General features: G+C 67.0%; 54 protein-coding genes (1 of these 54 running past the window's edge). 25 read left to right on the top strand and 29 right to left on the bottom strand.

The features are described from left to right. Positions 1-1,855 carry the 5' portion of an NADP-dependent malic enzyme gene (locus tag LY44_RS10320; protein ID WP_055211743.1) on the bottom strand. 425 nt of this gene lie to the left of the window's left edge, so 1,855 of the gene's 2,280 nt are visible here — the first part of the coding sequence; it begins with the start codon at positions 1,853-1,855; its stop codon lies beyond the left edge, outside the window. A 59-nt stretch (positions 1,856-1,914) separates the two neighbouring features. On the opposite strand from LY44_RS10320, the gene LY44_RS10315 reads away from it, so the two are divergent. The 5 genes from LY44_RS10315 to LY44_RS10295 all read left to right on the top strand — a co-directional run bounded on the left by LY44_RS10315 (position 1,915) and on the right by LY44_RS10295 (position 7,182). Then, positions 1,915-2,385 (top strand): cytidine deaminase, encoded by a 471-nt coding sequence (locus LY44_RS10315; protein ID WP_081024500.1) that lies wholly within the window; start codon positions 1,915-1,917, stop codon positions 2,383-2,385. Continuing rightward, a complete protein-coding gene (locus LY44_RS10310; protein WP_055211741.1) occupies positions 2,385-3,704 on the top strand; it encodes a thymidine phosphorylase in 1,320 nt (439 codons plus the stop codon). Before LY44_RS10315 ends, LY44_RS10310 begins: the two co-directional genes overlap by 1 nt. Beyond that, complete coding sequence (locus LY44_RS10305) at positions 3,704-4,915, top strand: phosphopentomutase (RefSeq protein ID WP_055211739.1); 1,212 nt, start codon at positions 3,704-3,706, stop codon at positions 4,913-4,915. The genes LY44_RS10310 and LY44_RS10305 overlap by 1 nt, the downstream gene beginning before the upstream one ends. A gap of 11 nt (positions 4,916-4,926) precedes the next feature. After that, entirely contained in the window at positions 4,927-5,559 is a 633-nt protein-coding gene (gene upp, locus LY44_RS10300; RefSeq protein WP_055211737.1) for a uracil phosphoribosyltransferase, read from the top strand. 90 nt (positions 5,560-5,649) lie between these two features. Then, a complete protein-coding gene (locus LY44_RS10295) occupies positions 5,650-7,182 on the top strand; it encodes an SPOR domain-containing protein (RefSeq protein WP_055211735.1) in 1,533 nt (510 codons plus the stop codon). A gap of 64 nt (positions 7,183-7,246) precedes the next feature. On the opposite strand, the gene LY44_RS10290 is transcribed toward LY44_RS10295, so the two are convergent. After that, positions 7,247-8,272 (bottom strand): hypothetical protein, encoded by a 1,026-nt coding sequence (locus LY44_RS10290; RefSeq protein ID WP_055211732.1) that lies wholly within the window; start codon positions 8,270-8,272, stop codon positions 7,247-7,249. 206 nt (positions 8,273-8,478) lie between these two features. Here LY44_RS10290 and LY44_RS10285 point away from each other — a divergent pair, with 206 nt between their 5' ends. Beyond that, a complete protein-coding gene (locus LY44_RS10285; RefSeq protein WP_055211730.1) occupies positions 8,479-9,378 on the top strand; it encodes a DMT family transporter in 900 nt (299 codons plus the stop codon). Positions 9,379-9,387: 9 nt separating this feature from the next. Beyond that, on the top strand, positions 9,388-10,035 hold the full coding sequence (locus tag LY44_RS10280; RefSeq protein ID WP_055211728.1) for a sulfotransferase family 2 domain-containing protein: 648 nt from the start codon (positions 9,388-9,390) through the stop codon (positions 10,033-10,035). 20 nt (positions 10,036-10,055) lie between these two features. Here the strand turns inward: LY44_RS10280 and LY44_RS10275 are convergent, their stop codons facing one another. The 7 genes from LY44_RS10275 to LY44_RS10245 all read right to left on the bottom strand — a co-directional run bounded on the left by LY44_RS10275 (position 10,056) and on the right by LY44_RS10245 (position 16,196). After that, positions 10,056-10,844, bottom strand: coding sequence for an amino acid ABC transporter permease (locus LY44_RS10275; protein ID WP_055211726.1), 789 nt, complete (start codon positions 10,842-10,844; stop codon positions 10,056-10,058). Beyond that, positions 10,841-11,617, bottom strand: a complete 777-nt coding sequence (locus tag LY44_RS10270) for a transporter substrate-binding domain-containing protein (protein ID WP_055211724.1) — start codon at positions 11,615-11,617, stop codon at positions 10,841-10,843. Before LY44_RS10270 ends, LY44_RS10275 begins: the two co-directional genes overlap by 4 nt. Before the next feature lie 60 nt (positions 11,618-11,677). After that, positions 11,678-12,706, bottom strand: coding sequence for a HesA/MoeB/ThiF family protein (locus LY44_RS10265; protein WP_055211722.1), 1,029 nt, complete (start codon positions 12,704-12,706; stop codon positions 11,678-11,680). A 3-nt stretch (positions 12,707-12,709) separates the two neighbouring features. Continuing rightward, positions 12,710-13,177: a dUTP diphosphatase gene (gene dut, locus LY44_RS10260; RefSeq protein ID WP_055211720.1), complete on the bottom strand. Its 468-nt coding sequence runs from the start codon at positions 13,175-13,177 to the stop codon at positions 12,710-12,712. Between the two features lie 86 nt (positions 13,178-13,263). Beyond that, positions 13,264-14,460, bottom strand: a complete 1,197-nt coding sequence (gene coaBC, locus LY44_RS10255; protein ID WP_055211718.1) for a bifunctional phosphopantothenoylcysteine decarboxylase/phosphopantothenate--cysteine ligase CoaBC — start codon at positions 14,458-14,460, stop codon at positions 13,264-13,266. Between the two features lie 51 nt (positions 14,461-14,511). After that, the gene (locus tag LY44_RS10250) at positions 14,512-15,321 is read right to left on the bottom strand and encodes a ChaN family lipoprotein (RefSeq protein ID WP_055211716.1); all 810 of its coding nucleotides are present in this window, start codon (positions 15,319-15,321) and stop codon (positions 14,512-14,514) included. Continuing rightward, positions 15,318-16,196, bottom strand: a complete 879-nt coding sequence (locus tag LY44_RS10245; protein ID WP_055211714.1) for an RNA polymerase factor sigma-32 — start codon at positions 16,194-16,196, stop codon at positions 15,318-15,320. The genes LY44_RS10250 and LY44_RS10245 overlap by 4 nt, the downstream gene beginning before the upstream one ends. Positions 16,197-16,374: 178 nt before the next feature. Here LY44_RS10245 and LY44_RS10240 point away from each other — a divergent pair, with 178 nt between their 5' ends. Then, a complete protein-coding gene (locus tag LY44_RS10240) occupies positions 16,375-17,061 on the top strand; it encodes a glutathione S-transferase (RefSeq protein ID WP_055211713.1) in 687 nt (228 codons plus the stop codon). A 57-nt stretch (positions 17,062-17,118) separates the two neighbouring features. Next, positions 17,119-18,633 carry a YifB family Mg chelatase-like AAA ATPase gene (locus tag LY44_RS10235; RefSeq protein WP_055212000.1) on the top strand — a complete coding sequence of 505 codons (1,515 nt, stop codon included), beginning with the start codon at positions 17,119-17,121 and terminating at the stop codon, positions 18,631-18,633. Here the strand turns inward: LY44_RS10235 and LY44_RS10230 are convergent. The 4 genes from LY44_RS10230 to rsmI are packed head-to-tail and all read right to left on the bottom strand — an operon-like array spanning position 18,599 to position 21,790. Continuing rightward, positions 18,599-19,522, bottom strand: a complete 924-nt coding sequence (locus LY44_RS10230) for an alpha/beta hydrolase (protein WP_055211711.1) — start codon at positions 19,520-19,522, stop codon at positions 18,599-18,601. The two genes, LY44_RS10235 and LY44_RS10230, sit on opposite strands and share 35 nt — an antisense overlap. Then, entirely contained in the window at positions 19,522-20,466 is a 945-nt protein-coding gene (gene gshB / locus LY44_RS10225) for a glutathione synthase (RefSeq protein WP_055211999.1), read from the bottom strand. Before gshB ends, LY44_RS10230 begins: the two co-directional genes overlap by 1 nt. A gap of 56 nt (positions 20,467-20,522) precedes the next feature. After that, a complete protein-coding gene (locus LY44_RS10220) occupies positions 20,523-20,882 on the bottom strand; it encodes a YraN family protein (RefSeq protein WP_055211709.1) in 360 nt (119 codons plus the stop codon). After that, on the bottom strand, positions 20,882-21,790 hold the full coding sequence (rsmI, locus tag LY44_RS10215; RefSeq protein WP_055211707.1) for a 16S rRNA (cytidine(1402)-2'-O)-methyltransferase: 909 nt from the start codon (positions 21,788-21,790) through the stop codon (positions 20,882-20,884). The genes LY44_RS10220 and rsmI overlap by 1 nt, the downstream gene beginning before the upstream one ends. Before the next feature lie 93 nt (positions 21,791-21,883). Between rsmI and LY44_RS10210 the strand changes: the two genes are divergently transcribed. Genes LY44_RS10210 through murJ form a run of 3 tightly spaced genes read left to right on the top strand, consistent with a single transcriptional unit; the run spans position 21,884 to position 27,429 of the window. Next, positions 21,884-23,059 carry a penicillin-binding protein activator gene (locus LY44_RS10210; RefSeq protein WP_055211705.1) on the top strand — a complete coding sequence of 392 codons (1,176 nt, stop codon included), beginning with the start codon at positions 21,884-21,886 and terminating at the stop codon, positions 23,057-23,059. 60 nt (positions 23,060-23,119) lie between these two features. Next, positions 23,120-25,882 (top strand): [protein-PII] uridylyltransferase, encoded by a 2,763-nt coding sequence (locus LY44_RS10205; RefSeq protein ID WP_055211703.1) that lies wholly within the window; start codon positions 23,120-23,122, stop codon positions 25,880-25,882. Beyond that, the gene (gene murJ / locus LY44_RS10200; protein WP_055211701.1) at positions 25,879-27,429 is read left to right on the top strand and encodes a murein biosynthesis integral membrane protein MurJ; all 1,551 of its coding nucleotides are present in this window, start codon (positions 25,879-25,881) and stop codon (positions 27,427-27,429) included. Before LY44_RS10205 ends, murJ begins: the two co-directional genes overlap by 4 nt. Here murJ and LY44_RS10195 read toward each other — a convergent pair whose 3' ends face one another. Continuing rightward, on the bottom strand, positions 27,430-28,113 hold the full coding sequence (locus LY44_RS10195; protein WP_055211700.1) for a rhomboid family intramembrane serine protease: 684 nt from the start codon (positions 28,111-28,113) through the stop codon (positions 27,430-27,432). 86 nt (positions 28,114-28,199) lie between these two features. Here LY44_RS10195 and trpS point away from each other — a divergent pair, with 86 nt between their 5' ends. Continuing rightward, entirely contained in the window at positions 28,200-29,252 is a 1,053-nt protein-coding gene (gene trpS / locus LY44_RS10190; protein WP_055211698.1) for a tryptophan--tRNA ligase, read from the top strand. A 108-nt stretch (positions 29,253-29,360) separates the two neighbouring features. Here trpS and LY44_RS10185 read toward each other — a convergent pair whose 3' ends face one another. Genes LY44_RS10185 through LY44_RS10175 form a run of 3 tightly spaced genes read right to left on the bottom strand, consistent with a single transcriptional unit; the run spans position 29,361 to position 31,623 of the window. After that, positions 29,361-30,686 carry an MATE family efflux transporter gene (locus LY44_RS10185; protein WP_055211696.1) on the bottom strand — a complete coding sequence of 442 codons (1,326 nt, stop codon included), beginning with the start codon at positions 30,684-30,686 and terminating at the stop codon, positions 29,361-29,363. Further along, a complete protein-coding gene (locus LY44_RS10180; RefSeq protein ID WP_055211694.1) occupies positions 30,683-31,189 on the bottom strand; it encodes a PaaI family thioesterase in 507 nt (168 codons plus the stop codon). The genes LY44_RS10185 and LY44_RS10180 overlap by 4 nt, the downstream gene beginning before the upstream one ends. Continuing rightward, positions 31,186-31,623, bottom strand: a complete 438-nt coding sequence (locus LY44_RS10175) for a PaaI family thioesterase (protein WP_055211693.1) — start codon at positions 31,621-31,623, stop codon at positions 31,186-31,188. Before LY44_RS10175 ends, LY44_RS10180 begins: the two co-directional genes overlap by 4 nt. Before the next feature lie 121 nt (positions 31,624-31,744). On the opposite strand from LY44_RS10175, the gene LY44_RS10170 reads away from it, so the two are divergent. The 3 genes from LY44_RS10170 to LY44_RS10160 all read left to right on the top strand — a co-directional run bounded on the left by LY44_RS10170 (position 31,745) and on the right by LY44_RS10160 (position 34,537). Further along, complete coding sequence (locus LY44_RS10170) at positions 31,745-32,113, top strand: MerR family transcriptional regulator (protein ID WP_055211691.1); 369 nt, start codon at positions 31,745-31,747, stop codon at positions 32,111-32,113. Between the two features lie 228 nt (positions 32,114-32,341). Then, entirely contained in the window at positions 32,342-32,725 is a 384-nt protein-coding gene (locus tag LY44_RS10165) for a MerR family transcriptional regulator (RefSeq protein WP_055211689.1), read from the top strand. 36 nt (positions 32,726-32,761) lie between these two features. Then, positions 32,762-34,537, top strand: coding sequence for an acyl-CoA dehydrogenase C-terminal domain-containing protein (locus tag LY44_RS10160; RefSeq protein ID WP_055211687.1), 1,776 nt, complete (start codon positions 32,762-32,764; stop codon positions 34,535-34,537). A gap of 171 nt (positions 34,538-34,708) precedes the next feature. Here LY44_RS10160 and LY44_RS10155 read toward each other — a convergent pair whose 3' ends face one another. Continuing rightward, positions 34,709-35,470, bottom strand: coding sequence for a DUF1013 domain-containing protein (locus LY44_RS10155; RefSeq protein ID WP_055211685.1), 762 nt, complete (start codon positions 35,468-35,470; stop codon positions 34,709-34,711). A 133-nt stretch (positions 35,471-35,603) separates the two neighbouring features. On the opposite strand from LY44_RS10155, the gene LY44_RS10150 reads away from it, so the two are divergent. After that, entirely contained in the window at positions 35,604-36,239 is a 636-nt protein-coding gene (locus LY44_RS10150; RefSeq protein WP_055211683.1) for a ribonuclease T2 family protein, read from the top strand. Between the two features lie 82 nt (positions 36,240-36,321). On the opposite strand, the gene LY44_RS10145 is transcribed toward LY44_RS10150, so the two are convergent. Next, the gene (locus tag LY44_RS10145; RefSeq protein ID WP_055211998.1) at positions 36,322-37,290 is read right to left on the bottom strand and encodes an NAD(P)H-quinone oxidoreductase; all 969 of its coding nucleotides are present in this window, start codon (positions 37,288-37,290) and stop codon (positions 36,322-36,324) included. 17 nt (positions 37,291-37,307) lie between these two features. Continuing rightward, positions 37,308-37,988 (bottom strand): COQ9 family protein, encoded by a 681-nt coding sequence (locus LY44_RS10140; RefSeq protein WP_055211681.1) that lies wholly within the window; start codon positions 37,986-37,988, stop codon positions 37,308-37,310. Positions 37,989-38,093: 105 nt separating this feature from the next. Here LY44_RS10140 and rpsU point away from each other — a divergent pair, with 105 nt between their 5' ends. Then, positions 38,094-38,300, top strand: a complete 207-nt coding sequence (gene rpsU / locus LY44_RS10135) for a 30S ribosomal protein S21 (RefSeq protein ID WP_011748553.1) — start codon at positions 38,094-38,096, stop codon at positions 38,298-38,300. Positions 38,301-38,386: 86 nt separating this feature from the next. Here rpsU and LY44_RS10130 read toward each other — a convergent pair whose 3' ends face one another. From LY44_RS10130 to LY44_RS10120, 3 genes are all read right to left on the bottom strand, one after another. After that, a complete protein-coding gene (locus tag LY44_RS10130) occupies positions 38,387-40,093 on the bottom strand; it encodes a methyl-accepting chemotaxis protein (RefSeq protein WP_055211679.1) in 1,707 nt (568 codons plus the stop codon). 1 nt (position 40,094) lies between these two features. Further along, the gene (locus LY44_RS10125) at positions 40,095-40,385 is read right to left on the bottom strand and encodes a hypothetical protein (RefSeq protein ID WP_055211677.1); all 291 of its coding nucleotides are present in this window, start codon (positions 40,383-40,385) and stop codon (positions 40,095-40,097) included. Between the two features lie 66 nt (positions 40,386-40,451). Then, positions 40,452-40,910: an Lrp/AsnC family transcriptional regulator gene (locus LY44_RS10120; RefSeq protein ID WP_013066227.1), complete on the bottom strand. Its 459-nt coding sequence runs from the start codon at positions 40,908-40,910 to the stop codon at positions 40,452-40,454. 139 nt (positions 40,911-41,049) lie between these two features. Here LY44_RS10120 and ald point away from each other — a divergent pair, with 139 nt between their 5' ends. Both ald and LY44_RS10110 read left to right on the top strand, forming a co-directional pair. Beyond that, positions 41,050-42,168 (top strand): alanine dehydrogenase, encoded by a 1,119-nt coding sequence (gene ald, locus LY44_RS10115; RefSeq protein ID WP_055211675.1) that lies wholly within the window; start codon positions 41,050-41,052, stop codon positions 42,166-42,168. Between the two features lie 99 nt (positions 42,169-42,267). Further along, positions 42,268-42,969, top strand: coding sequence for a glutathione S-transferase N-terminal domain-containing protein (locus LY44_RS10110; RefSeq protein WP_055211673.1), 702 nt, complete (start codon positions 42,268-42,270; stop codon positions 42,967-42,969). On the opposite strand, the gene LY44_RS10105 is transcribed toward LY44_RS10110, so the two are convergent. The 4 genes from LY44_RS10105 to LY44_RS10090 all read right to left on the bottom strand — a co-directional run bounded on the left by LY44_RS10105 (position 42,960) and on the right by LY44_RS10090 (position 46,766). Beyond that, a complete protein-coding gene (locus tag LY44_RS10105) occupies positions 42,960-43,613 on the bottom strand; it encodes a hypothetical protein (RefSeq protein WP_055211671.1) in 654 nt (217 codons plus the stop codon). The genes LY44_RS10110 and LY44_RS10105 overlap by 10 nt on opposite strands. A gap of 101 nt (positions 43,614-43,714) precedes the next feature. Beyond that, on the bottom strand, positions 43,715-44,506 hold the full coding sequence (locus tag LY44_RS10100; protein ID WP_055211669.1) for an inositol monophosphatase family protein: 792 nt from the start codon (positions 44,504-44,506) through the stop codon (positions 43,715-43,717). Between the two features lie 61 nt (positions 44,507-44,567). Next, positions 44,568-45,764 carry an MFS transporter gene (locus LY44_RS10095; protein ID WP_055211667.1) on the bottom strand — a complete coding sequence of 399 codons (1,197 nt, stop codon included), beginning with the start codon at positions 45,762-45,764 and terminating at the stop codon, positions 44,568-44,570. A gap of 96 nt (positions 45,765-45,860) precedes the next feature. Then, positions 45,861-46,766 carry a LysR family transcriptional regulator gene (locus LY44_RS10090; protein ID WP_055211665.1) on the bottom strand — a complete coding sequence of 302 codons (906 nt, stop codon included), beginning with the start codon at positions 46,764-46,766 and terminating at the stop codon, positions 45,861-45,863. 94 nt (positions 46,767-46,860) lie between these two features. Between LY44_RS10090 and metF the strand changes: the two genes are divergently transcribed. Together metF and LY44_RS10080 are read left to right on the top strand one after the other, a co-directional pair. Beyond that, positions 46,861-47,727, top strand: a complete 867-nt coding sequence (metF, locus tag LY44_RS10085) for a methylenetetrahydrofolate reductase [NAD(P)H] (protein WP_055211663.1) — start codon at positions 46,861-46,863, stop codon at positions 47,725-47,727. A gap of 145 nt (positions 47,728-47,872) precedes the next feature. Continuing rightward, positions 47,873-48,364 (top strand): PaaI family thioesterase, encoded by a 492-nt coding sequence (locus LY44_RS10080; RefSeq protein WP_055211996.1) that lies wholly within the window; start codon positions 47,873-47,875, stop codon positions 48,362-48,364. Here LY44_RS10080 and LY44_RS10075 read toward each other — a convergent pair. Both LY44_RS10075 and LY44_RS10070 read right to left on the bottom strand, forming a co-directional pair. Then, positions 48,316-49,464: a DUF2235 domain-containing protein gene (locus tag LY44_RS10075; protein WP_055211661.1), complete on the bottom strand. Its 1,149-nt coding sequence runs from the start codon at positions 49,462-49,464 to the stop codon at positions 48,316-48,318. The two genes, LY44_RS10080 and LY44_RS10075, sit on opposite strands and share 49 nt — an antisense overlap. 125 nt (positions 49,465-49,589) lie before the next feature. Continuing rightward, complete coding sequence (locus tag LY44_RS10070; protein WP_055211660.1) at positions 49,590-50,735, bottom strand: type III PLP-dependent enzyme; 1,146 nt, start codon at positions 50,733-50,735, stop codon at positions 49,590-49,592. Positions 50,736-50,968: 233 nt separating this feature from the next. On the opposite strand from LY44_RS10070, the gene LY44_RS10065 reads away from it, so the two are divergent. The 3 genes from LY44_RS10065 to LY44_RS10055 all read left to right on the top strand — a co-directional run bounded on the left by LY44_RS10065 (position 50,969) and on the right by LY44_RS10055 (position 55,422). After that, positions 50,969-51,400, top strand: a complete 432-nt coding sequence (locus tag LY44_RS10065; protein ID WP_013066238.1) for an Lrp/AsnC family transcriptional regulator — start codon at positions 50,969-50,971, stop codon at positions 51,398-51,400. Positions 51,401-51,531: 131 nt separating this feature from the next. Then, positions 51,532-52,302 carry a VOC family protein gene (locus LY44_RS10060; protein ID WP_055211657.1) on the top strand — a complete coding sequence of 257 codons (771 nt, stop codon included), beginning with the start codon at positions 51,532-51,534 and terminating at the stop codon, positions 52,300-52,302. A 75-nt stretch (positions 52,303-52,377) separates the two neighbouring features. Further along, on the top strand, positions 52,378-55,422 hold the full coding sequence (locus LY44_RS10055) for a valine--tRNA ligase (protein ID WP_055211656.1): 3,045 nt from the start codon (positions 52,378-52,380) through the stop codon (positions 55,420-55,422). The last annotated feature ends 1 nt before the right edge of the window (position 55,423 follow it).

The raw sequence follows: 55,423 nt of genomic DNA, 5'->3' as shown, positions 1-55,423 counted from the left end.
CCGCCGCCATCACCGTCGTGGTGATCTCCTCGGGCGTCGGTTCGTGATGCACATGGGTATCGGCGATGAACAGCGGCCCGTCTTCGAGGATCATCAGGCTGAGCGCGCCGACCGGATGCAGCCCGCCCCGCGCCAGCACCTGCCGGACATAGTTCAGGTGCCACAGATATTGCCCGAACGTGCCGCAGATCAGGCTGTCGGCATCGCCCTGATGCACCATGATCGCGCCGATGGCGGTGGTGTTGGTGCGCAAGATCGCCCGCGCCAGATCGGGCGTCACGCCGCGCCGCGCCATCAGGCCGAAATAGGTCTCCCAATAGCTGCGATAGCGGGCGTCGTGTTCGGGGTTCACCACCTCGAAATCGCGGCCGGGCACCAGCGACAGCCCCGCCCGTTCCGCCCGCCGCTCGATCACCTCGGGGCGGCCGATCAGGATCGGCTTGACCGTGGTTTCCTCGATCATCGCCTGGGCCGCGCGCAACACCCGCTCATCCTCGCCCTCGGCAAAGACGACGCGGCGGGCCGCGGTGGCGGCAGCCTCGAAGACCGGCCGCATCAAGAGCGACGAACGCACGACCGAGCCTTCCAGCTTGCGCCGGTAGTCGTCGATGTCCGCAAGCGGCCGGGTGGCGACGCCGGTCTCCATCGCGGCCCTGGCGACGGCGGTCGAGACGGTGGCGATCAGGCGCGGGTCGAAGGGTTTCGGGATCAGATACTCCGGGCCGAAGGTCAGCTTCTCGCCCCGATAGGCGGCGGCGGCCTCGGCGGCGGTTGTGGCGCGGGCCAGCGCGGCGATCCCCTCGATGCAGGCGATCTGCATCTCGTCATTGATCGTCGTGGCGCCGACATCCAATGCCCCCCGGAAGATGAAGGGGAAACACAGGACGTTGTTGACCTGATTGGGAAAATCGCTGCGACCGGTGGCGATGATCGCCTCGGGCGCGACCGATCGCACGGCGTCGGGCAGGATTTCCGGCGTCGGATTGGCCAGCGCGAAGACGATCGGCCCGGGTGCCATCCGCGCCACATGATCGGGGGTCAGCACGCCCGGACCGGAGAGGCCCAGGAACATGTCCGCCCCCTCGATCACGTCATCGAGTGTCCGCTTCGTCGTCGGCTGCGCGTAAGCGGCCTTGAGCGGGTTCATGTCGACCTCGCGGCCCTGATAAACGAGGCCGTGAATGTCGCACAGCCAGATGTTTTCGCGCCGCACCCCCAGTTTCACCAGCATGTTCAGACAGGCGATCCCCGCCGCGCCGCCGCCGGTCGAGACGATCTTGATCTCCTCGAACCGCTTGCCCGCGATGCGCAAGGCGTTCGTCGCCGCGGCGCCCACCACAATCGCCGTGCCGTGCTGGTCGTCGTGAAAGACCGGGATCTTCATCCGTTCGCGGCAGAGCCGCTCGACGATGAAACAATCGGGGGCCTTGATGTCCTCAAGATTGATCGCGCCGAAACTGGGTTCCAGCGCGCAGACCAGATCGGCCAGCTTTTCGGGATCGGGCTGGTTCACCTCGATGTCGAAAGCGTCGATATTGGCGAATTTCTTGAACAGGACCGCCTTGCCCTCCATCACCGGCTTGGCGGCGAGCGGCCCGATATTGCCCAGCCCCAGCACGGCGGTGCCGTTCGTCACCACGGCGACCAGATTGCCCCGGGCGGTATAGCGCGCCGCGGTGCTGGCATCGGCCTTGATTTCAAGGCAGGCTTCGGCCACGCCCGGCGAATAGGCGCGGCTCAGGTCAAGCCCGTTCGCCAGGGGCTTGGTGGCGCGGATTTCGAGCTTTCCGGGCTTCGGATATTCGTGGTAATCCAGCGCCGGATGGCGCGCGGGCGGGTGACGTTCGTCGGTCATGAGCCTCTCCCTGAAGATGGTTCAGTCTTAAACCAATTCCAGATCGCCGGAAAGCGTTGATAGCGCAAGCAGCCCACCCCCTTGCGCTGCCGCCCGGCGCGGCGCAGGATCGGTCGAAACCCATGCCGGAGGCGGACATGTCCCTGCTCGATGCCGCGCGCGAGGTGCGCGAAAATGCCTATGCGCCCTATTCGAAATTCAAGGTGGGGGCGGCGGTGCGCGGGGCCTCGGGCACCGTTTATCGCGGCGTGAACGTGGAAAACGTGGCCTACCCCGAGGGCACCTGCGCCGAGGCGGGCGCCATTGCCGCGATGGTGGCGGCGGGCGAGACCGAGCTGATCGAGGTCGCGGTGATCGCCGACAGTCCGTCCCCGGTGCCGCCCTGCGGCGGCTGTCGGCAGAAACTGGCCGAGTTCGGGCGGGCGCACGTGCCGGTGACGCTGGCAACCACGGCGGGGGCGCGGCTGGATACTACGATCGGCGATCTGCTGCCCGGTCGGTTCGACGCGCATCACATGGACAATGTCTGATGGACGCCCGGTCGATCATCATGGCGGTGCGTGACGGCGCCGGGCTTTCGCCCGAGGCGGCCGCGTGGTTTGCGCGCGGATTGGCCGATGGCACGGTGTCCGATGCGCAGGCCGGGGCTTTCGCGATGGCGGTTCTGTGCCGTGGCATCGGGCCCGGCGGTCGGGTGGCGCTGACACGGGCGATGCGGGACTCGGGGCAGGTGGTGCGTTGGGATCTGCCCGGCCCGGTGGTCGACAAGCATTCCACGGGCGGCATCGGCGATTCCGTGTCCTTGCTGCTGGCCCCGGCCCTGGCGGCCTGTGGCGTCTATGTGCCGATGATTTCCGGGCGGGGGCTTGGCCATACCGGCGGCACGCTGGACAAGATGGAAGCGATTCCGGGGTACAAATCGCTGCCCGGTGTCGAGATGCTGCGCAAGGTCGTGGCCGAGGTCGGCTGCGCCATCATCGGCGCGACCGAGGAAATCGCCCCCGCCGACAAGCGGCTTTACGGCATCCGCGATATTTCCGGCACCGTCGAAAGCATCGACCTGATCACCGCCTCGATCCTGTCGAAGAAACTGGCGGTCGGGCTTGATGCGCTGGTGCTGGATGTCAAGGTCGGCTCGGGGGCTTTCATGGCGACGGTCGAAGACGCCCGCGCCTTGGCCGAAAGTCTGGTGAAGACGGCGAATGACGCGGGGGTCAGAACCTCGGCCCTGATGACCGACATGAACCAGAGCTTGGGGCAATCGGCGGGCAATGCGCTGGAAGTGCTGGAGGTGATGGAGACTTTGACCGGCTCTGCGGTGAACGAGGCGCTGTGGGATGTGACCGCCGCGCTGGGCGGCGAGGTGCTGATGCTGGCGGGCAGGGCGGAAAGCCTGGATGATGGCGCCGCGCTGATCGATGCCGCGATCGAAAGCGGCCGGGCGGCCGAGATCTTCGGGCGGATGGTGGCGGCCTTGGGCGGGCCGGTCGATTTCGTCGAACGCTACCCCGACCGGCTGCCCGCCGCGCCGCTGATCGTGCCGGTGCCCGCGCCGCGGGCGGGCTTTGTCGCGCGGGTGAACGGGCGGGCTTTGGGCGAGGCGGTGGTGCGGCTGGGCGGCGGGCGGCTGGTGGGCACGGACCGGATCAACCCCTCGGTCGGGCTGACGGGGCAGGCGATGATCGGCGCGGAAATGACCCGCGGCGAGGCCCTGGCGCTGGTTCATGCCCCCGATCAGGCCCGGGCGGATCGGGCGGTGGCGGCGGTTCTGGCCGCCTATCAGCTCTCCGACGACCCGCCCGAGGAACCGCCGCTGATCCATTGCCGGATCGGACCGGAGGAGCTGTGATGGCACGTGCCTTTCTGATCGTGATGGATTCCGTCGGCATCGGCGGCGCCCCGGATGCGGGATCGTTTTTCAACGAGGGGCGTCCGGACACCGGGGCGAACACGCTGGCCCATATCGCCGAGGCCTGCGCCGCGGGCCGGGCCGAGGCGGGGCGGTCCGGTCCGCTCAAGCTGCCGCATCTGGATGCGATGGGCCTTTCGGCGGCGGTGGAGCTGGCCAGCGGCACGCGCCCGGCCGGGCTTTGCGCCGTGCCGAAGGGCCTTTGGGGCGCGGCGACGGAAGTTTCGCGCGGCAAGGACACGCCCTCGGGCCATTGGGAACTGGCGGGCGTTCCGGTGCCCTGGGACTGGCATTATTTCCTTGAAACGCAAGACAGTTTCCCGCCCGATCTGGTGGAGTTTGTCGCCAAGGCCGCGGGCACCGCGGGGATTTTGGGCAATTGCCATGCCCCCGGCACGGCGATCATCGAGGCGCTCGGGGCGGAGCATCTGCGCACGGGCTGGCCGATCTGCTACACCTCGGCTGACTCTGTGTTCCAGATCGCCGCGCATGAAGAAAGCTTCGGGCTTGAGCGGCTCTTGCAGCTGTGCCGTGATGTCGCGCCAAGGCTGCATGCGATGAAGGTGGGCCGCGTTATCGCGCGTCCCTTCACCGGCCCGCCCGGCGCCTTCATCCGCACACCGAACCGGCGCGATTTCGCCATTGCCCCTCCCGCGCCCACGCTGCTCGATTGGGTCGCGGGCGCGGGCCGCACCACCCATGCCATCGGCAAGATCGGCGACATCTTTTCCCATCGCGGCATCACCCATCTGCACAAGGGCAAGAATGACGCCGATCTGATGGAGCATCTGATCCGGTTGGGTTCCGACGCGGAAGAGGGCAGCCTGACCTTTGCCAATTTCGTCGAATTCGACAGCCTCTGGGGGCATCGGCGCGACATCTCGGGCTATGCCCGCGCGCTCGAATGGTTCGACGCCTGTCTGGGCCGCTTCCTGCCGACCCTGCGTCCGGGCGATCTGGCGCTTTTCACCGCCGATCACGGCAATGACCCGACCTGGTCGGGCACCGATCACACCCGCGAACGCGTGCCGGTGCTGGGTCACGGGCTTGGCTTGCGCCCGGTGGGGTTGCTCGCCTATGCCGACATCGGCGCGTCGGTCGCGGCGCATCTGGGCGTGGCCCCGCAAGGGCCCGGCCGCAGTTTTCTTTGAAAGGACAGACCATGGATCAACAGGTCACCGTCGTCGATCACCCGCTGGTGCAGCACAAGCTGACGCTGATGCGGGAAAAGGACACCTCCACCGCCTCCTTCCGCCAGCTTCTGCGCGAAATCAGCCTGCTTCTGGCCTATGAGGTGACGCGCGGGCTGGACCTGACGACGAAGCGGATCGACACGCCGCTGTGCGAGATGGAGGCGCCGATTCTTGAGGGCAAGAAACTGGCGCTGATCTCGATCCTGCGGGCGGGGAACGGGCTTCTTGATGGCATCCTGGAGCTGATCCCGGCGGCGCGGGTCGGTTTCGTCGGGCTGTACCGCGACCCGGACACGCTGCAGCCGGTGCAATATTACTGCAAGGTGCCCGCGGAACTGGAAGACCGGATGGTGATCGTCGTCGATCCGATGCTGGCGACGGGGAACAGCTCGGCCGCGGCGGTGCAGCTGATGAAGGACAAGGGCGCGAAGAACATCCGCTTCCTGTGCCTCTTGGCCGCGCCCGAGGGGGTCGCGCGGATGCGGGCGGCGCATCCCGACGTGCCGATCGTCACCGCCTCGATCGACAGCCATCTGGACGATCACGGCTATATCGTGCCGGGTCTGGGAGATGCGGGCGACCGGATGTTCGGCACCAAATAGCGCCGGGATCGCGTCGGGGGCTGCGGCCGATTTTCCTTTACTCTGCAACAATTGTGCTGCAGTTTTTCCGAAAGATCATCGGGGGATGACATGCGGCGGTATGGTTGGTGGGTGGCGGCGACGGCGGTCGCGGCCGCGATGGGCGGTTCGGCCGCCCTGGCAGAGATGGATGTCAACGGCCCGGCCGATGTGCCGCCCCCCTCCTACAAGGGGCGGCAATATGTCGACAGCGCGGGCTGCGTTTTCGTGCGCGCGGGCTATGGCGGCACGGTGACCTGGGTGCCGCGGGTCGATCGGTCGAAGAAGCAGCTTTGCGGCTACCAGCCCAGCCTGCCGCAGGGCGCACCGGTGGCCGAGACCGCGACGGCCCCGGCCAAATCCGCGCCGCCGGTGGCGGTGGCCGCCGCGCCTGCTCCGCCCCCCGCGCCCGCGGCCCGGCCCGCCCAATCGCCCTTTGCGCCGACGCCCTTCGTGGGCAAGCCGATGGAGACCATCGCCACCACCGCGACGCCGCCGCGCATCGGTCTTGGCGCGGCCGCCCCGAACCCCCTGCCCGCCGCGCCGGTCCGGGTGGCCGCCGCGCCGCAAAGCCCGGTCACGCCGCCCGTCGCGGTCGCGGCGCCGTCGCGGTCGGACTATGTCTCGCCCTATGCGCTGAACGGCGGCACGGTGGCCCCGGTGACCGCGATGGCCACCGCGACCCCGGGCCGGGGCAGCGTGCGCTATCACAACACCCTTCCGGTTCCGGTCCGGATCACCGGCACCGAGACGGTGGCGGCCGCTGCAACCGCCTGTCCCGCGGGCATGGCCGCGGCGCAGCGCTACATCCTGTCGGATGGCCGCTCTGTCGTGCGCTGCGGTGGCGCCGCCGAAAACCCGGTCGGTTTCATCAATGCCGCGGCCGTGCCCGGTCTGGTCGTGACCTCCTCGGCGCCGATGATCGGCGGCGCGGGCTATGGCGCCGCCATGCCGGTTCCGCCCGGCACCGGCACCCCGCAACAGGCCTATGCCGCCGCCAGCCCCTATGCGCTGGGCGGCGGCGTCGCGCCGATGACCGCGCGGCCGGGGTCAAGCGGGACATCCGTCGGGCCGGTGGTGCTGCGCGCGCCTTCGGGGCACAGCACGCTGGCACCGATCACGGTGGAAACCTCGGTCGGGCCGACCGGCTATGCCCCCGCCTTCGAGGACGGGCGGCTCAATCCCTTCCGCGGTCCGCGCACGGCGATGGGCGATGCCGAACAGGGCGTGCTCTGGACGAACCAGGTGCCGTCGCGGCGGGTGACCGAACGCACCCCCGAGCATCGGCGCATCGTTCCGGCCGCGCCGGTTCACGTCTCCGCCCCCGCGCTTTCGCCCGGGGCGAGCACCCCGATGCGGGTGTCGTCGAAATCCGCGCCCGAGGCCGCAGCCCCCGCCGCGCCCCGCTATGTGCAGGTGGGCAGCTTCGCGGTTGCCGGAAATGCCGCCGCCGCCAAGGCGCGTCTGGCCGCGGCCGGGCTGCCGGTGTCCTCGGCGCAGACCCGGCGCGGTCTGACGGTGGTTCTGGCCGGTCCCTTCGCCGATGCGCGGCAGGCGCTGGCCACGGTGCGCACTGCGGGCTTTGCCGAAGTGATCCTGCGCTGAGCGGGGCCTGCGCCGCGTTCGGAGCAGAGTTCGGGGGTGGTCCGCCGGGCCGCCCCTTTGCGTGTCAGGAACAGATATCCTTCAGCGCCAGCCATTGATCATCGGCCAGCACCGGCTCGGGCGCGGGGGCGCCGCGGAACGGATCCGCCTCGATCAGACCCAGCGCCGCCTCGCCGGTCGGGTCGATCGCATAGGCATAGGGGGTCGAGGACACGCCCGTCGCGCGAAAGGCTTCGAGCAGGGTTTCCGTCTGCGCCTCGCCATGGGCGATTGCGGGCGGATGCGACAGCACCACCGCGCCATAGCCGCGCAGCCGGTCCGCGGGCAGATCGCCGGTGGTCAGCAGCGTCAGCGCCGCGCCGCTGCCCGCCCAGGCCAGCGCCGCATGCAGCGGGTTTTCCGCCGCCTGCGCCTGCTGCGCCGAAAGGATCGCCCCCGCCGCCACCTCGGGCGTGTCGGGGCCGGTCAGCGTGTCGGTGCCCAGCGCCACCACCCCGCCGGGCAGGATCCGCGCCCCGGTCAACCCGCGCGGCAGCACCGCGATTTCGGAAATGCCCTGCAACCGCGCCGCCAGCGCCTCCAGCGCGGCATCGCCCTCGGTCGAATGGCAGGCGACGCCGGTCGTGCGTTCCATGTCGCGCAGCACGATCCGGCCGATGTCGGTGCGCTTGGCGGTCGGCACGACCCGGGCCGCCTGATCGACCAGCGCGCCCGGCAGCCACAACAGGCCGCCCAGCGCCAGCGCCACCAGCGACAGGCTCCAGCCGATCCGCCGCAGCCGCCCCGGATGCGGGCGCCGGGCTTCGATCACCGCCTGCACTTTCTCGATCGCCTCGACCATCAGCTCGTCGCCGATTTCAAGCTCTTCGCCCGGTTCCTCCGAGGCGCCGTAAACCGCAGGTTTCGCCCCCGGATTGCGCCGGATCAACGCGGCCAGCGACCAATGCGCCACCGCCCGGTCGGAAAGATTGTCGCGGATCACCAGCGTCGCATCGCCAAGCGACAGCAGCACCAGCCGCCGCTGCGCCTGCGGCGTGTCCCGCCACAGGCCCTGCGCGGTCAGCATTTCATATTGCGGCAGCGCGGTCATCTTCGCTTCGACTATGGCTGGGGGGCCTTCGGACCCGTTTGCGCAAAGAATAGCGAAAGGGGCCCCGGGGTCAATTGCGTGATTCGTCGCCCGGCCGCAGCCCGAACCGTCGTTTTCAGACCGATTGTCGCCCGCGATGTCGGGATTGGACGCGCCAAGCCGGGGCCGGGCCGTCACACCAAGGGCAGGGACAGGGAGCTGCCGCAATGACGGACAAGAACCACACCGCGCAGGCCGCGGCGGCGATATCGGCCTATGCGCTGATCATCGGCTTCACCGACAATTACGTGCGCGTCATCGCCTCGGAAATCGGGCTGTGGCAGTTCCATCTGACGCGCTCGCTGATGGTGGCGGGGCTGCTTTTGGCTTCGGTGCCGCTGTTCCGGCTGGATCTGCGGCCGCGCAACTTTCGCGCCGTCGCCGCGCGCTCGGTCGTGCATGGGGTGGCGATGCTGTGCTACTTCGGCAGCCTTGGTTTTCTGCCGGTGCCGCAGGTGGCGGCGGGGCTTTTCACCGCGCCGATCTTCGTTTTGCTGATCACCCGCTTCGTCTATGGCGAGCGCATCGGTCTGGTCCGCATCCTCGCCGTGGCGGTGGGCTTTGCGGGCATCCTGCTCGTCCTTGGCCCCGAAGCGGCGCGGATCGGCCCCGCCGCGGCGATCCCGGTGCTGGGCGGCGCGCTTTATGCGCTGGGCAATATCGCCACGCAGCGCTGGTGCCCGGGCGAGGGGGCGGTGACGCTGACCGCCGGGTTCTTTGCCATGCTGGGGCTGCTGGGCGGGGGCGGGCTTTTGCTGCTCGCGTTGTTTCCGATGGCGGGCGAGGGGCCCCTGACCTTCATCCTGCGCGGGCCCGCGCTGCCCTCGGGCACGGTGCTGTTTTGGGTCTTCGCGCAGGCGCTGGGCTCGCTTGTGGCGGTCAGCCTGATGGTCCGGGGCTATCAGCTGACCGATGCCACCCGCGCCGCCGTCTTCGAATATGTCGTGCTGCCCGCCGCGGCGCTTTGGGGCTTTCTGCTTTGGGACGAGGTGCCCGGTCTGCGCGAATGGGCGGGGATGGGGCTGATCTGGCTGGCGGGGCTCGCGATTGTCGCGCGCGGGCGCTAATCTGCCCGCATGATCGTTTCCCCGGGCCGCCGCTTCATCTTTGTCCATATCCCGAAGACCGGGGGCACGGCGCTGGCGCTGGCGCTGGAGGCCCGCGCCAGGGCCGATGACATTCTGGTGGGCGACACGCCCAAGGCGCGGCGGCGCAGGGCGCGGCTTGCAGGGGTGACGACGGCGGGGCGGCTTTGGAAACATGCGACGCTGGCCGAGGGGATCGGGCTTTACACCGAAGCGCAGGCGCGGGCGTGGTTCACCTTTGCGCTGGTGCGCAACCCCTGGGATCGGATGGTAAGCTATTACCACTGGCTGCGCGTGCAAAGCTTTGCCCATCCGGCGGTGACCTTGGCGCAGGGGCTGGATTTCGCGGGTTTCGTGAGCCATCCGCAGACCGCCGCCTCGATCGCGGCAACGCCCTATGGCAGCTACCTGCGGCTGGCGGACGGGACCGAGGCCGCCACCGCCTTTTTGCGGCTGGAACACCTTGAGGAAGACGGCGCCGCGCTTGAGGCGCATCTGGGCTTTCGGCTGTTTCCGCTCGCCCGCGCCAATGCCTCGGACCGGCGGGCGGATTGGCGCTTTTATTACGACGACAGAACCGCCGAACAGGTGGCAAGGATCGCCGCCGCCGATATCGCCCGCTTCGGCTATGCGTTCTGAGCGGCCCAGTCGCGTTCGGCTCAGTCCCGCTCGGGGGCACCGCGCTGCCGCAGATGCGCTTCAAGCTTGCGCAGAAGCAGCGACAGGGTGACGGTCATCGCCAGATAGATCAGCGCGACGACGTTATAGGTCTCGAGATAGCGGAAATTCCCCGCCGCGGTGACCTTGCCGAGCTGGGTGATATCGGCGACGCCCAGCACTGACACCAGCGAGCTGTCCTTCACCATCGCCACGAAATCATTGCCCAAGGGCGGCAGCACGGTGCGGAAGGCCTGCGGAAAGACGATCAGCCGGAACCGCAGCCAGCCGCCCAGACCCAGCGCCTTGGCCGCCTCGATCTGGCCGCGCTCGACCGAGATCAGCCCGGCGCGGAACACCTCGGCCAGAAAGGCGGCATAGGCCAGGATCAGCGCCAGCACCGCCCGGGCCAAAAGCGGAAAATCCCGCACCGAGACCTCGGGCAGCCCCAGCGCATTCCAGCCCGCGACCAGCGCGGGCACCAGCGCGAAGGCGACGTAAAGCAGCAAAACGATGATCGGCACGCCGCGGATCACTTCGGTGTAAAACCGCGCCAGCTGCCGCCAGATCAGATGGCGCGACAGCGAGGCGACGGCGAGCAACAGCCCCAGCACCAGCGCGCCCAGAAAGGCCACAAGCGTCACGAAAACCGTGACGCCGATGCCCTTTGACAGGGTGGCGAAGATCTTCGCATGCAGCGGATCGGCGGCGACCGCCCCGCCCACCCCCAAGGCGGCGACGCCGAGCGCCACCAGCCACCAGGGAAAATCGCGGTCAGGGGCGGAACTCATTCCCCCATCTTGTAGTCAAGGAACCATTTTCTGTTCAGCGCCGCGATCGTGCCATCGGCCTTCATCTCGGCGATGGCGGCATTGACCGGCGCCACCAGATCGGAGCCCTTCGGGAAGATGAAGCCGAAATCCTCGGCGCCCAGTTTCTCGCCGACGATCTTCAAGGCGCCGTCCGAGGCCCTGGCATAGCCCTCGCCCGCGGTGGAATCGGTCAGCACAAGATCGACATCGCCGCCGCGCAGCGCCTCGACCCCCGCGCCGAAGGTCTCGAACATCTTGATCCGCGGATTGGCCTCGTTGCCGTCCAGCAGCTCATAGACGCCGACGTAAAACGGCGTCGTGCCCGGTTGCGCCGCCATCAGCAGACCGGGATTGGCGGCGAAACTCTTGCCATCGCTGAAGCGGGTCTCGTCGCCGCGCACCAGCATGATCATTTCCGACCGCATGTAGGGATCGGAAAAATCCACCGCGGTCTTGCGGTCGTCGCGGATGGTGATGCCGGTCATGCCGATGTCATATTGCCCGGCGGACACCCCCGGGATCATCGCATCCCAGCTCGAATGTTCATAGGCGACGGTCAGGTGCAGCCGCTTCGCCATCTCGGCCATGGCATCATATTCCCAGCCGACATGGGCGCCCGCGGCATCGACGAATTGCAGCGGCGGATAGGCGTCCTCGGTCACCACGGTGACGGCGCGGCCCGCCAGATCGGGCAGTTCGGCCAGGGCAGGGGCGGCGGCCAGCAGGGCGGCGGCAACAAGGGGCAGTTTCATCGGAACGCTCCGGTTGAGGGGTCGGTCAAAGCTATTCCCGGGGGCGGGGCCTGTCCAGTCTCAGCCGCCGCAGACCGGGCAGGCGGGATCGCGGCAAACCGCGATGGTGCGGTTTTCGCCATGCAGCGCGTCGATCAGCTGCAGCTTGCCGCGCAGGGGGGTGCCTGCCCCGGTGATCTCCTTGATCGCCTCGGCCGCCATCATCGTGCCCAGAATGCCGGGCAGGGCCGCCATCACACCGCCCTCGGCGCAGCTGGGGGCAAGGCCGGGGGCGGGGGCATGGGGGAACAGGCAGGCCAGACAGGGGCCGCCGCTGGCAGGGTGGTACAGGCTGATCTGGCCCTCCCATTGCGAGATCGCGGCCGAAATCAGCGGCTTGCCCGCCGTGACACAGGCGCGGTTGACCAGCTGCCGGGTCTCGAAATCGTCGCAGCCATCCAGCACCAGATCATACTCCGCGATCAGCTCCGCGGCGATGTCTTCGGTCAGGCGGCGGTGATAGGGCTTGACGGTGATGAAGGGGTTCAGCGCGGTCAGAGCAGCCTCGGCGGCGAAGACCTTCGGCTTGCCGATGTCATCATCGCGGTAAAGCACCTGCCGCTGCAGGTTCGAATTGGAGACCGCGTCATGGTCGATTACGCCCAGCGTGCCGACGCCCGCGGCGCTCAGGTAAAGCAGCGCGGGCGATCCAAGCCCGCCCGCCCCCACCACCAGCACCCGCGCCGATTTCAGCCGCCGCTGCCCGGTGCCGCCGATCTCGCGCAAAAGCAGATGGCGGGAATAGCGCCCCAGTTCGGCCTTGGAAAACGGACCCTCGATGGGCGCTTCGGGCACAACCGCGCGGGCGCGCAGCCGCGCCAGCGCCCAGCGATAGGCCTGCACCAGCGCGGCCACAACGCCAAGGCCGATCCAGCCGGGCAGAGAGCCGCCGATCAGCGCGGGCAACGGATGGCCGGGGTCGGGAAAGAGCCCATGCACCAGCACGAAGGCGCCCCAAAGGATCGCGAGCGTGCCCCAGACCAGCCCGGCGGGGGCGCGCAACTTCCAGCCCAGCGCGGCGATCACGACCAGAAGGATCAGCCCGGCCATCGCTCAGCCCTTGCCGGTGGACCCAAAACCGCCCGCACCGCGCGCGGTCTCGCCCAGATCCGCGGCGACCTCGTAGCGCGCCTGCACGACGGGGGCGATGACCGCCTGCGCCACCCGCTCGCCATGGCGGATCGTATAGGCCTCGGCGCCGAAATTGATCATCAGCACACCCAGCGGCCCGCGATAATCGCTGTCGATCGTGCCGGGCGCGTTCGGCATGCCCAGCCCGTGCTTGAAGGCCAGCCCGGAGCGCGGCCGGATCTGCATCTCGAACCCGTCAGGGATGGCGACGCGCAGCCCGGTCGGCACGATCGCGCGGCCCATCGGCGCCAGCACCAGCCCGGCCGCGCGGATCTCGGGCGGCAGGTTGGCGCGAATGTCCGCCCCGGCGGCGCCATGGGTTTCGTAAGCGGGCAGCGCCACCTCCGGGTCGGCCCAGTCCTCGCGCAGCACCTTGATGATCGGCGTCATGCCTGCCCCTTCCGTTTGCTTTCGCGTATTTGGACCAAGAAAAAACCCGCTGCTTTTTCTTGGCGCAAATACGCCCTTTCGCCCTGTCAGCCCGCGGTGAGCGCGGTGGCGATGCGTGCCGCCAACCTGCGGGCGACCGCGTCCTTGCTCATCCGGTCCCAGGTCTCGGCGCCGCCGTCGTCGAGGATCGTCACCGCGTTTTCGCTGCCACCCATGATGCCGGTGGCCGGGCTGACGTCATTCGCCACGATCCAGTCGCAGCCCTTGCGGGCGCGTTTCGCCGTCGCATGAGCCGTCACATTCTCGGTCTCGGCGGCAAAGCCCACGACCAGTTTCGGCCGCCCCGTCGCCATCTGCGCGACGCTCGCCAGAATATCCGGATTCTCGGCAAAACTCAGCGCGGGGGCCTGACCCGCGCCGTCCTTCTTCATCTTCTGCAGGCTCGCATTCGCCACCCGCCAATCGGCGACGGCCGCGGCAAAGATCGCCGCCTCGGCGGGCAGGGCGGCCTGCACCGCGGCCAGCATCTCGCGCGCGGTTTCGACCTGCACCACCTTCACCCCCTCGGGCGGCGGCACCGAAGCCGGGCCGGTGACAAAGGTGACATCGGCGCCCAGATCGCGCAGCGCCGCCGCCAGCGCCGTGCCCTGCGCCCCCGAGGAGCGGTTGGCGATGTAGCGCACCGGGTCGATCGGCTCATGCGTCGGGCCCGAGGTCACCAGCACATGCCGCCCCTTCAAGGGCCCATCCGCCAGAGCGGAGTGAATCGCGGCCAGAATCTCGGCCGGTTCCGCCATCCGGCCCATTCCGTATTCACCACAGGCCATGTCGCCCGCGTTCGGGCCGACAGTCAGAACGCCATCGGCCTGTAGCTGCTTCAGGTTCCGCTGCGTCGCCGGATGCTGCCACATCCGCACATTCATCGAGGGCGCGATCAGCACCCGCTTGTCCGTCGCCAGAAGCAGCGTCGAGGCCAGATCGCCCGCCAGCCCCGCCGCCATCTTCGCCATCAGATCGGCGGTCGCAGGCGCCACCACCACCAGATCGGCCGCGCGGCTGAGCTGAATATGGCCGATCTCGGCTTCCTGCGTCAGATCGAAAAGCGCCGTATGCGCGGCCTCGCCCGCCAGCGAGGAGACCGAGAGCGGCGTGGCGAATTCCGCCCCGGCTTTCGTCAGAACAGGCGTCACGGCAAAGCCCGCGCCGCGCAAGAGCCGGATCAGTTCCGGCGCTTTCACCGCCGCGATGCCGCCGCCGATGATCAGCAGAATCCGTTTTGCCATGCGCCCCTCCGGTTTTGCCAAGCTGTAGGGCGGCAGGGCCCATCGCGCAAGTTACTGGAAGGCCTTGCAGGGGTCTTCGCGGGGCGCGGGATCGGTGACGATCCACAGATCGAAGGGCTGATCGCCCGCGGCCGGGCGTTCCAGCTGACCCAGCGACAGCAGTTTCACCCCCGGCTCGGCTTTTGCGATCAGCGCAGGCACGGCGCGGTCGGCCCGCGCATGACCCGAGCCGGTGATCACCGCCACCGGCCCGCCCGTGTCCGCCAGCGCTTGCAGGGTCGTCTGCGCAAAGGCGCCATCGCGCAGCCGCTGCGCCGCCACCATTCCGGGCAGCATCTCGACCGGCAGGGCGTTGCAGTGATCGGCCTGGGTCTCGGCTTCCAGCCGCGCCTGCAGTTCCGCGGGATAGGGGGCGTCGATGCCGAACCGCGCCGCCTCGGGGAAGACCTGCGCCAGGGGTTCCTTCATCGCGCGGCGCACCTGATCGCGGGGCAGGGCGGCGCCATAGATCCGCGCCGTGGGGGTGGCGGCAAAGATCGGTGCATAGATCGCGAAATCTGGCCAGCCGGACGCTTCCCAGCCCAGAACCTCGGCCAGCTTGTCGGGCGTGGCGATCAGATCGGGGGTCACCTTCGCCGCCTGAGCCGGGTCGAGCATTTCGAAGACCAGCGCCTTGGGCTGCAAGGCCGCCACCGCGGCGGCTTGGGCAAGGTGATGCGCGGCATTGTCATGCACCTCGCCCAGAACTGCGATTTGCGGCGCGGCGGCGATGATCCGTGCGGGCAGGTCGGCGGCCGAGATTTCGTCGGCCGCGACCGGAGCCGCCAGCGACAGGGCAACAAGAACGGCGGAAATCCTCATGCGAAGAAGCCTATCACCTCTTCCGAGCGGCTTTCCAGCGATTTGCGCATCTTGCCGAAGGCCTGCGCCTCGAGCTGCCGGATCCGTTCCTTCGACAGGCCCAATTCCTCGCCCAGGCTTTCCAGCGTCCGCGGCTCGTCGATCAGGCGGCGTTGCGACACGATATAGCGTTCGCGCGCCGACAGCTGCCCCATCGCCTGACCCAGCCAGTCGCGCATCTTCGCGCCGTCATGCGCCTCGGTCACGCGCGCCTCGGGGCTGCCGCCCTCGTCCTCCAGCGTATCGACCCATTCGCGGCCGTCCTCGTCGGAAGATTGCGGCGCATTCAGCGACAGGTCAGACCCCGAAAGCCGCCCCTCCATCATCTCGACATCGGCCATGGAAACGCCGATCGAGATCGCCACCTTTTGGCGCAGCTGCGCGCTGTCCAGAACCACCCCCTCGGCCTCGGCCTCGCGCTGGATCTGCGCCTGAACGCGCTTGAGATTGAAGAACAGCGCCTTTTGCGACGAGGTCGACCCCGTGCGCACCATCGACCAGTTGCGCATCACGAATTCCTGGATCGAGGCCTTGATCCACCAGACCGCATAGGTCGAAAACCGCACGCCGCGATCGGGGTCGAACTTGTCGGCGGCTTTCATCAGGCCCAGCGACGCCTCTTGGATAAGGTCGTTCATCGGCGCCCCGTAGCGGCGGAATTTCGAGGCCATCGAAATCGCCAACCGCATATAGGCGCTGACAAGGCGGTGCAGGGCCGCCTCGTCGCGGTGATCGCGCCAGGCACGGGCCAGCGCGGCCTCGGTCTCGGCGTCCAGATATTCCGCCCGCATAGCTTGCCGCGGAAGCGTGTCGTCGGTCATTCCATCGAGTGCCATGTCAGTCTCCCCGGGTCTCCCAACCCGCTGTTAGGCGTGCTCACTGCACCTACACTGACAGAAACGATCTGGAATGTCTCCAAGTTGCACGGTGCATCACAAAAAAATCACTGTGCAGGATTAACCATTGCACAAGAGCCGCCGCGGACTAGCATTCCGGCGCAAAAGGGAGGTCGGAATGGGGTATGAACTTGCGATCGGGGATCGGTCCTATTCCAGCTGGTCGCTGCGCGGCTGGCTGGTGTTCGCGAAAGCCGGCGTGCCGGTGAAGACCGTCTCGGGGCGGCTTTACAGCGATGATTTCAAACGGCTTTTGTCGGAATTCGCGCCTGCGGTTCTGGCGCCTGCGCTGCGGCTGCCCTCGGGTCTGGTGATCGGCGAGACGCTGGCGATTGCCGAGACGATCGCCGAGCGGCACCCCGAGGCCGGGCTGTGGCCCGAGGATGCCGACGCCCGCGCGATGGCGCGCTGGCTGGCCTCGGAAATGCATGCGGGCTTCGGCGCGCTGCGCAGCCATTGCCCGATGAACCTGCGGGTCAGTTACGAGACCTGCGAGCCCCCCGAAGCGGTTCTGGCCGATCTGGCGCGGATCGAGTCGCTCTGGTCGCTGGCGCGGGGCCGGTTTGGCGCCGGGGGGCCGTGGCTTTTCGGGCGCTGGTCGCTGGCCGATGCCTTCTTCGCCCCGGTGGCGGCGCGGATCGCGGGCTACAACCTGCTCGTCGGGGCTCAGGCCGCGGACTATGTGGCGACCTGGCTCGCCGATGCCGATTTCCGCGCCTGGCGGGCCGAGGGCCTGTCCGAAGGCCCCGACCAGCCGTTTTACAAGCGCGACTGGCCGACCCGGCCCTGGCCCGGGGCCCAGTGATCCGTTAACCCATCCCGCCCGGATCTAGGCTACTGTGCAGCCGGGCGGAGAATGGGCATGGTGGCAAGAACTTATACGGTGGCTTTCGAAGGCGTCGAGGCGCGCATCGTCGAGGTGCAATGCGCCCTTGCCGCCGGGATGCCGTCGTTTTCCATCGTCGGCCTGCCCGACAAGGCGGTGTCCGAGGCCCGCGACCGGGTGCGCGCGGCGCTGGCGGCGCTCTCGATCGCGCTGCCGATGCGGCGGATCACGGTCAATCTGTCGCCCGCCGATCTGCCCAAGGAGGGCTCGCATTTCGACCTGCCGATCGCGATTGCGCTTTTGGCCGCGATCGAGATCGTGCCGAAAGAAGAGGTGGAAACCCTCGTCTCGATCGGGGAACTGGCGCTGGATGGCCGGATCGTGTCGGTGGTCGGCGCGCTGCCCGCGGCGATGGCGGCGGCGGCCGAGGATTGCGCGCTGATGTGCCCCAGACCCTGCGGCGCCGAGGCCGCCTGGGTCGGTGCGACGCAGGTTTTCGCCCCTGCAACCCTGACCGAGGCGCTTCGCCATCTGACCGGGCAACAGCCGCTGGCCCCCGCGCGCCCGGGCGAGGTGGACACGCCGCCCGCCACCCGCGATCTGCGTGACGTCAAGGGGCAGGAACGGGCGAAACGGGCGCTGGAGATCGCCGCCGCCGGGCGGCATCATCTGTTCATGGCGGGGCCGCCCGGCTCGGGCAAGTCGATGCTGGCGGCGCGGCTGCCCGGCATCCTGCCGCCCTTGTCGGCGCTGGAAGCTCTTGAAACCTCGATGGTGCATTCGCTCTCGGGGCTTTTGTCCGAAGGCGGCATTTCCCGCGCGCGGCCGTTTCGCGAACCGCATCACACGGCCTCGATGGCGGCGATGATCGGCGGCGGGCGCGGCGCAAGGCCGGGCGAAGTGAGCCTCGCCCATAACGGCGTGCTGTTTCTGGACGAATTTCCGGAATTTCCCCGCCCGGTGCTGGAAACCCTGCGCCAGCCGATCGAAACCGGCGAGGTCGTCGTGGCCCGGGCGAATGCACATGTGCGCTACCCCTGCCGGTTTCTGCTGGTGGCGGCGGCCAACCCCTGTCGCTGCGGCTATCTGGGCGATCCGGCGCGGGCCTGTTCGCGGGTGCCGCAATGCGGCGCCGAGTATCTGGGCCGGATTTCCGGGCCGCTGATGGACCGCTTCGATCTGCGCATCGAGGTGCCCGCGGTCGATTGGCGCGAGCTGGATCTGCCCGCGGCGGGCGACAGTTCTGCTGCGGTGGCGGCGCGGGTGGCGGCGGCGCGCGAGATCCAGACCCGCCGCTTTGCCGCGCATCCGCAGATCCGGGTGAATGCCGAGGCCGAGGGCGTGGTGCTGGACGAGATCGCCGCGCCGGATGCCGAGGGGCGTGACCTGCTTGGCAAGGTCGCGGCCCGCTTCGGGCTGACCGCGCGCGGCTATCATCGCGTCTTGCGCACGGCGCGGACGGTGGCCGATCTGGACGGATCGGATCTGGTCCGCGCGCCGCATCTGGCCGAAGCGGTCAGCTACCGTCTGACCTTTGCGGCGGCGCGGTAAGGGCGCGGGTGACGAAGCGGGCGGCATCGCGCAGGGCGTCCCGCGCCTCGGGGATCAGCCCGTCCAGCATCTGCCAGGCATGCGGCACGCCGGGCCAAAGCTGCACCATCACCTCGGCCCCGGCCCGGCGCAGCTTTTCCTCCATCCGCAGCGCGTCATCGCTCAGGATTTCGGTCTCGGAGGTCTGCAGCAGCACCGGCGGACAGCCCGGGAAGGCGGCAAAGATCGGCGAGGCCTCGGGGTCGTCGGCGGGATGGCCCTGCAGGTAGAATTGCGCCGCTTCCGGCAGACGATGCCCGGCCAGCATCGGGTCGGAGGCGGCGTTTTCGTGTACCGAGGGCGAGGCCCCCGTCAGGTCGAACCAGGGCGAAAAGGCAAAGGCCGCGGCGGGCGGCGTGCCCCTCGCGCAAAGCTTGGACAGCAGCGCAAAGGCCAGCGCGGCCCCGGCGCTGTCGCCCGAAAGCACCATGTTTTCAGGCTGGTATCCCTGCACCAAAAGCGCCTCCCAGGCGGCTTCGGCATCCCGCAGCGCGGCCGGAAACGGGTGCTCGGGCGCCAGGCTGTAGCTGGGGGCGATCACCATGACCCCGGCCAGTTTCGCCAGCCGCGACAGCATCGGCAGATGTGTCTGCGGGCTGCCCGCAAGGAAGACGCCGCCATGGAAATGCACCACCACCGCGCCCTCGCGCGGGCGACCCGCCCGGATCGAGAGCGCCGACCGCCCGGCAAGATCAAGCGGCATCGCCACGCTGCCCGGCGCGGGGCGCAGCGCGATGCGGGTGAAGCGCTCCATCGCGTCGCGCAGCTCGGCCGGATCGGTCATCTTCGCCAGCCGCGGCTTGGTGAAAAGCCGCAGGCCAAGCGTCAGCATCCGCGCGCGCAGGCTCATCACAGACCCCGCTTCGCCTCGATCACCTGCCAGATCTTCTCGGCGACATTGGTGCCGTCGAAGCGTTCCAGCTCCTGAATCCCGGTGGGCGAGGTCACGTTGATCTCGGTCAGCCAGTCGCCGATCACGTCGATGCCGACGAAGATCTGTCCCTTCTCGCGCAGGGTCGGGCCGATGGCGGCGCAGATTTCCCGTTCGCGGTCCGTGAGTTGCGTGGGCTCGGGGCGGCCGCCCACATGCATGTTCGAGCGCGTCTCGCCCGCGGCCGGCACGCGGTTGATCGCGCCCACGGGCTCGCCATCGACCAGAATGATGCGCTTGTCGCCCTTGACCACGGCCGGAACGTATTTCTGCACGATCATCGGTTCGCGGTTGATCGAGGTAAAAAGCTCGTGCAGCGAGGCAAGATTGCGGTCGTTCGGGTCAAGCCGGAACACCCCCGCGCCGCCATTGCCGTAAAGCGGTTTCAGGATGACGTCGCCATGCTCGGCCTTGAAATCGCGAATCACCGCCAGATCGCGGGCGATCAGCGTGGGCGGCGTCAGGTCGGGGAAATCGAGCACGAGCAGCTTCTCGGGGTAATTGCGCACCCAGAACGGATCGTTGACGACCAGCGTTCTCGGATGGATGCGGTCGAGCAGATGAGTCGTGGTGATATAGCCCATGTCGAAGGGCGGATCCTGCCGCAGCCAGACCACATCCATCTCGGCCAGGTCGACTTCGACCTCGGCGCCCAGGGTGAAATGATTGTCCTGTTCGCGCCGCACGCTGAGCGGCCAGCCCCGCGCCAGCACCCGACCTTGCCGATAGATCAGCCGGTCGGGCGTATAATAGAACAGCGCGTGACCGCGCGCCTGCGCCTCGAGCGCAATGCGGAACGTGCTGTCGCCGTCGATGTTGATGGCCGCAATCGGGTCCATCTGGAATGCAACTCTCAAGGCCATGACGCCCCCTTTCGTTGCCTCCTTGATGCCTTGCGGACTGCCGCGATGCAATCTCGCTAGTCGAACATGTAGGCGTTTTGCAGGATTTCGATCCGCCCGGCCGCATCGACGAGGGCGACGTCGAAACGCATGTCGAGATTGGCGCAATCGGGCGCACCCGCAACGAATTCCTCGGCCGAGAGGCAGATCCGCTCCAGCTGCCTGCGGCTGATCCGTTCGACCGCCCGGGCATGGGTGTCGGCTTTCTTCACCTCGATGAAGATCACCTTGTCATCCTCGCGGGCGATCAGGTCGATCTCGCCGCCGTAGCGGCCACGCCAACGCTCGGCTGCGATCCGGCCCCCGCCGCGTCGATAGAGCGCCGCCACCTGATGTTCGGCCGCAAGTCCCGCATGATAGGCCAGTGCTCCGCCCATCAGTCCCTCTCCATTGCCAACGCGCGCTGATAGACCTCGCGCCGGGGCAGACCCAGCATCTCGGCCACTTCCGCTGCCGCGTCTTTCACGCTCAGGCGCTGCAGACGATCCCGCAGCGCGGCTTCGACATCTTCGGGGCCAAACCGCGGCGCCCGGGAGCGATCGACCAGAACGACGATCTCGCCCTTGATCGGCGTATCGGCGCAGCTTGCCACCAGATCCGAGAGGGTTCCGCGCCGGATCTCCTCGAATCGCTTGGTCAGTTCGCGGCACAGCACCGCTTCCCGATCAGCCCCTAATTCTGAGGCCAGATCGGTTAACATTTCCTTAACGCGCTTGGGCGATTCATAGAAAACAAGCGTCGCCGGGACCTGTGCGAATTCCGCGATCCACTTGCGCCGTGCCTGCGCGGTGTTCGGCGGGAAGCCCGCAAACAGGAACCGGTCCGAGGGCAGGCCGGAAACGGTCAGCGCGGCCAGCACCGCCGAAGGTCCGGGGGCGGCAAAAACGCGATGACCCGCGGCGATCGCGGCGCGGCCGAGCTGAAAGCCCGGATCCGCCACCAGCGGCGTGCCCGCTTCCGAGGCATAGGCCACCGCCTTGCCCTCGGCCAGCGCGGCGAGCAGACGGGGCCGCACCGCTTCGCCGTTGTGATCGTGATAGGCGACCAGCGGCCGACCGGCCAGCGGGATGCCGTGAATGTCCATCAGATGGCGCAGCGTCCTTGTGTCTTCGGCCGCGAGCACCTCGGCCTCGCGCAGGATGTCGAGGCCGCGCAGGGTGATGTCCCGCGCCGCGCCGATCGGGGTCGAGACGAAATGCAGCCCCGGCGCGGGCTTGCGGCCTGCGGGCCCGTATTCCTCGAGCGGCGTCACCGGCGGGCCGAGGTCATCGTCAGGCTCTGTCATCGATCCGCCTACCGTTTCCGAGTCAAGTTTACTTCACGCGGCGAAACGCTTACGGTTCGCCCAATTCCCCCCGCCGCAACGGAGGCCGCTGTCATGTTCGCTGCTTTGCGCACCCCCCGCAACCCCCTGCTGATCTGCGTCACCCTGGTCTCGGCCCTGCTTGTCGCGGCCTGCCAGCCGGTCCCCGGCACCGGCAACGGGCCCAGCGTCGAGGCCGGGACTGCCGTTCCGGTGGCGCTTCTGGTGCCCGCGGGCTCGGGCAATACCGGCGACGAGACCCTTGCCGCCTCGCTCAAGCAGGCGGCACAGCTGGCGATCTCCGATCTCAACGGCGTGAAGATCGACCTGCGCGTCTACAACACCGGCGCAGGCCCCGAACAGGCGGCGGCGATGGCCACGAAGGCCGTCGACGAGGGCGCGAAGATCATCCTCGGCCCGGTCTTTGCCGAATCCGCCAATGCCGCGGGCCTCGCCGTCGCCAGCCGCGGCGTCAGCGTGCTCTCGTTCTCCAACAACACCGATATCGCGGGCGGCAATGTCTTCGTGCTCGGGCCGACCTTCCCCAATACCGCGAACCGGCTGGCCCAATTCGCCAGCGCCCAGGGCAAGCGCAGCATCCTGATCGTGCATGACCAGACCCCGGCGGGCACGATCGGCGCGGGCGCGGTGCAATCAGCCGTCGCCCGGTCCGGCGCGGCGGTGGCGGGCATCGCCTCCTATCCGTTCTCGCAGCAGGGCATCATCGAGGCGATGCCGACGATTGCGGGCCGGGTCAAGGCGGGCGGCGTCGACGCGATCTTCCTGACCGCCGATACCGCGGGGGCGCTGCCGCTTCTGGCGCAGATGCTGCCCGACAACGGCGTCAACCCCGGTCAGATCAAGTTCATCGGCCTGACGCGCTGGGACATTCCCTCGGCGACGCTGGCGCTGCCCGGGCTGCAGGGCGGCTGGTTCGCGCTGCCCGATCCGAACCTGAACAGCCGCTTCAAGGAACGTTACGAGACCGCCTTCGGCACCGCGCCGCATCCGATCGCGGGGCTCGCCTATGACGGCATCGCCGCGATCGGTGCGCTGGTGAAATCGGGCCGTCCCGATGCGCTTGGCCGGGCCGCGCTGACCCAGCCCTCGGGCTTCGTCGGCGTCAACGGCATCTTCCGGCTGCGCCCCGACGGCAGCAACGAGCGCGGCCTTGCCGTCGCCGAAATCCGCAACGGTCAGGCCGTGGTGATCGACGCCGCCCCCCGTTCCTTCGGCATGGCCGGGTATTGATCCCGGCCTTCCCGCCGCCGAAACCCGCCGCCGAAAGGCCCCAAGCATCATGAGACGCACGTGAGCGACAGCGCCATCCCCGCCCCGGCCGAGCCCGGGGCGCCTCTGCTTTTCGACTTGCCCGCCCTGACCGCGCGGCTGGATGCCGGCCTGCAGGACGCCGACGCCCGCAACATCCGCGCCGAGACGGTCCGCTTCCTTCTGGCCGAGCGCGAGGCCGCCCTGCCGCGCATCATCGCCGATTTCGGCACCCATCCGCGCAAGGCCGGAGAGACCGTCGCCGCCTATGCCGCGATGACCGACGGGCTTGTCCGCGCCGTCTTTCACGTCGCCACCACCCGGCTGCACCCGCTGCAGGCGCCGACCGCCGCCGAGGGGCTCTCGGTCCTTGCTGTCGGCGGTTACGGCCGCGCCGAGATGGCGCCCTTTTCCGATGTCGACCTGCTGTTCCTGACGCCCTGGAAGATCACCCCCTGGGCGGAAAGCGTGATCGAGAGCATGCTTTACATGCTCTGGGATCTGAAGCTGAAGGTCGGCCATTCCTCGCGCACGGTCGAGGACTGCATCCGCCTTGGCCGCGAGGATATCACCATCCGCACCGCGCTTTTGGAAAACCGCTATCTTGACGGCGATGCGGCGCTGGCCGAGCGGCTGAACCAGACGCTGCGCAACGATCTGTTCAAGGGCACCGGCCCCGAATTCATCGAGGCGAAACTGGCCGAGCGGTCGGAACGCCACCGCCGTCAGGGCGGGCAGCGCTATGTGCTCGAACCCAATGTCAAGGAAGGCAAGGGCGGCCTGCGCGATCTGCAGACGCTGTACTGGATCGCGAAATATCTGCACGGGGTCAACGACACCGCCGATCTGGTCGGCCTTGGGGTCTTCACCGCCGAGGAATATGCGGTCTTTCAGGAGGCCGAGGATTTCCTCTGGGCGGTGCGCTGCCATCTGCATCTGATCGCCAACCGCGCCTCGGATCAGCTGTCCTTCGATGCCCAGGTCGAGGTGGCCCGGCGCATGGGCTTTGCCGATGCCGCGGGCCGTCGCGGCGTCGAGGTCTTCATGCAGCACTACTTCCGCCATGCGACGCGGGTGGGGGAACTGACGCGGGTCTTCCTCACCGTGCTCGAGGCGCAGCATGCGAAACCGGCGCCGGTGCTCAAGCGGCTGTTCCGCCGCAAGAAACCGCTGAAAGCGCCGTTCTTTGACGATATTTCCCGCGTCAACGTCGCCGATACCCGGGCCTTTCTGGCCGATCCGCTGAACTTCCTGCGCATCTTCGAGGAGGCCTTGCGCACCAACATGCTGCTGCATCCCGATGCGATGCGGCTGATCGCGGCCAATCTGGACCGGATCGACGACCAGCTGCGCGAGAGCCGCGAGGCCGCGCATATCTTCCTCGATCTGCTGCTCAAGCATGGCAACCCGGAACGGGTGCTGCGGCGGATGAACGAGCTGGGTCTGCTGGCCGCCTATATCCCGGAATTCGAGCCGATCGTGGCGATGATGCAGTTCAACATGTATCACAGCTATACGGTGGACGAGCATACGATCCAGTGCATCTCGACGCTGGCGCAGATCGAGCGGCGCGAGCTGAACGAGGAATTGCCGCTTTCGTCGCATATCCTCGACGAGGGGGTGAACCGGCGCGTGCTTTATGTGGCGCTTTTGCTGCATGACATCGGCAAGGGGCGGCCCGAGGATCATTCGATCCTCGGCGCGCAGATCGCCCGCAAGGTGGCGCCGCGGCTGGGGCTTTCGCCCGAGGACTGCGAGACGGTCGAATGGCTGATCCGCCATCACCTTTTGATGTCGGACGTGGCGCAGAAACGCGATCTCTCCGACCCGCGCACGATCCGCGATTTCGCCAAGCAGGTGAAGACGCGCAAGCGGCTGGATCTGCTGACGGTGCTGACCGTCTGCGATATCCGCGGTGTCGGCCCGAATGTCTGGAACAACTGGAAGGCGACGCTGCTGCGCCGGCTTTATTCCGACACCAGCCGGGCGCTGGAACACGGGCTTGAGGCGGTGAACCGCGAGCAGCGCTCGGACGCGGCGAAAAAGGCGCTGCGCGAGGCGCTGACCGGCTGGGATCCGCGCGACATCCGCGCCGAATTGGGCCGCCATTACGACCCCTATTGGCAGGGGCTGACCACCGGCACCCATGCGATCTTCGCCGAGATGCTGCGCGGCCTTGGCGATGATGAAATCCGCATCGACCTTGACCCCGATCTGGACCATGACGCCACCCGGGCGGCCTTTGCGCTGTCCGATCACCCGGGGATCTTTTCGCGGCTGGCGGGGGCTCTGGCGCTGGTCGGCGCGAACGTGGTCGATGCCCGAACCTATACCTCGAAGGACGGCTATGCGACTGCCGTCTTCTGGGTGCAGGACAGCGAGGGCCACCCCTACGAGGCCACGAAACTGCCGCGGCTGCGAGGCATGATCGAAAAGACGCTGAAGGGCGAGGTGGTGGCGCGTGATGCGCTCAAGGATCGCGACAAGATCAAGAAGCGCGAACGCGAATTCCGCTTTCCGACCCATATCACCTTCGACAACGAGGGCTCCGACATCTACACGATCGTCGAGGTCGACACCCGCGACCGGCCGGGGCTGCTTTATGATCTGACCCGGGCGCTGGCCTCGTCGAACATCTATATCGCCTCGGCCGTGATCGCGACCTATGGCGCGCAGGTGGTCGACACCTTCTACGTCAAGGACATGTTCGGCCTGAAGCTGCATTCGGGGCAGCGGCAGGAGTCGCTGGAAAAACGGCTGCGCGATGCGATCACCCGCGGCGCCGAACGGGCGGGGCAGGCATGAAACCCATTCGACTGGTCCGCGGCTTTCTGACCGTGGGCGGCTGGACTTTCGGCTCGCGGCTTTTGGGCTTTGCCCGCGACATGATGATGGCGGCCTATCTCGGCTCCGGCCCGGTGGCCGAGGCCTTTCTGGTCGCCTTTTCCCTGCCCAACATGTTCCGCCGCTTCTTCGCCGAGGGCGCCTTCAACATGGCCTTCGTGCCGATGTTCGCGAAAAAGCTCGAGGGCGGCGAGGATGCGCTGGGCTTCGCGAAAGACGCCTTCAAGGGGCTGACGGCGGTCTTGCTGCTCTTTACCCTGATCGGCACGCTGGCGATGCCCTGGCTGGTCTGGGCGATGGCCTCGGGCTTTGCGGGCGATGCGCGCTTCGATCTGGCGGTGCTGTATGGCCAGATCGGCTTTTCCTACATCCTCTTCATCTCGCTGGTGGCGCTGCTCTCGGGCGTCTTGAACGCGTTCGGCCGCTTCACCGAGGCCTCGCTGGTGCCGGTGCTGATGAATGTCATCTTCATCCTGGCGATAGCGCTTGCGGATTACGCGGGCTGGGACATGGGGCTGACGCTGGCCTGGACGGTGCCGATCACCGGCGTCGCGCAATTCGCCCTCACCTGGATCTCGGCGCACAGGCTGGGCTACACGCTGCTGCCGGGCATCCCGCGGTTTTCGCCCGATTTGAAGCGGCTTTTGATCATCGCGGGCCCCGCGGTTCTGGCGGGCGGCGTGGTGCAGGTGAACCTGATCGTCGGGCGGCAGGTGGCGTCCTTCACCGAGGGCGCGGTGGCCTGGCTGAGCTACGCCGACCGGCTTTACCAGCTGCCGCTGGGCGTCGTCGGCATCGCCATCGGCACGGTGCTTTTGCCGGTGCTGTCGCGCCATCTGCGTGCGGGCGAAGATGATCTGGCCCGCAACAGCTTTTCCCGCGGGGCGGAATTCGCGCTGTTCCTCACCCTGCCCGCGGCGGTGGCGCTGGTCGTCATCGCGACGCCGCTGGTCTCGGTGCTTTATGATCGCGGCGCCTGGGCCCCCGAGGATACCACGGCGACGGCCCTTGTGCTGGCCGCCTATGGCCTTGGTCTGCCCGCCTTCGTGCTGCACAAGGTGCTGCAACCGCTTTACTACGCGCGTGAGGATACCCGCCGTCCGTTCCACTATGCGCTGGTCTCGATGGTGGTGAACGCCGCTTTCGCCATCGGCATGATGCCGGTGATGGGCTTTGTCGCCGCTGCCCTGGCGACCACGGTTTCGGGCTGGGTGATGGTCGGCCAGCTCTGGTGGGGGGCACGCAAGATGGGCGCGGCCGCCCGCCCCGATGCAAGGTTCTGGCGCAGGCTGTGGCGGATCGCGCTGGTCTCGGGCGTGATGGGCGTGCAGCTTTGGTTTGCCGCCGACTGGCTTGCGCCGCAGCTGGCGCAGCCGGGCGGGGCGCGCTGGGGGGCGCTGGGCCTTCTGTGCGGGTCGGGGATCGCGCTTTACTTCGCGCTGGGCGCGCTGATCGGGGCCTATGGCTTTGGCGAGCTGAAGGCGATGCTGCGCCGCCGCCGCGGCTGATCAGCGCTTGCGCAGCTTGCGCAACAGGTGGCTCCAGCCCCCCGGGGCGACGAAGAAGCTGATCACGAACCCGGCGCCGAAGCCGGAAAATTCCGCGATCCAGTCCGGCCCGATGCCGAACAGCGCCCCAAAGAGGAGCTGAATCCCCGCCAGCATCCCGATCAGCGAAAACGCCCGCATCCGCACCGGGTTGCCGGGGCCAAGCCGCATCCACAAGACCCAGGTGAAGGCGCCGATCAGCCCGTAGGCGCCCGGATAGCCGCCGATCAGCATCATCTGGGTGAAGGGCATCAGCGCATAGACCAGCGCGCCGATCACGGTCGATCCCAGAAACACCGCCGCGACGGCCCAGCCCGGAAACACCTCGCCGACGAATTTGCCGATCGCCAGCACGAAGACCACGACCATGGCCGCATGGGTCAGGCTCAGATGGACAAAGGCATAGCTGACGAGCCGTGCCAGATCCGGCACCGACCAGAGCCCGATCTCGGCCATCTGGCGAAAGCCAACCGGATCGAAGCCAAGCTGGCCCAGGATCGCCAGCCGCCAGCCCATCGCCTGCGGCCCCAGGGCGCCGGTGCCCCCCAGCGCGAACAGGATTTCCGTCACGATGATCGGGGCTGCCAGCAGCCAGACCACGGGGGGAAGCGGGTTCAGCGGTTGCTCGTCATGGCCGTGGTGCATTGTCCCTCCTTTGGGGGTGTCATTGACGCCCCGCGCCCTTTAGCGATAAGCGCAAGACATCCGAATTTCCAGCCCGGAGCGCCCAGATGTCCGAACAGTCGCAACCTACCCCCGAAGAGATCAACGCCAAGTTCACGCCGCGGATCTTTTCCGGCATCCAGCCCTCGGGCAATCTGACGCTGGGCAATTATCTGGGCGCGCTCAAGCGCTTCGCCGAAAAGCAGGACGAGGGCATCGAGACGATTTATTGCCTGGTGGACCTGCATGCGATCACCGTCTGGCAAGATCCCGAGGCGCTGAAAAAACAGACCCGCGAGGCGGCGGCGGCCTTCATTGCCTCGGGCATCGACCCGGCGCGGTCGGTGCTGTTCAACCAAAGCCAGGTTTCGGGCCATGCGGAACTGGGCTGGCTTTTGAACTGTGTCGCGCGGATGGGCTGGATGAACCGCATGACGCAGTGGAAGGACAAGGCGGGCAAGAACGCCGAAAAGCAGTCGCTGGGGCTGTTCGCCTATCCGTCGCTGATGGCGGCCGACATCCTGCTTTATCACGCGACGATGGTGCCGGTGGGCGAGGATCAAAAGCAGCATGTGGAGCTGACCCGCGACATCGCCGCGAAGTTCAACCATGATTACGGCGTCGATTTCTTCCCGGCGCCCCTGCCGTTGATCGAAGGCGTGGCGACGCGGGTGATGAGCCTGCGCGATGGCAGCAAGAAGATGTCGAAATCGGATCCGTCCGATGCCAGCCGGATCAACCTGACCGACGATGCCGACACGATCGCGAAGAAGTTCCGCAAGGCGGTGACCGATCCCGAGCCGCTGCCCGAGAGCCTTGAAGGCCTCGAGGGCCGGGCCGAGGCGCGCAACCTGGTGAACATCTATGCGGCGCTGGCCGACAAGACCCCCGCCGAGGTGGTGGCCGAATATGCCGGGCAGGGCTTCGGGGTGTTCAAACCGGCGCTGGCCGATCTGGCGGTGTCGAAGCTCGAACCGATCTCGACCGAGATGAGCCGGTTGATGAACGACCCGGCCGAGATCGACCGGATCCTGGGGCAGGGCGCGGAAAAGGCCGATGCCATCGCCCAGCCGATCTTGCAAAAGACGCTCGAAATCATGGGGATGATCCGCTCGCGGTAAACGGCCAGGGCGGGGGCTCTGCCCCCGCACCCCCGAGGTATTTCGGGCAAGATGAAAGGGCTGGGCTTCATCTTGCCTGAAATACCTCGGGGGGTGAATGACCGCAGCTCAGAGGGGGGCAGCGCCCCCCTGCGCCGGTGCGGCCTTCGCCTCGGCCCGCGGGTAAAGCCGCGCCATCGTTATCCCGCGGGCGAGGTTCAGAACCATCAGCGCCGCCCAGAGCCCGTGATTGCCGAAGGCCGGGATCAGGGCGCAAAGCGCGGCGATGTAGATCGCCACCGAGACGAGCATCGCATTGCGCATCTCGCGCGTCAGCGTCGCGCCGATGAAGATGCCGTCGAACATCCAGGCGGCAATGCCCAGAAGCGGCGCCAGCCCGATCCAGGGCAGATAGGCGCGGGCGGTGTCGCGCACCTCGGGGGCGGTGGTCATCGTGTCGATGATCGCACCGCCGAAGATCAGGAACGCGGCAGAGAGCAGCGCCGCGCCCGCCACCCCCCATTGCGCGGCGACCACGGCGGCGCGGCGCAGGCTGCGGGGCGCGCGCGCGCCGACCGCCTGGCCCACCAGACTTTCCGCCGCAAAGGCGAAGCCATCGAGCGCGTAAGCGGTGATTTGCAGAAACTGCAGCAGAACCTGATTGGCCGCCAGTTTCACATCGCCCTGACCCGCGCCCAGAAACAGGAAGGCGGTGAAGCTGCCCTGCAGGATCACCGAGCGGATCATGATGTCGGTATTGACCCGTGCCATCTGTTTCAGCGGCGCGGTGGCGAGGATCACCGCCCGGCTCAGCCCGGGCACAAGCGCCGCGCGGGCAAGCCAGAGCGCCAGAACCAGCCCCGAAAGCTCCGCGATCAAGGTGGCCGCCGCCACCCCCTTCACGCCCCAGCCAAGGCCGAGCACGAACCACAGATCCAGCCCGACGTTCAGCCCGTTCATCACGAGTTGCAGCACCAGCACGGCGCGGGTGCGCTCAAGCGCGATCAGCCAACCGGTGAAGGCGTAAAGCGAGATCGTCGCGGGCGCCCCCCAGATCCGGATCGACAGGTAATCGCGCGCAAGCGTCTCGACCTCGGCCGAGGCGGGGGCGATCTGAAAGGCGGCCCAGAGCATCGGCGCCTGCAGCGCGATCAGGCAAAGCCCCGCGGCAAGCCCGATCCCCACGGCGCGGATCAGCCCGGCCGAGACTTCCAGACTGTCGCCCTCGCCCTTGGCCTGGGCGACAAGGCCGGTGGTGCCCATGCGCAGGAAGCCGAAGATCCAGTAGACCGAGGCCAGCACCACCGCGCCAAGACCGACGGCGCCGATCGGCGCGGCCTGTCCGATCTGGCCCACCACCGCCGTATCGACCGCGCCCAGAAGCGGCACGGTCGCATTCGAAATCACGATCGGGGCCGCGATGCGCAGCACCCGGCCGTGCGTGATCTCGGTCATTCCTCCCGGTCCGGCATCAGGAAATGCCCCGTCGCCTGGGCGAAAAGTTTCGCGCGGTTGTCCTGCCAGGCCTCGACATGAACGCTGGCGTAGCGCCGCCCGGAGCGGTTCACCCGCGCCCGCGCATAGGCATCGCGCGGCAGGCCGGAGCGCAGGTAATCCACGGTGAAATCGATCGTCTTCGGCAGCCGCGGCAGGACCGGATCGGCGGCGGAAAGATCGATCCGTCCGGCCTCCATGTCTTCCCAAAGCAGGGTCCAGGACAGTTCCATGATCGCCGACACTTCAAGGAAGGCCGCCGTCACCCCGCCGTGAATCGCCGGAATGAACGGGTTGCCGATCAGCTTGTCGTCATAGGGCAGGACCGCCGTCAGCTCGTCGCCGCGGCGGTCGAAGCTGATGCCGAGAAAGCGGATATAGGGCACGCCCGAGACCAGCGCGCGCAGGGCGGCATCGCGGCGGCCCTTGACCAGATGCACGGGTTCGGGTTTCGGACGGCTCATTGCGCCCCCCCTTTCGGACGTTCGACGGTGAAGGCGCCGGTGGCCGAGGCGACGGGCAGGCCCGCTTCCTCGTCATGGGCGGTCGCGCGCAGGAAGGCCACGGTGCGGGTGATGTGATAGACCTCGGCCCGGGCGGTGATGCGCTGGCGCGGCGTCGCGGCGCGCATGTAATCGATGCGCAGATCGATGGTGGCGGTGCCCGCGGGCGCCTCGGGGTGGCTCATCACCGCCGCGCCGCAGCAGGTGTCCAAAAGCGCCGAGACCGCGCCGCCATGAATGACCCCGGTGCGCGGATCGCCCACCAGATCCTCGCGCCAGTCCATCGACAGTTCCGCCGCGCCGCCGCCGATCGCGTCAAGCCGCATCCCCAGGGCATGGGCATGCGGGATCGCCTCGATGAAGTGCCGCGCCTGTTTCAGCTTTGCCTCGTCCATGTGCCCTCCGGTTTTGGCCACGATGCCGTGACGTTGCGATCAAGGCAAGTCACAGGCCGCGCAAGAGAGGTTGATGCTGCGTCAACCGCGCGTTAGCTTCGCCGCGGAGGGGGAGCAAGCCATGGCAGAGGTGCTGAGCTTCAAGGAAATGTGCGCGCGTTTCGACGTCACGCCGCGGACGCTGCGCTATTACGAATATATCGAGCTGCTCTCGCCGCAAAAGGAGGGCAGGGCACGCTATTATGGCCCGCGCGAAGTGGCGCGGATGACGCTGATCCTGCGCGGGCGCCGCTTCGGCTTCAGTCTGGAAGAGCTGCGGCAGTGGCTTCTGATCTATGACCATCAGGGCACCGAGGCGCAGAACCGCGCCTGGATCGAACTGGCCGACCGGCAGCTGGGCGTGCTGGGCAAGCAGCTCGAGGAGCTGCAGGCCGCGGTCACCGACCTGCGGGCGCTGCGCGACGATGTGGCCCGCATCCTGACCGACTGAGCCTCGAATCGGCCCCCGCGCGGGGCCTTTTTCACTCTGTGCGCGCGCTTTGCCCGCCCTTGGCGGGGACCGGCTTTTGCATTTTTCCGGGCTGTTCGGTCTGACATTACGTCAACGTCACCGTGACGCGACGTTACAGTGACGCAAGCGTCAACCAAACTTGTAATGTGGTGGTGCAAGCTTGATCTGCCGCCTTACGTTACGCAAAGGGACAAAGGGGGCGGCAGGATGAGTGACGACATGATGACGATCCGCGAGATGTGCGATGCGTTCGAGGTGACGCCCCGCACCTTGCGGTTCTACGAGGCGAAGGAGCTGCTGTTTCCGCTGCGCGAGGGGCAGAAACGGCTGTTCACCCGGCGCGACCGGGCGCGGCTGAAACTGATCCTGCGCGGCAAGCGCTTCGGCTTCAGCCTTGAGGATATTCGTCAGCTGCTGGACCTTTATGACATGGGGGACCAGCAGAAGACGCAGATGGCCGAGACGCTGAAACTGGCGCGTCAGCGGCTGAGGGAGATGGAGCGTCAGCGCGACGAACTTGATCTGGCGATCGGGGAGTTGGCGGCGCAGATCGCCTGGGGCGAGGAGAGGTTTGCCGGCATGGCCGAGTGATCCCCGCCCCCGGCAGACCGGACAAGGGAGAGGACCATGCCGAACTATACCGCAAATATCCGCGACATGCAGTTTGTGCTGCACGAGCTTCTGAAGATCTCCGGGCAGGATGTGCCCGGCTATGCCGATCTGGAACGCGATTTCACCGAGGCCGTGCTGGATGCCGCGGGCAAGGTCGCCTCCGAGGTGCTGGCGCCCTTGAATGCGGTGGGCGACCACGAGGGCTGCAAGCTGGAAAACGGCGCCGTGCGCGTGCCTGCGGGCTTTGACAAGGCTTTCGCCGCGATGAAGGAAGGCGGCTGGACCGCGCTCGATTGCAACCCCGAGTATGGCGGCCAGGGGATGCCCTATGTGATCAACTGCGCCGTGGGCGAGATGTTCGTTTCCGCCAACATGGCCTTCAACATGTATCAGGGCCTGACGCATGGCGCGGTCTCGGCGATCGAGGCGCATGGCACCGAGGCGCAGAAGGCGACCTATCTGCCGAAGATGGTGGCCTGCGACTGGACCGGCACGATGAACCTGACCGAGCCGCATTGCGGCACCGATCTGGGGCTGTTGCGCACCAAGGCCGAGCCGCAGGCGGACGGGTCTTACAAGATCACTGGCACGAAGATCTTCATCTCGGCGGGCGATCACGATCTGGCCGAGAACATCATCCATCTGGTGCTGGCGAAAGCGCCGGGCGGTGGCGAGGGGACGAAGGGGATTTCGCTCTTCATCGTGCCGAAGGTGCTGGTGAATGCGGATGGCAGCTTGGGCGCGCGCAATGCGGTGAGCGTCGGCAAGGTCGAGCACAAGATGGGCATTCACGGCTCGGCCACCTGCGTGATGAATTATGACGGCGCCACGGGCTATCTCTTGGGCGATCTGCACAAGGGCATGCGCGCGATGTTCACGATGATGAACGAGGCGCGTCTGGGCGTGGGTCTGCAGGGCTATGCGGTGGCCGAGGCCGCCTATCAGGCCGCGCTGGCCTATGCCAAGGACCGGCTGCAGGGGCGCGCCGTGACCGGCGTCGCAAATCCCGCCGGTCCGGCCGATCCCTTGATCGTGCATCCCGACATCCGCCGCGCGCTGATGGATCAGAAGAGCTTCCTTGAAGGCGCGCGGGCCTTCACCTTCTGGGGCGCGACGCTGATCGACCGCGCGCATGGGCTGAAAGATGCCGAGGCCGAGGGGCTGATCTCGCTGATGACGCCGGTGATCAAGGGCTTTTTGACCGACAAGGGCTTCGAGGCCTGCGTTCAGGCGCAACAGGTCTGGGGCGGGCATGGCTATATCGAGGAACAGGGCATGAGCCAGTTCGTCCGCGATGCCCGGATCACCATGATCTACGAGGGCGCGAACGGGGTGCAGGCGCTGGACCTTGTCGGGCGCAAGCTGGCGGCCGAGGGCGGCAAGCCGCTGATGGGCTTCTTCGAGATGGTCAAGGCCGAGTGCAAGGCGCATGACGGCGACGACCGGATGAAGCCTTTCACCGATCCGCTGAAGGCGGCGTCAAAACAGATGCAGGCGGCGGGGATGTTCTTCCTGCAGAATGCGGCGAAGAACCCGGATGCGGCGCTTTCGGGCAGCTATGACTTCATGCATCTGATGGGGCATGTCTGCCTTGGCCTGATGTGGACGCGGATGGCGGCGGCGGCACATGCGGCGCTGGAGGGCGGGGCGTCGGACCGGGCCTTCTACGAGGCGAAGATCACCACCGGGCGCTATTACATGGCGCGGCACCTGCCCGCCTGCGGGTTGCATCTGGCGCGGATCGAAAGCGGCTCGGAGACCGTGATGGGGCTGTCGGTCGATCAGTTCTGAGCCGCGCAGGATTTCGCCTCGGGCTTGCGCCCGAGGCGACCCGCCGGGGGCTCCGCCCCCGGACCCCCGAGGTATTTGTGGCAAGATGAAACACGCGCGGTTGCCGCTTCAGGATTGAAAAAGGGCCCTGCCGTCACCGGAAGGGCCCCTTTCTTTGAAACGGCGGGACGATCAGCGGCGCGGATCGTGGCTGTCGTCTTCGTCCTCGTCCTCGTCGTCATGCGGCAGGTTGAAGAAGCTGTCGGCATCCGAGAAGTCTTTCGGATCCTCCGCTTCTTCCTCGCGCGGGGCGAGGCCGAAGCCCTCGATGCCGCTGCCCGGCAGGCGCGGTTCGGTGGTCATGCCGAGGCTCTGCTCGGTCGAGACCAGTTTGCGGCGCTCGTCATCGCTCATCACGCCCTCGGCGGCGCGTTTCTTCGCGGCCTTCTGCACTTCGCCATCCAGTTCCGACTGACGGCACAGGCCGAGCGCCACCGGGTCGATCGCCGTCATCGAGCCGATGTTCCAATGCGTGCGCTCGCGGATCGAGGCGATCGTGGGTTTCGTCGTGCCGACCAGGCGGGCGATCTGCGCATCGGCCAGTTCCGGGTGGAACTTGACCAGCCAGAGGATCGCATTCGGCCGGTCCTGCCGCTTCGACAGCGGCGTGTAGCGCGGGCCGCGGCGCTTGTCCTCGCCCAGGGCGGCGGCGTTGAATTTCAGCCGCAGCTTGTAGGCCGGGTCTTTCTCGCCCTTCTCGATCTCGCGCGGGTCGAGCTGGTTCGAGCCGACCGGATCGAAGCCTTTGACGCCAACCGCCACGTCGCCGTCGGCAATCCCCTGCACTTCCAGTTCGTGCATGCCGCAGAAATCGGCGATCTGTTTGAAGGTCAGGGTCGTATTGTCCACGAGCCAAACGGCGGTGGCCTTCGCCATCAGGGGCTTGTTCGTCATCGGAGCGATCCTCTACACATATCTCTCCCGGGCCGAGAAACCGGCTGCGGCCCGGTTCCCCCCGGCCGCGGTCCATTTCTGGTGGGGAATTGCCGGTTTATATAGGGCCGAATGGCTGCGGAGGAAAGAGAAAATGAGGCTTTTCGCCATTTGTGCCGCAGTTCTGCTCGCGTCGGGCGCCTTTGCCGAAGGCGAGCGGGCGGGGAGGTTCGATTATTACGTCCTCGCGCTGAGCTGGTCGCCCGGCTGGTGCGCGACCGAGGGCCGGGACCGGGACGCCCGGCAATGCGAGCCGGGCAGCGGTGCCAGTTTCGTTCTGCACGGGCTTTGGCCGCAGTTCGAGGCGGGCTGGCCGAGCGACTGTCGCAGCGCTTCGCGCGATCCCTCGCGGGCGCAAACGGCGGCGATGGCGGATATCATGGGCTCGGATGGCGCGGCCTGGCATCAATGGAAGAAGCACGGCCGCTGTTCCGGCCTTGCGGCGGCGGACTATTACGCCCGGGCGCGGCAGGCCTATGAAAGCGTCGCCATTCCCGTTCCGTTTCAAGAGCTTGCGCAGGATGTCCGGCTGCCGGCCGCGGCTGTGGAAGCGGCGTTTCTGGCGGCCAATCCGGGGCTTTCGCCCGAGGGGGTGAGGGTGACCTGCGCGGGCGAGCGGATCGACGAGCTGCGGATCTGCCTGACGAAGGACTTGCTGCCGCGGCCCTGCGGGGCGGATGTGCGGCGCGATTGCCGCAAGCCCGATGCGCTGATGGAGCGCGTGCGATAAGCGGGCGAAAGGGCGTATTTGAACCAAGAAAAAACGGCAGGGCTTTTTCCTGGTGCAAATACGCCCTTTCCAGCCGGCGTTTTCAGGACAGGCGCAGCACGATCTTGCCGATATGGGCGCTGGTCTCCATCCGCGCATGGGCGGCGGCGGCCTCTTCCAGCGCGAAGCTGCTGTCGTGCACCACCTTCACCTTGCCCGCCTCGATCATCGGCCAGACATGGGCGCGCAGCTGCCTTGCGATCTCGGCCTTGGCGGTGTCCGATTGCGGGCGCAGCGTCGCGCCGGTGAGGGTCAGGCGGCGCAGCATCACCTGGGCGAAGTTGATCTCGGCCTTCGGGCCTTCGAGGAAGGCGATGAAGACCAGCCGTCCGTCATCGGCCAGAGCCTTGATATTGCGGGCGATATAGCTGCCCCCCACCATGTCGAGGATGAGGTCCGCGCCCCCTTCGGCGCGCAGGATCTCGGCGAAATCGGTCTCGCGGTAGTTGATCGCGGTGGCGCCGAGGCTGTCGCAGGCGGCGCATTTTTCCGCGCTGCCCGCGGTGGCCCAGACCCGGGCGCCGAGCGCGCGGGCGATCTGGATCGCCGTCGTGCCGATGCCCGAGGAGCCGCCGTGCACAAGGAAGCGCTCGCCCGCGGTCAGGCCGCCGCGCATCACCACGGTGGACCAGACGGTGAAGCAGGTCTCGGGCAGGCAGGCGGCGTCACGCAGGCTGATCCCCGCGGGGACGGGCAGGGCATGGGTGGCGGGGCAGGTGGCATAGTCGGCATAGCCGCCGCCGGGCAGCAGCGCGCAGACCGGATCGCCGACCGCCCAGCCCGAGACCCCGGGGCCAAGCGCCGCGACATGGCCCGAACATTCGAGCCCGGGCAGGTCGGAGGCACCCGGAGGGGCCTTGTAGGCGCCCGCGCGTTGCAGCGCATCGGGGCGGTTCACCCCGGCAAAGGCGATCTCGATCAGGATCTCGCCCGGACCCGGCACCGGCACGGCGCGGCTGGCAAGTTTCAGCATCTCGGGGCCGCCGGGGGCGGTGATCTCGATGCAGCGCATCGCTTGCGGCAGGGCGTTCACGGCCTGTCCCCCCGCGGCGACAGACTGCCCGGTGCCGCCATCGGTTCCGGCGCGCGAATCGTATCAAGGAAACCGCGCAGGCCGGGCAGGCGCAAAAGCCCGCCCTTGAGTTTTTCGAACTGCAGCACGTTTTCGATCCGGTGATCAAGGAAGGCCCAGGTGTCGGCGTGATCGGGGCTTTCGTCGCCGATCCAGAACAGCACCGTCGCCGAAAACACGCCCGAAAGCGTCAGGCGCTTGGAATACCAGTTGTAATCGCGGCTTTCGTCGCCAAGGCCAAGCCAGATCGTATCGGCGGTTTCCCAGACAAGGCGCCCGCCCAAGGCCATGTTCTGCGGCAGGGCAAAGGCGGAACTGGCGCGGCGCACGAGTTCGGCATCGACCAGACCGATCCGCAGCTTCACCGCCGCCGCCACCTTGTCGCGGAACCGAAGCCCCTGAAACTCCTGCGCTTTCAACGCCTCGGCCAAAGCCCGGTCGGCGCCGCGGTGATAGTCTGCGGCCAGATCGATGGCGCCGCGCGGGCAGACCAGACGCGCCAGCGTCGGATCGACGCCGATATCGGTCACCGCCGCCGCAAAGGCCGGATCGGACCAGCCATCGAAAGGCACATGCGGGGTGATTGCCTCGAGCAGCTCGGCCCGCAGGCGCGATGCCTCCAAATGGTCGTTTTTCATTGCTTTTCCCTTGCGCGGCAGCGGTGGACAAATGTCCAGACCTTTGCTATATGGCCGCTTCCTGCAAACTGATGCAACTCAAACTTAGGAAGGTGGTGACACCACATGCAGGTCAGCGTTCGCGACAACAACGTCGAACAAGCGCTTCGTGCCCTGAAGAAAAAACTTCAGCGCGAGGGGGTTTTTCGCGAAATGAAGCTCAAGCAGCATTTCGAAAAGCCGTCCGTGAAGAAAGCGCGCGAGAAAGCTGAAGCCGTTCGCCGTGCCCGTAAACTGGCGCGGAAGAAAGCTCAGCGCGAAGGCGCACTTTAAGAGGCGTTTGATAACGCTGGCGGGCTTGCCCGCACCGCGAACCCCCGTGGCCCTGCCAACGGGGGTTTCTGGTTTTTTGGGGGGGCTCAGGCCGCCCGGTGCTGCGGCGTCGCCATCGAGTCGGTGCGGAACAGCACCATCGCCGCGCGCAACTGCGCCGACATGCCCGAAAGCACCCGGCTTGCCGCCGTCGTCTCCTCGAACATCGCGACGTTCTGTTGCGTCACCGCGTCCAGCTGCTCGACCGAGCCGTTGATCTCGGTCAGCGCCCGCGACTGTTCCTCGGCCGAGCGGGCGATTTCGGCGACCCGGGCGGAGATGTTCTCCACCGCCGACACGATGCTGTCGAGCGTGGTCACCATCTGATTGACCAGATCCACCCCGGTCTTCACCTGCCGTTCCGACGACTGGATCAGGGTCGAAATCTCGCGCGCCGAGGCGGAGGAGCGCTGCGCCAGATCGCGCACCTCCGAGGCGACGACGGCAAAGCCGCGCCCGGCCTCGCCCGCGCGGGCGGCCTCGACCCCGGCATTCAGCGCCAGCAGGTTGGTCTGGAAGGCGATGTCGTCGATGACCGAGGTGATCGAGGCGATCTGATGCGAGCTTTGTTCGATCTCGCCCATCGCCTGGATCGAGGCGTTGACGACATGGGTGCTGTCGCGCGCCATCTTTTCCGCCGCCTGGGCCGCCTGCGCGGCCGCAGTCGCCATCTGCGCCGCCGAGCCCACCGAACTGGACAATTCGTTCATCGCCGCGGCGGTATTGGCCAGCGCATGCGCTTGCCGTTCGGTGCGGGAAGACAGGTTTTCCGACTCCGAGGTGATGTCGGCAATCTGCGCGGTGATTTCCTCGGAACAGGAGAGCGCCACCCCGATCGCCTGTGCCAGCTGGATCACGGCGGCGTTGAAATCTTCGCTGAGCGAGCCGTAATCGCCGCCCTCGATCCGGGCCAGCCGCACGGTCAGATCGCCGTTCGACAAGGCCCGCAGCACGTCGCGCAGGCAGGTGACGACCGCTTCCTGCCGCGCGGCATGGGCGTTGCGTTCGTCGGAAAGACGGGCCGAAGCCTCCATCGCGCGGGCATTCGCCTCGGCGGCGGCGCGGGCGGTTTCCTCGGCCTCGGCACGCAGCAGCTCGGCGTCTTGCGCCACCTTTTCGGACTCGTGGCGGCGGGTTTCGGCCTGCGCCGCCGCTGCCTCGGCGCGGCGTTGCGCCGCCTCGGCGCTTTGCGACATCTGCTGCACGCTCTCGAGTTGCGTGGAGAGCGAGGTTTCCATCCGTTGGCGATAGATCACGCTGGTGATCAGCACCGCGGTTTCCGCCACCACCACCGCGCCGTGGAACAGGGTGCGCAGGATGTTCGGCCAAGGCTCCGTGCTGGGATAGACGAGGCTGGGCACGAGAACGCTGAGCGCCAGGTGATGCAGCGCGATCGTCGCGGCCGAGATCAGCAGCACCCGAACATCGACCATCGCCGCCAGTGCGGCGAGAACGGCGAAATAGATCATGTGGCTGTCGATCTGCCAGGGGTGCCCGGAGAGCGCCGCGGTGAAGGCGATCGCCTGCCCCACAAGCCCCTGCGCGACCAGCGCGCGGCCGCTCGTGGTGTCGCCGCGCAGGGCACCAAGCCCCGCCACCGCCACGAAAATCCAGGCGATCACCGGGGCCGTGACGGCAGCCGTGCCGACCAGAAGCGCGACGCCGGTGACCAGCACGGCACAGCCGAGCGTCGCGATCAGAAACAGCCGCAGCCGCATCGGGATCTTCTTCTGCTCCGCTGCGGGGATCTGCATGTCAGTACACTCCACAAAATTGGGCAACGGCGGCGGCATCGACGACGGCCCAGGCCCCCGCCTCCGTCAGGCGCCGCGCGGCGCCCGGGTCCGTCGCGGCGACCATATGTCCGAGAGGCGCCTCGGTCGGGCCGATCAGGCGGGCGCCCGCCTGTGCCGCGACCAGATCGGCGCTGCGCCAGGGCGGCACGACCATGACCCAGGGGCCCGCGCCCGATGCCTTTGCATCCAGCAGCGCCGCCGCCGGGGCGATCGTGATCGAGAGAGACAGAACCAGAAATTCGAGTCGCATTCGGAGCCTCCGCCCCGAAAGCCTAGACGCAAGCTCTTAACAACCGATTTTCAGGCGTTTTCGGGCTCAGATCGGCAGTGCGGTGGTCTTGAAGACGGTGCGCAGCGCGAAAGAGCTTTGCATCCCCTGCACCCCGGGCAGCCGCGCCAGTTTCGAGCGGTGGATGCGGGCGAAATCCTCGGTATCCTCGGCCACGACCTTGAGCAGATAATCGGCCGAGCCCGCCATCAGATGGCATTCGAGCACGTCGGGGATCTTTTTCACCTCGCGCTCGAAGGCTTCCAGCACCTCGTCGGCCTGGCCTGAAAGCGTGATCTCGACAAAGACGGTGGTCGGGCGGCCCAGACGGCGGGCATCAAGCAGCGCGACGTAATCCCGTATGTACCCCTCCTCCTCGAGCCGCTGCACCCGGCGGTGACAGGCCGAGGCCGAGAGGTTGACCCGCTCGGACAGCTCCGCATTCGAGATGCGGCCCTGTTTTTGCAACACGGTCAGGATGCGGCGATCTGTGGCGTCAAGGGTCATGGGCGCGCAAGTTTCTTCGAAGGTTTTCCGGATCTGCGGAAGATATGCGCGCGGAAACGGGTGTTTTGCAAGCATATTTGAACGCATTTTTCATGCCAGCAGGCGCAGAGTGGGGGCAGAAATGGCAGGGAGGAACGCCATGAAGATCGGATGCGTGAAAGAGATCAAGGCACAGGAATTCCGGGTCGGCATGACCCCGGCGGCGGCGCAGGAGGCGGTGGCGCAGGGGCATGCGGTGTTGATCGAGACCGGGGCGGGGCTGGGCGCGGGCTTTGCCGATGCCGATTATGTCGCCGCCGGGGCGGGGATCGCGGCCGATGCCGCGACGATCTGGGCCGAGGCCGAGATGGTGGTGAAGGTGAAGGAGCCGCAGGCCGCCGAGCGGGCGCAGCTGCGCCCCGGGCAGGTGCTGTTCACCTATCTGCATCTGGCGCCCGATCCGGAACAGACCGCCGATCTGCTCAGATCCGGCGCCACCTGCATCGCCTATGAGACGGTGACCGACCGCATCGGCGGGCTGCCACTTCTGGCGCCGATGTCCGAGGTGGCGGGGCGGTTGGCGCCGCAGGTCGGCGCTTGGGCGCTGCAAAAGGCCAATGGCGGGCGCGGCGTGCTGATGGGCGGCGTGCCCGGGGTGCGTCCGGCCAATGTGGTGATCATCGGCGGCGGCGTCGTCGGCACGGCCGCCGCGCGGGTGGCGACCGGGATGGGGGCGCATGTGACGGTGCTCGACCGCTCGATCCCGCGGCTGAGCTATCTGGACGATGTCTTCATGGGGCGGCTGACGACGCAATATTCCGACCGCGCCGCCACGGCGGAGCTGATCCGGGACGCCGACATGGTGATTGGCGCGGTGCTGGTGCCGGGGGCGGCGGCGCCGAAGCTGGTCAGTCGCGCGATGCTGAAGACGATGAAGCCGGGCGCGGTGCTGGTCGATGTGGCGATCGATCAGGGCGGCTGCTTTGAGACCTCGCATGCCACGACGCATCAGGATCCGATCTACGAAGTCGATGGCATCCTTCACTATTGCGTGGCGAACATGCCCGGCGCCGTGGCCCGGACCTCGACGCTCGCGCTGGGCAATGCGACGCTGCCCTTCCTGCTGGCGCTGGCGAACAAGGGCTGGCGGCAGGCTTGCGGTGATGACCCGCATCTGCTGGCCGGGCTCAATATCCATGCGGGCCGGATCACCTGTGCCCCGGTCGGCGCGGCGCAGGGGTTGACGGCGATCGACCCGGTGACGGCGCTGAAGCTGTAAGACATTCCCTGTTCCGGCGTGCAGGCCGGAACAGGGGCTGTTCGTGGCGGCCCTTGCGCGCGGGCGGATTTCGGGCAGTCTGATCGGCAGGAGGCCCCCATGACCGATCTTTCGCTTTTCCCGATCACCCGGCGCTGGCCCGCCACCCGTCCCGAGGTGATCCAGCTTTATTCCCTGCCCACGCCGAATGGCGTCAAGGTCTCGATCCTGCTGGAGGAGACCGGGCTGCCCTACGAGCCGCATCTGGTCAGTTTCGACAGGCAGGACCAGATGACGCCCGAGTTTCTCTCGCTCAACCCGAACAACAAGATCCCGGCGATTCTGGATCCGAACGGGCCGGGGGGCAAGCCGCTCGCGTTGTTCGAAAGCGCGGCGATCCTGATCTATCTGGCCGAGAAATCAGGGCAATTCCTGCCCAAGGCGCAGCGCTATCAGGTGCTGCAATGGCTGATGTTCCAGATCGGCGGCATTGGGCCGATGTTCGGGCAGCTGGGCTATTTCCACGCCTATGCCGGCAAGGAAATCGAGGATCCCCGCCCGAAAGAGCGCTACCGCGCCGAGGTGGCGCGGCTCTTGCGGGTGCTCGATGGCGTGATGGCGGGGCGCGACTGGATCGCGGGCGACTATTCCATCGCCGATATCGCGATCTGTCCCTGGCTGCGCGGGCTGAACGTGCATTACAAGGTGACCGATCTGGTCGGCTGGGAGGATCTGCGCCACGTGCCCGCCTGGCTCGAGCGGTTCCTTGACCGCCCCGCCGTGCAGCGCGGTCTGCTGGTGCCCGAACGCGCTCAGCCCTGAGACGGGCTGGCCGTCATGCCGCGGCCGACCCGTTCGGCGATCCTTGCGGCAAGCCAGGCCATCCAGCCCTCGGGCTGGGTGAAATGGAAGGGCGAGCCCTCGGGCATCGGGATCGGCGCCCCGGCCTGACGGGCCTCGGCCTCGCGCCGGGCGGCGGCGATGATCTGCGCCGGGCTGCGTTCCAGCGCGGCCATCGCGAGTTCGACCGCCTCCTCCCGGGTCAGGGCCGGATCGAACAGGTCGGGCTTCATCCCGGCGGTTTCGATGAACGTGCGCAGCCGCGATTGCGCCGCTTCGATGCGGGCCACGGCATGGTCGCGCTGATCGGCGCGAAAGGCGCGTTCCAGCGGCAGGGTTTCCTCGAAGGACGACAGCTCTTCGCCCAGGCCATCGATCGCCGCAGCCAGCTCCAGCGCCACTTTCGGATCCTGGCTCCGGGCGATTTCGGTCCGGCAGGCCTCGATCATGTCGCGCAGCACGGTGATCCGGTGCAGCGCGATCACATCGGCGGTTTCGGCGAAGGCGATGTCGCGGGCGGCGCGGCCAAGATCGTCCATCGCCGATTCGAGCGGGTAAAGCGCCCGGGCAGGGCGGGCGGCGCCGAAAATATCCTCGGCAAGTGTCCAGGCAGCGTCGTGAAGCATGGTGCATCCCCTTCTGGTGATGCAAGCACCCTGTCACAACGGGGTGAACAAGCGGTGAACGCGCAGCGCCATGTTCGCTTTGCGTTCCCGCTTCGCCCCGGTCAGTTCACCTCGCGGATGATCTTGCACAGCGGCTCGAACAGCTCGCCGTTGCCCGCGATCACCGTGCCGCTTTCGAAAATGCCGCGGTCGGCGCGCACCGGGCCGACGAAGCCGCCCGCTTCCTTGACCAGAATCAGACCGGCGGCCATGTCCCAGGCGTTGATGCCGCGTTCCCAATAGCCGTCATAGCGGCCCGAGGCGACATAGGCGAGGTCAAGCGCCGCCGAGCCGAAGCGGCGCACGCCCGCGCAGACCGGCATCAGCCGGGCCAGATCCTGCAGCGTCGCGGGCAGGGTCGAGCGGCCGCCAAAGGGCACGCCGGTCGCAAACAGCGCCTCGATCATGTGGCGCCGCCCCGACACGCGCAGCCGGCTTTCGTTCATGAAGGCGCCAAGGCCCTTTTCCGCATAGTAAAGTTCGTCCTTGGCCGCGTCGAAGACAACGCCCGCGACGACCTCGCCCTTGTGTTCGAGCGCGATCGACACCGCCCAATGCGGCAGGCCGTGCAGGAAGTTCGTGGTGCCATCAAGCGGATCGACGATCCAGCGCCGGGTCGGGTCTTCGCCCGCTTCCTCGCCGGTTTCCTCGCCCAGCCAGCCATAGGTCGGACGCGCGCCGCGCAGCTCTTCCTTGATGATCCGTTCGGCCTCGCGGTCGGCTTTCGACACGAAGTCCCCCGGCCCCTTGGAGGAGACCTGCAGGTTCTCGACCTCGCGGAAGTCCTTCACCAGAGCCCGCCCCGCCTTGCGCGCGGCCTTGATCATCAGGTTGAGGTTGGCACTGCCTTGCATCGGGGGGGCTCCTTCGGTTCAAGCGCCTGCCTTACACGGCAGAGGTGAAGATTCCAAGAGGTCAGCCGCGGATCAAATCGGCGCGTTTCGGCAGGAACACGGTCAGCACGCCCATGACCGGCAGGGCCGAGCAGATCAGATAGACGGTGCGGATGCCCCAATGGTCGGCCATCAGCCCCAGACCCGCCGCGGCGATGCCGCCCATGCCGAAGGAAAGGCCAAAGAAGATCCCGGCGACCATGCCGACGCGGCCGGGCAAAAGCTCTTGCGCCAGAACGACGATGGCGGAAAAGGCCGAGGCGAGGATCAGCCCGATGCAGACCGTCAGCACGCCCGAGGCGACAAGCCCCACATGCGGCAAGGCGAGGGTGAAGGGCAGCACGCCGAGGATCGAGATCCAGATCACCACCATCGGCCCGAAACGGTCGGCGACCGGCCCGCCCAGCACGGTTCCGGCGGCCACCGAGCCAAGGAACAGGAACAGCATCAGCTGCGCCGTGCGGGTGTCGACGCCGAAGCTCTCGATCAGGTAAAAGGTGTAATAGGAATGCAAGGACGCCATATAGGCGTTCTTCGAAAAGGTCAGGATCACCAGAACCGAGATCGCGGCGATGGTCCGTCCCTTCGACAGCGGCAGGGTCTTGTCCACCAGCTTTTTCGCCCGCGCGGCCAGATGGTCGGCATACCAGCGGCTGACCTGCGTCAGCACGATCCCCGAGAGCACGGCGAGCCCGGCAAAGATCGCGACCGAGGGGCGGCCGAAGGGCAGCACGACGAAAGCCGCCAGCAGCGGGCCGATCGAGGTGCCGAAATTGCCGCCGACCTGAAACACCGATTGCGCCAGGCCGAACCGCCCGCCCGAGGCGACGCGGGCGACGCGGCTCGATTCGGGGTGAAAGATCGCCGAGCCAAGCCCGACCAGCATCGCCGCCGCGATCAGCGCCGGATAGCTGGGCGCAAAGGCCAGCCCCATCACGCCCAGAAAGGTGCAGCACGACGCCAGCGGCAGCGACCAGGGCTGCGGCTTGGCGTCGGTGTAAATTCCGATCGCCGGTTGCAACAGCGAGGCCGTGCCCTGAAACGCCAGCGTCAAAAGCCCGATCTGCCAGTATTGCAGCGCGAAATCCGCCTTCAGGATCGGATAGATCGACGACAGCATCGACTGCATCACATCATTGAGCATGTGACAGGCGGACACGGCCAGAAGGATCGGGAACACGGTCGCTTGCGCGGCGCGCGGCTGGGGAATGGCGGTCATCGGAGGTCCTCGGACTGAAGCCGCGATCTAACGCCGGGGCCGAGGGGCCGTCACGCGCAACTTTGTGACGGTTACATCACCCTTGCGTGACGGCGCTTATGCCCGTTGCAGCTTCACCGGCTCGGTCCGTGCGAGGCGCAGGAAATGCGCCATATAGGGGGCGGTCACGTCTTCCTCGCGCGTGGCGGCATAAAGCCGCTTCGTCAGGCCCGCTTCCGTCACCCGCTTCGTCACGTAATCGGGCTGATATTTCACCTCGCGCAGCACCCAGTCGGGCAGCACTGCAACCCCGCGCCCCGAGGCGACCAGCATCAGGATGACGGTCGTCAGCTCCACCTGCCGATGCGCTTTCGGTTCCACTTTCGCGGGGGTCAGCAAGAGCGAGAACACATCCGACCGCGCCCGGTCGATCGGATAGGTCAAAAGCGTCTGATCGGTGAAATCCCGGGCCTCGACAAAGGGTTTCACGGCCAGCGGGCTGCTGGCCGCGGCGATGAAGGTGGGCGAATAGTCGAAAAGCGGGTTGAAGGTGATGCCCTCGATCCGCTCGGGGTCGGAGGAGATCACCAGATCGACATCTTCGCGCGCCAGCGCCTGCAATGCGGTGAAGGCGAGGCCCGGGCGAATGTCGATGTCGATCTCCGGCCAGACCCGGCGAAAGGCTTCCAGCACCGGGAAAAGCCATTCGAAACAGGCGTGGCATTCGATGGCGATATGCAGCCGGCCGGCGCGGCCCTGCCGGATCGCGGCGAATTCCGCCTCGGTCGCGTCGATCTCGGGCAGGATGCGCTCGGCCAGACGCAGCAGCTTCAGCCCCGCCGCGGACAGGCGCAAGGGCTTGGAGCGACGCGCAAAAAGCTCGACCCCCGCCTGATCCTCCAGCCCCTTGACCTGATGCGACAGCGCCGATTGCGTGATGTGCAGAATATCGGCCGCCTTCGCGAGGCCGCCTGCATCGTGAATCGCCTTGATCGTGCGCAGGTGCCGAAACTCGATGTGCATTATGAGTCGCGCCTCATCACCTTCTTGAAGATTATGAATTTGTCTCACATCGCAGAATCGGCGACAAGGGGGCAACACAAAAAGGATGCCCCCGATGACCACGCCGCACGTCAGCTTTGAATTCTTCCCGCCGCAGACGCTCGACGCCTCGTTCCGGCTGTGGGAGACGGCGCAGGTTCTGGCGCCGCTCAAGCCCGGGTTCGTCTCGGTCACCTATGGCGCGGGTGGCACCACGCGCAAGCTGACCCACGAAGCCGTGGCGGCGATCCACAAGAATTACAGGCTCAATGTCGCCGCGCATCTGACCTGCGTCGATGCGACGAAAGCCGAAACGCAAGAGATCATCGACGCTTACGCCGAGGTCGGCGTGACCGAGATCGTCGCGCTGCGCGGCGATCCGCCGAAAGGCGCCGCCCGCTTCACGCCGCATCCGGACGGGTTCGCCTCCTCGGTGGACCTCATCGAATGGCTGGCGCGGGACGGCCGCTTCACGCTGCGCTGCGGCGCCTATCCGGAACCGCATCCGGAAGCCGCCGAGACGCTTGCCGACGTGCGCTGGCTGAAACGCAAATGCGAGGCGGGGGCGACCTCGGCGATCACGCAATTCTTCTTTGAAGCCGAGACCTTCTTTCGCTTCCGCGACGCCTGCGTGAAGGAAGGGGTCACCGCCAAGATCATCCCGGGCATCCTGCCGATCCAGTCGTGGAAAGGCGCCAAGGGCTTTGCGCAGCGCTGCGGCACCTCGATCCCGGCCTGGGTCGAAGAGGCCTTCGATCATGCGATCCGCGATGACCGCGAGCAACTTCTGGCCACGGCGCTGTGCACGGAACTGTGCGACAATCTGATCGCGGGCGGGGTGGAGGATCTGCATTTCTACACGCTGAACCGGCCGCAGATGACCCGTGACGTCTGCCATGCGCTGGGCGTGAACCCGGATGTGGTGCTGGAAAACGTCGCCTGACAAGCCTGCCGCGCAAAAGTGGGAACCGGTTTTGCGCTTCCCGGGCAGGCGTTTGAGCCGTGACGTGACGGAACTTTTGCGGGGGGCTTCGGCCCCCTTTTCCGTTTTCTTCCCCTGCGTCACGCTGGCGCAAAGGGAGAGCGTGATGACCGAACCGAAATATGCCGCGGGGCCCGCGGATTTCCTGACGCTGGCCGAAGTGCAGGCGATGACCGGCCTTGAGTTCATGCAGGCGATGCTGGCGGGGCAGGTGCCCACGACCACTTTTGCGCGCGGCTGCAACTATCAGGTGACCCGGGTCGAACCCGGTCTGGTCGAGGTGACGGGCACGCCGGGGCACGAGCACACCAATGCCTTTGGCGGCGTGCATGGCGGCTGGTATGGGGTGTTGCTGGATACGGCGCTGACCTGTGCGGTGATCACCGGGCTCAAACGCGGGCAGTATCAGACGACGACGGAGTACAAGGTCAACATGCTGCGGGCGATCCCGCCGGGGACCGAGGTCCGCGCCCTGGGCCGGGTCGAGCATGTCGGGCGGTCAACGGGCGTCGCGCGGGGCGAGATCGTCGGCGTCGTTGACGGCAAGACCTATGCCCTTGGCACGGCGACCTGTCTGATCATGGGGGCCTCGGGCTGAAACGGCACCAGCGCCAGTTCCGGTTTCGGGCCGCGGCGTTTCAACCCGGTGCCGACGCGGATCCACCATTCCAGTTTGCGCTTGCGCACCGACTCGTGCAGCCGCTCCGACCCGTCCATGCCGACCCGGCGCGGCTGGCGCATGATGTAAAGCTTGCCCCAGCCGCCCCAGCTGCCGACCGAGGGGGCGGCGGGATCGCAGGGAAAGTCCCCCCGCCAGCCCTGCGGCAGCGCCAGACCAAGACCCTCGGCCTGCTCCAGCATCCAGACGAGGGGGATGTTCGACAAGGGCCGCGCCGCATCGTAATCGGCCAGCTGCCCGCCCACATCGGCATGGCAGCCGCGAAACCAGACCTGCTCGATCCGCGCCGCGCCGGTGCCGTTGCTGTTCCACAGCAGCGGCGACAGCACCGGCCGCGTTTCATGCAGCGCCAGCGCCTGAAACCCGTGCCGGACCGACCGGCCCAGCCGGTGATCGTGAAACCGCACCCGATCCGCGCTCATCGTCCAGAACAGCGGCAGCCGCACGCCCAGCGCCGCCACGGTATCGAACACCCCCACCATCTCGATCGGCGCGGTGGGGTGACAGAGCGCATCGCGAAAGGCCACGGGCGAGACTTCGGCACGGTAATGCCGCCAGGCCTGTTCGACATTGCGTTCGGTCGCGGCATCCTTGCGCAGCAGACCAACGCGGTCGATCAGCCCCGCGAGCGAGCGCGCCGCAAAGGCCCCGCGCGAATAGCCGATCAGGAAGATCCGGTCGCCCGGGCGATAGCGCATCGCCAGCCAGCCATAGGCGCGCAGGATCTGCGCCTCGACCCCCCAGCCCAGCCAGATATCCTTGAGATCGCGCCATTCGCGATATTGCAGACCCTTGCCGTAATAGACCGAGGCCCGCGGCGAGGAGCGGCGCAAAAAGCGGTAGATCATCCCGATCGAGGTCAGATGCGCCTGCGACAGCGAGCCGAGCGTGCCATCGAGCAGCACCACATGGTCGACGGATCCGCGCGCGGGCCGCGGCGGCGGACCTGCATCGACGCGCGCCGAGCCGGCCTTGCTTTGCCGCCATTTCCCGATCACGCGATGAAACAGTCCGACCATGACGCGACCCCATCGTCTGCGGCCCTGAATCTCAACGGCCTCACCCCGAACCTAGGGCAAGGCCGTTAATCCTCAATTACGCAGGCGCCAAAGTGTCGCGGATCTCGGCGTCTGTTGCTTTCGGGTCAGCCTTTCAGCGACAGCGCGGTGACGATTTCCATCTGCCCGAAGCCGTTGAAGCGGGTGTTGGTGGCCGAGCAATAGGCGCCCATGCCGTGGAACACCACGTAATCGCCCTCGGTCAGTTCGCTCGGCAGGGCGACGTCGCCCGGCAGACGGTCGACCGAATCGCAGGTCGGGCCGAAGACGATGCGCTCGACCATGTCGCCGCCGCGTTCGAACCCCTCGGGTGACCAGACCTCGATCCGCTCGATGTTGCCGATCAGCGGCAGTTCCGCCAGACCGCCATAGACGCCGTCGTTCAGGAACACATGCGTGTCGTCGCGCAGCGCCTTGACCTTGGTGATATGGGTGAAGGCGTCGCCCACCAGACCGCGGCCGGGTTCGCAGACCAGAATCGGACGGTCCGAGCCGAAAGCCTCGGTGGTGGCGCGGTCGATCAGCGCGAAGATGTCTTCCAGCACCGGCGCCGGGCCCATCTTGCGATGGTTCGGGAAGCCGCCGCCGACGTTCAACCGATGCGCCTGCACCCCCGCGGTGGCACAGATTTCCGAAGCGACGAGGATATAGGCCTCCCACGCCGCCGGATCGGTGCATTGCGTGCCCGGATGGAAGGTGAGCGAGGGGATGAACCCGGCTTCCGCGGCGCGGCGCAAAAGCTCCGCCGCCAGATCCGCGGTGGCGCCGAATTTGGCGCCGAAGTTGTAGGCCGCGCCCTGCACCGGCAGCTTGAAGCGCACCGAGATTTCGCAGCCCTCGGTGGGCACCAGCGCGATCAGCTTTTCAAGCTCGCTGCGCGAATCGACCGACCAGGTCTTCACCCCCGCCCGCACCGCATGGGCGATTTCCTCGCGGCCGCGCACCGGGTTGTGGTAATGCAGCGCGGCACCGGGTGCGAGACGACGAATGAGGTCGATCTCGAAGGGCGAGGCGACGTCGAATCCCTTGACGCCCGCGGCGACAAGGTTCTGGATCACCATTTCATCCGGGTTCGACTTCACCGCATAGGTGACGACGCCCGGAAAGCCCTTCAGGAACCGCCGCGCGGTCGCCTGCAACGCGGTGGGCGAGAACACCAGCACCGGATGATCGGGTTGTTTCGTCCGGATGATTTCGGACGGTTGAGTCCAAATAGTTTTGGAAAGTCCCATCGGCTTCTCCTCGCCAATAGAACGCAGCCACCTCTTGCCCCGGCTATGTTACGGGTGGGGAGACGCTTACGACGCGTTTCGACCAAACCCAGGCCAGGTGCGTATGAGCCGCCCTTTTCCTGCTCTCTCATGTTGCGCGATATGAGGCACATTTTCACCGATCAAAAGAGTAGAAATGCGGCGATCTATCGTTATAATGACGAAAGCATCGGTCAATCTGCAAGTGTTGCACAATGGACGAACTTGATACGGCAATCGTGGGGCTGCTGTCGGGCGACGCCCGGATTTCGGTGGCGACGCTGTCGCGCCGACTGAAGGTGGCGCGCTCGACGATTCAGGCCCGGCTGGAGCGGCTGGAGACCTCGGGCGTGATCGCGGGCTACACCGTCAAGCTGGGCGAAGCGGCCCGGGCGGGGCGGCTGCGGGCCACCGTTTTGCTGATGGTGGAACCGCGCGCGCAGGCGGGCATCCTGACCCGGTTGAAGTCGATCCCCGAGGTCGAGCGGATCTCGACCACCTCGGGGCGGATCGATCTTTTGCTGCAGGTGGCGGCGAATTCGACGGCGCAGCTGGATGTGGTTCTGGACCAGATCGGCGAGATGCAGGGGGTGCGCAGTTCCGAAAGCCTGATCCATCTGAGCACGAAGCTTGACCGGGCGGTCTGAGCGGCCGGTTGCGGAGCGGGGGTTTCACACCCCCGCACCCCCGTGGGATATTTTGCGCCAAGGTGAAAGCAGGACGCAGGGCTGTCATTCGAATCGTGCTAGGCTGAGGTGTCTTTTCATCCGGAGGTTTCATGTCCTTTCACGGTGTTCCGATCTGGTTCGAGGGGATGGTGGCCGATCCCGACGCGGCACAGGACTTCTACGCCGGGGTCTTCGGCTGGGACTGGGGCGATGCCGGGATGGAGGGCTTCGATTACCGCCTTGCCCGGTCGGGCGCCGACTTGGTGGCCGGGCTGATGGCGCTCAAGGACTGCACCGAGGGGACGCCGCCGAACTGGACGCTGTATCTGGCGGCAAGGGATTGCGACGCGACGGCGGCGCAGCTGCGCGATCTGGGCGGGCAGGTGTTGAAGGCCCCGGCCGACATTCCCGGCACCGGGCGCTTTGCCATTCTGGCCGATCCGCAGGGCGCGGTTTTCGGCATTCTCACGCCCTTGCCGATGGATCCGCCGCCGCCGGGCGGGGCCTGGAACCCGCGGGCGCCGGGCCATGGCGCCTGGATCGAGCTGATGACCCCCGATCCGAAAGCGGCGCTGGAAACCTATCGCAAGCTCTTCGACTGGCGGCCCGACATGCATGTCGACATGGGCCCGGCCGGGGGTTACCACGTCTTTGCCCATCGCGGCGCGCAGATCGGCGGCATGATGGGGCAGGGGCAGGCGCCCTGTCCGACCTGGCTGCCCTATTTCGGCGTCACCTCGGTCTCGAAAACGCTCGAGGTCATCACCGCGGCGGGCGGCACCGTGCTGCATGGCCCCACCGAGGTTCCCGGCCCGGCCTATGTCGCCGCCTGCCGCGATCCGCAGGGCGCGCATTTCGCGGTGGTCGGCCCCAATCGCTAGGGCAAGACATCTCAGAGGCTTTTCCTTGCGGGGGCTGCGCGCTAAACAGCCTCAAGCCCTGAAAGGACAGAACCGATGAGCATGGAAAAGACCTTCGACGCGCGCGAAGCCGAGCCGCGGCTTTATGCGAAATGGGAACAGGCGGGCGCCTTCAAGGCCGGGGCGAATGCCTCGCGCCCGGAGACCTTCTGCATCATGATCCCGCCGCCGAACGTCACCGGCGCGCTGCACGTCGGCCATGCCTTCAACAACACGGTGCAGGATATCCTGATCCGCTGGCACCGGATGCGCGGCTTCGACACGCTCTGGCAGCCGGGGCAGGACCATGCGGGCATCGCCACCCAGCTGATGGTGGAAAAGGAACTGGCCAAGACCCAGCAACCCTCGCGCGCGGAACTGGGGCGCGACGAATTCCTGAAAAAGGTCTGGGAATGGAAGGGCAAATACGGCTCGACCATCATCAACCAGCTGAAACGGCTGGGCTCCTCCTGTGACTGGTCGCGCAACGCCTTCACCATGTCGGGGGCGCCCAATGCCCCCGCGGGCGAGGAGGGCAATTTCCATGACGCGGTGATCAAGGTCTTTGTCGATCTGTACAACAAGGGGCTGATCTATCGCGGCAAGCGGCTGGTGAACTGGGACCCCCATTTCGAGACCGCGATTTCCGATCTGGAGGTCGAGAATATCGAAGTGGCCGGTCACATGTGGCACTTCAAATATCCGCTGGCCGGTGGGGAAACCTATGAATATGTGGAAAAGGACGCCGAGGGGAATGTGACCCTGCGCGAGACGCGCGATTACATTTCCATCGCCACGACGCGGCCGGAAACCATGCTGGGCGATGGTGCGGTGGCGGTGCATCCCAGTGACGAACGCTATGCGGCCATCGTCGGCAAGCTGTGCGAAATTCCGGTGGGGCCGAAGGAACACCGGCGTCTGATCCCGATCATCACCGACGAATATCCCGATCCGACCTTCGGCTCCGGCGCGGTGAAGATCACCGGCGCGCATGATTTCAACGACTATCAGGTGGCCAAGCGCGCGGGCCTGCCGATGTATCGGCTGATGGACACCCGCGCGAAGATGCGCGCCGACGGGGCGGATTACGAAACCTGCGCCCGCCGGGCGATGGAGATTTCCAAGGGCGCCCCCTTCACCGAGGCCGAGGTCGACACGCTGAACCTGATCCCCGAGAACCTGCGCGGCCTTGACCGGATGGAGGCCCGCAAGATCGTGGTCGAGGAGATCAACGCCGAGGGTCTGGCGGTGATGATCGCCAATCCGAAGGCGGGCGAGGAAGGCGAGCCCGACCTGATCCCCTATGTGGAATCGAAGCCGATCATGCAGCCCTTTGGCGACCGGTCGAAAGTCGTGATCGAGCCGATGCTGACCGATCAATGGTATGTGGACGCAGAAAAGGTCGTCGGCCCGGCGCTCGACGCCGTGCGGAGCGGCAAGACCAAGATCATGCCCGAGGCGGGCGAGAAGACCTATTACCACTGGCTGGAAAATATCGAGCCCTGGTGCATCTCGCGCCAGCTCTGGTGGGGGCACCAGATCCCGGTGTGGTATGGGCCGAAACTTAAGGAAGGCAAGTCGGTCAAATTCGATGGGCCAGACGCCCTCGATTTTGACGAACTTCATCCGTTCTGCGCCGCCTCTTTCGCTGATGTCGTCCGCAAAGCGAAATCCTACTATCGCGATGCTGATGAAGTGTTGGAAAGCAACTCAATCTTCTTCGGCGATGGGAAAGGCCAGCGTTTCTACGGTCCAAACAAATGCTCCGGCGGTGGCTATCTCAATAGCGTGCAAGTCGGCCTTCGCCGTGACCCCGACGTGCTCGACACCTGGTTCTCCTCGGGGCTCTGGCCGATCGGCACCCTTGGCTGGCCCGAAGACACCGAGGAAATGCGCAAGTATTTCCCCACCGATGTTCTGGTGACGGGCTTTGACATCCTGTTCTTCTGGGTCGCCCGGATGATGATGATGCAGCTGGCCGTGACCGGGGAAATCCCCTTCCACACCGTCTACCTGCACCAGCTTGTCCGCGACGAGAAGGGCAAGAAGATGTCGAAGACCGCGGGCAACGTGATCGACCCGCTGGAAATCATCGACGAATACGGCGCCGATGCGCTGCGCTTCACCAATGCCGCGATGGCCGCTATCGGCGGGGTGCTGAAACTGTCGAAAGACCGCATCGCGGGCTATCGCAATTTTGGCACGAAACTGTGGAACGCCACCCGGTTCGCGGAAATGAACGGGGTGTTCGAGGCCGAAGTCGCGGGCATTCCTGCGCCCACGCAAACGGTGAACCGCTGGATCATCGGCGAAACCGCCAAGGTCCGGGCCGAGGTCGATGCGGCCTTCGCAAGCTACCGCTTCAACGATGCCGCGAATGCGCTTTATGCCTTCGTCTGGGGCAAGGTCTGCGACTGGTATGTGGAATTCTCGAAACCGCTTTTCGATGGCGAACACGCGGCGGAAACCCGGGAAACGATGCGCTGGGTGCTCGATCAGTGCTACATCCTGCTGCATCCGATCATGCCCTTCATCACCGAGGAGCTTTGGGGCCTGACCGGCACCCGCGCGAAGATGCTCGTGCATGGCGACTGGCCGAGTTATGGCGCCGAGCTGATCGACACCGAGGCGGATCGGGAAATGAACTGGGTGATCGCGCTGATCGAGGAAATCCGGTCATCGCGCGCGCAGATGGGCGTGCCCGTGGCGCTGAAGCTGCCGATGGTGCTGGCCGAGGCCGAGCCCCAGGCCCGCGCGGCGCTGGCGCGCAACGAGGCGCTGATCCTGCGCATGGCGCGGCTTGAAGCGATCACCGAAGGCACGGTCGCCAAGGGCTCGATCTCGATCCCGGCGGCGGGGGCGCTCTTTGGCCTGCCGCTCGAAGGCGTGATCGATGTAGGCACCGAAAAGGCCCGGCTGGAAAAGGCGCTCGCCAAGGTCGAGAAGGAAGCGGCCGGGCTGAAGGCGCGGTTTGCCAACCCGAAATTCGTGGCGAATGCCGCCGAAGAGGTGATCGAGGAAGCCCGCGAAAACCTCGCCGCGCGCGCGGAAGAGGCGGCGAAGATCGGCGCGGCGCTGAAGCGTCTGGCCGAACTCGGATAAT

Source organism: Rhodobacter capsulatus (assembly GCF_003254295.1).
GTDB lineage: Bacteria > Pseudomonadota > Alphaproteobacteria > Rhodobacterales > Rhodobacteraceae > Rhodobacter > Rhodobacter capsulatus.
The sequence above is the reverse complement of the archived record's forward strand: the minus strand, read 5'-3'. Positions and strand labels throughout refer to the sequence as shown.

Bases quoted from the DNA above. Each gene is read 5' to 3' on its own strand.
- LY44_RS10310 (WP_055211741.1), top strand. From the start codon at position 2,385: ATGGACGCCCGGTCGATCATCATGGCGGTGCGTGACGGCGCCGGGCTT.
- LY44_RS10305 (WP_055211739.1), top strand. From the start codon at position 3,704: ATGGCACGTGCCTTTCTGATCGTGATGGATTCCGTCGGCATCGGCGGC.
- upp (WP_055211737.1), top strand. From the start codon at position 4,927: ATGGATCAACAGGTCACCGTCGTCGATCACCCGCTGGTGCAGCACAAG.
- LY44_RS10295 (WP_055211735.1), top strand. From the start codon at position 5,650: ATGCGGCGGTATGGTTGGTGGGTGGCGGCGACGGCGGTCGCGGCCGCG.
- LY44_RS10290 (WP_055211732.1), bottom strand. From the start codon at position 8,272: ATGACCGCGCTGCCGCAATATGAAATGCTGACCGCGCAGGGCCTGTGG.
- LY44_RS10285 (WP_055211730.1), top strand. From the start codon at position 8,479: ATGACGGACAAGAACCACACCGCGCAGGCCGCGGCGGCGATATCGGCC.
- LY44_RS10280 (WP_055211728.1), top strand. From the start codon at position 9,388: ATGATCGTTTCCCCGGGCCGCCGCTTCATCTTTGTCCATATCCCGAAG.
- LY44_RS10275 (WP_055211726.1), bottom strand. From the start codon at position 10,844: ATGAGTTCCGCCCCTGACCGCGATTTTCCCTGGTGGCTGGTGGCGCTC.
- LY44_RS10270 (WP_055211724.1), bottom strand. From the start codon at position 11,617: ATGAAACTGCCCCTTGTTGCCGCCGCCCTGCTGGCCGCCGCCCCTGCC.
- LY44_RS10265 (WP_055211722.1), bottom strand. From the start codon at position 12,706: ATGGCCGGGCTGATCCTTCTGGTCGTGATCGCCGCGCTGGGCTGGAAG.
- dut (WP_055211720.1), bottom strand. From the start codon at position 13,177: ATGACGCCGATCATCAAGGTGCTGCGCGAGGACTGGGCCGACCCGGAG.
- coaBC (WP_055211718.1), bottom strand. From the start codon at position 14,460: ATGGCAAAACGGATTCTGCTGATCATCGGCGGCGGCATCGCGGCGGTG.
- LY44_RS10250 (WP_055211716.1), bottom strand. From the start codon at position 15,321: ATGAGGATTTCCGCCGTTCTTGTTGCCCTGTCGCTGGCGGCTCCGGTC.
- LY44_RS10245 (WP_055211714.1), bottom strand. From the start codon at position 16,196: ATGGCACTCGATGGAATGACCGACGACACGCTTCCGCGGCAAGCTATG.
- LY44_RS10240 (WP_055211713.1), top strand. From the start codon at position 16,375: ATGGGGTATGAACTTGCGATCGGGGATCGGTCCTATTCCAGCTGGTCG.
- LY44_RS10235 (WP_055212000.1), top strand. From the start codon at position 17,119: ATGGTGGCAAGAACTTATACGGTGGCTTTCGAAGGCGTCGAGGCGCGC.
- LY44_RS10230 (WP_055211711.1), bottom strand. From the start codon at position 19,522: ATGAGCCTGCGCGCGCGGATGCTGACGCTTGGCCTGCGGCTTTTCACC.
- gshB (WP_055211999.1), bottom strand. From the start codon at position 20,466: ATGGCCTTGAGAGTTGCATTCCAGATGGACCCGATTGCGGCCATCAAC.
- LY44_RS10220 (WP_055211709.1), bottom strand. From the start codon at position 20,882: ATGGGCGGAGCACTGGCCTATCATGCGGGACTTGCGGCCGAACATCAG.
- rsmI (WP_055211707.1), bottom strand. From the start codon at position 21,790: ATGACAGAGCCTGACGATGACCTCGGCCCGCCGGTGACGCCGCTCGAG.
- LY44_RS10210 (WP_055211705.1), top strand. From the start codon at position 21,884: ATGTTCGCTGCTTTGCGCACCCCCCGCAACCCCCTGCTGATCTGCGTC.
- murJ (WP_055211701.1), top strand. From the start codon at position 25,879: ATGAAACCCATTCGACTGGTCCGCGGCTTTCTGACCGTGGGCGGCTGG.
- LY44_RS10195 (WP_055211700.1), bottom strand. From the start codon at position 28,113: ATGCACCACGGCCATGACGAGCAACCGCTGAACCCGCTTCCCCCCGTG.
- trpS (WP_055211698.1), top strand. From the start codon at position 28,200: ATGTCCGAACAGTCGCAACCTACCCCCGAAGAGATCAACGCCAAGTTC.
- LY44_RS10185 (WP_055211696.1), bottom strand. From the start codon at position 30,686: ATGACCGAGATCACGCACGGCCGGGTGCTGCGCATCGCGGCCCCGATC.
- LY44_RS10180 (WP_055211694.1), bottom strand. From the start codon at position 31,189: ATGAGCCGTCCGAAACCCGAACCCGTGCATCTGGTCAAGGGCCGCCGC.
- LY44_RS10175 (WP_055211693.1), bottom strand. From the start codon at position 31,623: ATGGACGAGGCAAAGCTGAAACAGGCGCGGCACTTCATCGAGGCGATC.
- LY44_RS10170 (WP_055211691.1), top strand. From the start codon at position 31,745: ATGGCAGAGGTGCTGAGCTTCAAGGAAATGTGCGCGCGTTTCGACGTC.
- LY44_RS10165 (WP_055211689.1), top strand. From the start codon at position 32,342: ATGAGTGACGACATGATGACGATCCGCGAGATGTGCGATGCGTTCGAG.
- LY44_RS10160 (WP_055211687.1), top strand. From the start codon at position 32,762: ATGCCGAACTATACCGCAAATATCCGCGACATGCAGTTTGTGCTGCAC.
- LY44_RS10155 (WP_055211685.1), bottom strand. From the start codon at position 35,470: ATGACGAACAAGCCCCTGATGGCGAAGGCCACCGCCGTTTGGCTCGTG.
- LY44_RS10150 (WP_055211683.1), top strand. From the start codon at position 35,604: ATGAGGCTTTTCGCCATTTGTGCCGCAGTTCTGCTCGCGTCGGGCGCC.
- LY44_RS10145 (WP_055211998.1), bottom strand. From the start codon at position 37,290: ATGCGCTGCATCGAGATCACCGCCCCCGGCGGCCCCGAGATGCTGAAA.
- LY44_RS10140 (WP_055211681.1), bottom strand. From the start codon at position 37,988: ATGAAAAACGACCATTTGGAGGCATCGCGCCTGCGGGCCGAGCTGCTC.
- rpsU (WP_011748553.1), top strand. From the start codon at position 38,094: ATGCAGGTCAGCGTTCGCGACAACAACGTCGAACAAGCGCTTCGTGCC.
- LY44_RS10130 (WP_055211679.1), bottom strand. From the start codon at position 40,093: ATGCAGATCCCCGCAGCGGAGCAGAAGAAGATCCCGATGCGGCTGCGG.
- LY44_RS10125 (WP_055211677.1), bottom strand. From the start codon at position 40,385: ATGCGACTCGAATTTCTGGTTCTGTCTCTCTCGATCACGATCGCCCCG.
- LY44_RS10120 (WP_013066227.1), bottom strand. From the start codon at position 40,910: ATGACCCTTGACGCCACAGATCGCCGCATCCTGACCGTGTTGCAAAAA.
- ald (WP_055211675.1), top strand. From the start codon at position 41,050: ATGAAGATCGGATGCGTGAAAGAGATCAAGGCACAGGAATTCCGGGTC.
- LY44_RS10110 (WP_055211673.1), top strand. From the start codon at position 42,268: ATGACCGATCTTTCGCTTTTCCCGATCACCCGGCGCTGGCCCGCCACC.
- LY44_RS10105 (WP_055211671.1), bottom strand. From the start codon at position 43,613: ATGCTTCACGACGCTGCCTGGACACTTGCCGAGGATATTTTCGGCGCC.
- LY44_RS10100 (WP_055211669.1), bottom strand. From the start codon at position 44,506: ATGCAAGGCAGTGCCAACCTCAACCTGATGATCAAGGCCGCGCGCAAG.
- LY44_RS10095 (WP_055211667.1), bottom strand. From the start codon at position 45,764: ATGACCGCCATTCCCCAGCCGCGCGCCGCGCAAGCGACCGTGTTCCCG.
- LY44_RS10090 (WP_055211665.1), bottom strand. From the start codon at position 46,766: ATGCACATCGAGTTTCGGCACCTGCGCACGATCAAGGCGATTCACGAT.
- metF (WP_055211663.1), top strand. From the start codon at position 46,861: ATGACCACGCCGCACGTCAGCTTTGAATTCTTCCCGCCGCAGACGCTC.
- LY44_RS10080 (WP_055211996.1), top strand. From the start codon at position 47,873: ATGACCGAACCGAAATATGCCGCGGGGCCCGCGGATTTCCTGACGCTG.
- LY44_RS10075 (WP_055211661.1), bottom strand. From the start codon at position 49,464: ATGGTCGGACTGTTTCATCGCGTGATCGGGAAATGGCGGCAAAGCAAG.
- LY44_RS10070 (WP_055211660.1), bottom strand. From the start codon at position 50,735: ATGGGACTTTCCAAAACTATTTGGACTCAACCGTCCGAAATCATCCGG.
- LY44_RS10065 (WP_013066238.1), top strand. From the start codon at position 50,969: ATGGACGAACTTGATACGGCAATCGTGGGGCTGCTGTCGGGCGACGCC.
- LY44_RS10060 (WP_055211657.1), top strand. From the start codon at position 51,532: ATGTCCTTTCACGGTGTTCCGATCTGGTTCGAGGGGATGGTGGCCGAT.
- LY44_RS10055 (WP_055211656.1), top strand. From the start codon at position 52,378: ATGAGCATGGAAAAGACCTTCGACGCGCGCGAAGCCGAGCCGCGGCTT.